At 63.6% G+C, this 56,482-nt stretch carries 52 protein-coding genes and 1 pseudogene (1 of these 53 only partly in view); 30 read left to right on the top strand and 23 right to left on the bottom strand.

From position 1 onward, the window contains the following. Positions 1 to 222, top strand: the 3' portion of a protein-coding gene (locus WJ542_RS28085) for a PRC-barrel domain-containing protein (RefSeq protein ID WP_411192829.1). The gene continues 219 nt to the left of window position 1, outside the view; only the last 222 of its 441 coding nucleotides appear in the window; the start codon falls outside the window, past its left edge; it ends in the stop codon at positions 220 to 222. 224 nt (positions 223 to 446) lie between these two features. Further along, positions 447 to 887, top strand: coding sequence for an SET domain-containing protein (locus WJ542_RS28080; protein WP_411192828.1), 441 nt, complete (start codon positions 447 to 449; stop codon positions 885 to 887). 71 nt (positions 888 to 958) lie between these two features. On the opposite strand, the gene WJ542_RS28075 is transcribed toward WJ542_RS28080, so the two are convergent. Then, complete coding sequence (locus WJ542_RS28075) at positions 959 to 1,765, bottom strand: AraC family transcriptional regulator (protein ID WP_411192827.1); 807 nt, start codon at positions 1,763 to 1,765, stop codon at positions 959 to 961. 96 nt (positions 1,766 to 1,861) lie between these two features. Here WJ542_RS28075 and WJ542_RS28070 point away from each other — a divergent pair, with 96 nt between their 5' ends. Together WJ542_RS28070 and WJ542_RS28065 are read left to right on the top strand one after the other, a co-directional pair. Further along, complete coding sequence (locus WJ542_RS28070) at positions 1,862 to 2,113, top strand: hypothetical protein (protein WP_411193524.1); 252 nt, start codon at positions 1,862 to 1,864, stop codon at positions 2,111 to 2,113. A 27-nt stretch (positions 2,114 to 2,140) separates the two neighbouring features. After that, positions 2,141 to 3,106: a quinone oxidoreductase family protein gene (locus tag WJ542_RS28065; protein ID WP_411192826.1), complete on the top strand. Its 966-nt coding sequence runs from the start codon at positions 2,141 to 2,143 to the stop codon at positions 3,104 to 3,106. A gap of 60 nt (positions 3,107 to 3,166) precedes the next feature. Here the strand turns inward: WJ542_RS28065 and WJ542_RS28060 are convergent. Continuing rightward, positions 3,167 to 3,625, bottom strand: a pseudogene (locus tag WJ542_RS28060) (PDDEXK nuclease domain-containing protein); the annotation flags it as partial. A gap of 268 nt (positions 3,626 to 3,893) precedes the next feature. On the opposite strand from WJ542_RS28060, the gene alr reads away from it, so the two are divergent. The 8 genes from alr (at position 3,894) to catC (ending at position 12,355) form a co-directional block, all read left to right on the top strand. Further along, positions 3,894 to 5,012 (top strand): alanine racemase, encoded by a 1,119-nt coding sequence (gene alr, locus WJ542_RS28055; protein WP_411192825.1) that lies wholly within the window; start codon positions 3,894 to 3,896, stop codon positions 5,010 to 5,012. Positions 5,013 to 5,169: 157 nt separating this feature from the next. Next, entirely contained in the window at positions 5,170 to 6,432 is a 1,263-nt protein-coding gene (locus WJ542_RS28050; protein ID WP_411192824.1) for a multidrug effflux MFS transporter, read from the top strand. Between the two features lie 52 nt (positions 6,433 to 6,484). Continuing rightward, positions 6,485 to 7,672: a GGDEF domain-containing protein gene (locus WJ542_RS28045; protein ID WP_411192823.1), complete on the top strand. Its 1,188-nt coding sequence runs from the start codon at positions 6,485 to 6,487 to the stop codon at positions 7,670 to 7,672. 315 nt (positions 7,673 to 7,987) lie between these two features. Next, positions 7,988 to 8,731, top strand: a complete 744-nt coding sequence (locus tag WJ542_RS28040) for an IclR family transcriptional regulator (RefSeq protein ID WP_411192822.1) — start codon at positions 7,988 to 7,990, stop codon at positions 8,729 to 8,731. An 86-nt stretch (positions 8,732 to 8,817) separates the two neighbouring features. After that, entirely contained in the window at positions 8,818 to 9,870 is a 1,053-nt protein-coding gene (locus WJ542_RS28035) for a cyclase family protein (RefSeq protein WP_411192821.1), read from the top strand. Positions 9,871 to 9,913: 43 nt separating this feature from the next. Beyond that, positions 9,914 to 10,615 carry an SDR family oxidoreductase gene (locus WJ542_RS28030; RefSeq protein WP_411192820.1) on the top strand — a complete coding sequence of 234 codons (702 nt, stop codon included), beginning with the start codon at positions 9,914 to 9,916 and terminating at the stop codon, positions 10,613 to 10,615. Between the two features lie 77 nt (positions 10,616 to 10,692). Then, positions 10,693 to 12,030, top strand: coding sequence for a short-chain fatty acid transporter (locus WJ542_RS28025; RefSeq protein WP_411192819.1), 1,338 nt, complete (start codon positions 10,693 to 10,695; stop codon positions 12,028 to 12,030). A gap of 40 nt (positions 12,031 to 12,070) precedes the next feature. Then, positions 12,071 to 12,355 carry a muconolactone Delta-isomerase gene (gene catC / locus WJ542_RS28020; protein ID WP_411192818.1) on the top strand — a complete coding sequence of 95 codons (285 nt, stop codon included), beginning with the start codon at positions 12,071 to 12,073 and terminating at the stop codon, positions 12,353 to 12,355. Positions 12,356 to 12,403: 48 nt separating this feature from the next. On the opposite strand, the gene WJ542_RS28015 is transcribed toward catC, so the two are convergent. Further along, positions 12,404 to 14,146 carry an IlvD/Edd family dehydratase gene (locus WJ542_RS28015; protein WP_411192817.1) on the bottom strand — a complete coding sequence of 581 codons (1,743 nt, stop codon included), beginning with the start codon at positions 14,144 to 14,146 and terminating at the stop codon, positions 12,404 to 12,406. 271 nt (positions 14,147 to 14,417) lie between these two features. Here WJ542_RS28015 and WJ542_RS28010 point away from each other — a divergent pair, with 271 nt between their 5' ends. From WJ542_RS28010 to WJ542_RS27975, 8 genes are all read left to right on the top strand, one after another. Further along, positions 14,418 to 15,365 (top strand): ABC transporter substrate-binding protein, encoded by a 948-nt coding sequence (locus WJ542_RS28010; protein ID WP_411193523.1) that lies wholly within the window; start codon positions 14,418 to 14,420, stop codon positions 15,363 to 15,365. A 54-nt stretch (positions 15,366 to 15,419) separates the two neighbouring features. Continuing rightward, complete coding sequence (locus WJ542_RS28005) at positions 15,420 to 16,940, top strand: sugar ABC transporter ATP-binding protein (RefSeq protein WP_411192816.1); 1,521 nt, start codon at positions 15,420 to 15,422, stop codon at positions 16,938 to 16,940. Then, positions 16,937 to 17,965, top strand: coding sequence for an ABC transporter permease (locus tag WJ542_RS28000; RefSeq protein ID WP_411192815.1), 1,029 nt, complete (start codon positions 16,937 to 16,939; stop codon positions 17,963 to 17,965). Before WJ542_RS28005 ends, WJ542_RS28000 begins: the two co-directional genes overlap by 4 nt. A 17-nt stretch (positions 17,966 to 17,982) precedes the next feature. Beyond that, positions 17,983 to 19,101 carry a galactofuranose ABC transporter, permease protein YjfF gene (gene yjfF, locus WJ542_RS27995; RefSeq protein WP_411192814.1) on the top strand — a complete coding sequence of 373 codons (1,119 nt, stop codon included), beginning with the start codon at positions 17,983 to 17,985 and terminating at the stop codon, positions 19,099 to 19,101. Between the two features lie 329 nt (positions 19,102 to 19,430). Further along, complete coding sequence (locus WJ542_RS27990) at positions 19,431 to 20,555, top strand: sugar ABC transporter substrate-binding protein (protein ID WP_411192813.1); 1,125 nt, start codon at positions 19,431 to 19,433, stop codon at positions 20,553 to 20,555. Then, on the top strand, positions 20,555 to 21,568 hold the full coding sequence (locus WJ542_RS27985; protein ID WP_411193521.1) for an ABC transporter permease: 1,014 nt from the start codon (positions 20,555 to 20,557) through the stop codon (positions 21,566 to 21,568). The genes WJ542_RS27990 and WJ542_RS27985 overlap by 1 nt, the downstream gene beginning before the upstream one ends. An 80-nt stretch (positions 21,569 to 21,648) precedes the next feature. Further along, entirely contained in the window at positions 21,649 to 22,401 is a 753-nt protein-coding gene (locus WJ542_RS27980; RefSeq protein ID WP_411193519.1) for an ATP-binding cassette domain-containing protein, read from the top strand. Positions 22,402 to 22,450: 49 nt separating this feature from the next. Next, positions 22,451 to 23,194: a FadR/GntR family transcriptional regulator gene (locus WJ542_RS27975; RefSeq protein ID WP_411192812.1), complete on the top strand. Its 744-nt coding sequence runs from the start codon at positions 22,451 to 22,453 to the stop codon at positions 23,192 to 23,194. Positions 23,195 to 23,250: 56 nt separating this feature from the next. Here WJ542_RS27975 and araH read toward each other — a convergent pair whose 3' ends face one another. The 7 genes from araH to WJ542_RS27940 form a co-directional block, all read right to left on the bottom strand. After that, positions 23,251 to 24,261: an L-arabinose ABC transporter permease AraH gene (gene araH / locus WJ542_RS27970; RefSeq protein WP_411192811.1), complete on the bottom strand. Its 1,011-nt coding sequence runs from the start codon at positions 24,259 to 24,261 to the stop codon at positions 23,251 to 23,253. Between the two features lie 80 nt (positions 24,262 to 24,341). Next, a complete protein-coding gene (gene araG, locus WJ542_RS27965) occupies positions 24,342 to 25,880 on the bottom strand; it encodes an L-arabinose ABC transporter ATP-binding protein AraG (protein WP_411192810.1) in 1,539 nt (512 codons plus the stop codon). Between the two features lie 31 nt (positions 25,881 to 25,911). Continuing rightward, complete coding sequence (locus WJ542_RS27960; protein ID WP_411192809.1) at positions 25,912 to 26,916, bottom strand: arabinose ABC transporter substrate-binding protein; 1,005 nt, start codon at positions 26,914 to 26,916, stop codon at positions 25,912 to 25,914. An 81-nt stretch (positions 26,917 to 26,997) separates the two neighbouring features. Beyond that, entirely contained in the window at positions 26,998 to 27,927 is a 930-nt protein-coding gene (locus WJ542_RS27955) for a Gfo/Idh/MocA family protein (protein ID WP_411192808.1), read from the bottom strand. Between the two features lie 54 nt (positions 27,928 to 27,981). After that, positions 27,982 to 28,920, bottom strand: a complete 939-nt coding sequence (locus tag WJ542_RS27950) for a dihydrodipicolinate synthase family protein (RefSeq protein ID WP_411192807.1) — start codon at positions 28,918 to 28,920, stop codon at positions 27,982 to 27,984. 85 nt (positions 28,921 to 29,005) lie between these two features. Further along, positions 29,006 to 30,757, bottom strand: a complete 1,752-nt coding sequence (locus WJ542_RS27945; protein WP_411192806.1) for an IlvD/Edd family dehydratase — start codon at positions 30,755 to 30,757, stop codon at positions 29,006 to 29,008. 171 nt (positions 30,758 to 30,928) lie between these two features. Continuing rightward, positions 30,929 to 31,912, bottom strand: a complete 984-nt coding sequence (locus WJ542_RS27940) for an AraC family transcriptional regulator (protein WP_411192805.1) — start codon at positions 31,910 to 31,912, stop codon at positions 30,929 to 30,931. A 97-nt stretch (positions 31,913 to 32,009) separates the two neighbouring features. On the opposite strand from WJ542_RS27940, the gene WJ542_RS27935 reads away from it, so the two are divergent. From WJ542_RS27935 to WJ542_RS27910, 6 genes are all read left to right on the top strand, one after another. Beyond that, positions 32,010 to 33,251, top strand: coding sequence for an ABC transporter substrate-binding protein (locus tag WJ542_RS27935; RefSeq protein WP_411192804.1), 1,242 nt, complete (start codon positions 32,010 to 32,012; stop codon positions 33,249 to 33,251). Positions 33,252 to 33,273: 22 nt separating this feature from the next. Beyond that, on the top strand, positions 33,274 to 34,215 hold the full coding sequence (locus WJ542_RS27930; RefSeq protein ID WP_411192803.1) for a carbohydrate ABC transporter permease: 942 nt from the start codon (positions 33,274 to 33,276) through the stop codon (positions 34,213 to 34,215). Continuing rightward, positions 34,208 to 35,149 carry a carbohydrate ABC transporter permease gene (locus tag WJ542_RS27925; protein ID WP_411192802.1) on the top strand — a complete coding sequence of 314 codons (942 nt, stop codon included), beginning with the start codon at positions 34,208 to 34,210 and terminating at the stop codon, positions 35,147 to 35,149. Before WJ542_RS27930 ends, WJ542_RS27925 begins: the two co-directional genes overlap by 8 nt. Before the next feature lie 14 nt (positions 35,150 to 35,163). Continuing rightward, the gene (locus tag WJ542_RS27920; protein ID WP_411192801.1) at positions 35,164 to 37,122 is read left to right on the top strand and encodes a glycoside hydrolase family 127 protein; all 1,959 of its coding nucleotides are present in this window, start codon (positions 35,164 to 35,166) and stop codon (positions 37,120 to 37,122) included. A 406-nt stretch (positions 37,123 to 37,528) separates the two neighbouring features. After that, a complete protein-coding gene (locus WJ542_RS27915) occupies positions 37,529 to 38,290 on the top strand; it encodes an SDR family oxidoreductase (protein WP_411192800.1) in 762 nt (253 codons plus the stop codon). A gap of 82 nt (positions 38,291 to 38,372) precedes the next feature. Continuing rightward, complete coding sequence (locus WJ542_RS27910) at positions 38,373 to 39,266, top strand: alpha/beta fold hydrolase (protein ID WP_411192799.1); 894 nt, start codon at positions 38,373 to 38,375, stop codon at positions 39,264 to 39,266. Positions 39,267 to 39,375: 109 nt separating this feature from the next. On the opposite strand, the gene WJ542_RS27905 is transcribed toward WJ542_RS27910, so the two are convergent. The 6 genes from WJ542_RS27905 to WJ542_RS27880 form a co-directional block, all read right to left on the bottom strand. Further along, positions 39,376 to 39,777, bottom strand: coding sequence for a VOC family protein (locus WJ542_RS27905; protein WP_411192798.1), 402 nt, complete (start codon positions 39,775 to 39,777; stop codon positions 39,376 to 39,378). A 65-nt stretch (positions 39,778 to 39,842) separates the two neighbouring features. After that, positions 39,843 to 40,397, bottom strand: coding sequence for a cupin domain-containing protein (locus WJ542_RS27900; protein WP_411193517.1), 555 nt, complete (start codon positions 40,395 to 40,397; stop codon positions 39,843 to 39,845). A 220-nt stretch (positions 40,398 to 40,617) separates the two neighbouring features. After that, positions 40,618 to 41,508, bottom strand: coding sequence for a LysR family transcriptional regulator (locus WJ542_RS27895; protein ID WP_411192797.1), 891 nt, complete (start codon positions 41,506 to 41,508; stop codon positions 40,618 to 40,620). A 76-nt stretch (positions 41,509 to 41,584) separates the two neighbouring features. Beyond that, positions 41,585 to 43,030 (bottom strand): DEAD/DEAH box helicase, encoded by a 1,446-nt coding sequence (locus tag WJ542_RS27890; RefSeq protein ID WP_411192796.1) that lies wholly within the window; start codon positions 43,028 to 43,030, stop codon positions 41,585 to 41,587. Positions 43,031 to 43,275: 245 nt separating this feature from the next. Continuing rightward, complete coding sequence (locus WJ542_RS27885; RefSeq protein ID WP_411192795.1) at positions 43,276 to 43,620, bottom strand: DoxX family protein; 345 nt, start codon at positions 43,618 to 43,620, stop codon at positions 43,276 to 43,278. A 2-nt stretch (positions 43,621 to 43,622) separates the two neighbouring features. Further along, complete coding sequence (locus WJ542_RS27880; RefSeq protein ID WP_411192794.1) at positions 43,623 to 44,546, bottom strand: NAD-dependent epimerase/dehydratase family protein; 924 nt, start codon at positions 44,544 to 44,546, stop codon at positions 43,623 to 43,625. Between the two features lie 129 nt (positions 44,547 to 44,675). On the opposite strand from WJ542_RS27880, the gene WJ542_RS27875 reads away from it, so the two are divergent. Then, entirely contained in the window at positions 44,676 to 45,281 is a 606-nt protein-coding gene (locus tag WJ542_RS27875; RefSeq protein WP_411192793.1) for a TetR/AcrR family transcriptional regulator, read from the top strand. 27 nt (positions 45,282 to 45,308) lie between these two features. On the opposite strand, the gene WJ542_RS27870 is transcribed toward WJ542_RS27875, so the two are convergent. The 6 genes from WJ542_RS27870 to WJ542_RS27845 form a co-directional block, all read right to left on the bottom strand. Then, positions 45,309 to 46,055, bottom strand: a complete 747-nt coding sequence (locus tag WJ542_RS27870; RefSeq protein WP_411192792.1) for a glucose 1-dehydrogenase — start codon at positions 46,053 to 46,055, stop codon at positions 45,309 to 45,311. Positions 46,056 to 46,335: 280 nt separating this feature from the next. Further along, positions 46,336 to 47,754: an aspartate ammonia-lyase gene (gene aspA / locus WJ542_RS27865; RefSeq protein WP_411192791.1), complete on the bottom strand. Its 1,419-nt coding sequence runs from the start codon at positions 47,752 to 47,754 to the stop codon at positions 46,336 to 46,338. Then, on the bottom strand, positions 47,738 to 49,261 hold the full coding sequence (gene cuyB / locus WJ542_RS27860) for a cysteate racemase (protein ID WP_411193516.1): 1,524 nt from the start codon (positions 49,259 to 49,261) through the stop codon (positions 47,738 to 47,740). Before cuyB ends, aspA begins: the two co-directional genes overlap by 17 nt. Continuing rightward, positions 49,258 to 50,553, bottom strand: a complete 1,296-nt coding sequence (locus tag WJ542_RS27855) for a dicarboxylate/amino acid:cation symporter (RefSeq protein ID WP_411192790.1) — start codon at positions 50,551 to 50,553, stop codon at positions 49,258 to 49,260. The genes cuyB and WJ542_RS27855 overlap by 4 nt, the downstream gene beginning before the upstream one ends. Before the next feature lie 181 nt (positions 50,554 to 50,734). Next, positions 50,735 to 51,649 (bottom strand): LysR substrate-binding domain-containing protein, encoded by a 915-nt coding sequence (locus WJ542_RS27850; protein ID WP_411192789.1) that lies wholly within the window; start codon positions 51,647 to 51,649, stop codon positions 50,735 to 50,737. A 107-nt stretch (positions 51,650 to 51,756) separates the two neighbouring features. Continuing rightward, a complete protein-coding gene (locus tag WJ542_RS27845) occupies positions 51,757 to 52,830 on the bottom strand; it encodes an asparaginase (RefSeq protein WP_411193514.1) in 1,074 nt (357 codons plus the stop codon). Between the two features lie 381 nt (positions 52,831 to 53,211). On the opposite strand from WJ542_RS27845, the gene WJ542_RS27840 reads away from it, so the two are divergent. Then, positions 53,212 to 53,427 (top strand): DUF3820 family protein, encoded by a 216-nt coding sequence (locus WJ542_RS27840; RefSeq protein ID WP_411192788.1) that lies wholly within the window; start codon positions 53,212 to 53,214, stop codon positions 53,425 to 53,427. Positions 53,428 to 53,822: 395 nt separating this feature from the next. Then, positions 53,823 to 54,074, top strand: a complete 252-nt coding sequence (locus WJ542_RS27835; RefSeq protein WP_411192787.1) for a DUF3562 domain-containing protein — start codon at positions 53,823 to 53,825, stop codon at positions 54,072 to 54,074. Between the two features lie 41 nt (positions 54,075 to 54,115). On the opposite strand, the gene WJ542_RS27830 is transcribed toward WJ542_RS27835, so the two are convergent. Continuing rightward, positions 54,116 to 55,183, bottom strand: coding sequence for a purine-nucleoside phosphorylase (locus WJ542_RS27830; protein ID WP_411192786.1), 1,068 nt, complete (start codon positions 55,181 to 55,183; stop codon positions 54,116 to 54,118). 347 nt (positions 55,184 to 55,530) lie between these two features. Here WJ542_RS27830 and WJ542_RS27825 point away from each other — a divergent pair, with 347 nt between their 5' ends. Continuing rightward, positions 55,531 to 55,992, top strand: coding sequence for a hypothetical protein (locus tag WJ542_RS27825; RefSeq protein ID WP_411192785.1), 462 nt, complete (start codon positions 55,531 to 55,533; stop codon positions 55,990 to 55,992). Positions 55,993 to 56,482 lie beyond the last annotated feature (490 nt).

Genomic DNA, 56,482 nt, shown 5'->3' with positions numbered 1-56,482 from the left:
GCGCCGGACGGCACGGTTTCGGCGGCCATCGTCTCGGCCGGCGGCTTCCTCGGTGTCGGCGTGCATGACGTGGCGGTGCCCATCGCTTCGCTCGACGTGCACAACGGCAACCTCTATCTGCCGGGCGCGACGAAGGAAGCGCTGAAGGCCACGCCGGCATTCGAATACGCGAAGGTGCAATCGCCGCCCAAGCCGAAGCAGGCCGACGCCAAGCAGCAATAAGCAGGCAAGCGGCGGCGCGGCACTCAGCAGCGCCGCCGGTCCCTCGCGGCGGTCTGGTCTCGCACCGGACGCCGCAATCGCCCTCCTCCCTGCCTCGATCGCCGCGCGCGTTCCGCCTGACGCTCAGTCATGCGAATCAACCTGAATTGACCGTCTCGCAACTGTCACACTCGACAGAATATTGCGCGCCTATACTGCGCGCACCCGTCACGCGCGCGACCACCATGAGACGAATCTCCGTACACCGCTCGCCCATTCATGGGCGAGGCGTTTTTGCCCTGCAGGCGCTGCACGCAGGCGAGCGCATCTTCGAATACCGGGGCAAGGTGACGACGTGGCGTGAAGCGTCGCGCCACTGGCAATCGCGCGGCGACGGCGCGCATACCTTCCTGTTCGGTCTTTCGGACGGGCGCGTGATCGACGGCGGCCGCGGCGGGAACGGTGCGCGCTGGCTCAACCACGCCTGCGCCGCGAATTGCGAAACGATCGAGATCGACGGCCGCGTTTTCATCGATACGGTCTGCGAAATCGCGGCGGGTACCGAACTGTTCATCGACTATGCGCTGGAAGTCGAACCCGACACGCCGGTAGAGACGCGGCTCCTTTACGCCTGCCGCTGCGGTTCGAGCCATTGCCGCGGCACGATGCTGGGCGGCGGCAACTAGCGGCACATAGCGGCACGGGAAGCCCGCGCGCACCCAGGCGGCTGCCTTCCCCCTTTCTCCCCCTTCGAGACTCACGGCTTCGACGGCCGCCCGGAAGCTTCTCCCATGTCGGCCAGATAACGCCCCGGCGTCGTGCCCGTGGCACGCCGGAACATGTCGATGAAGGCACTCACGTTGTCGTAGCCCAGTTCGAGCGCAATCGTCGTCACCGGCACGCCGTCCGCCACCCGCTCCAGCGCACGCATCAGTCTCGCCTGCTGACGCCATTGCGCAAACGTGAGCCCGGTCTCGACCGCGAAGCGGCGGCTCAGCGTGCGTGCCGAAACGCCGCCCCACTCGGCCCACGCTTGCAGTCCACGGTGGTCGGCCAGATCGCTTGCCAACGCGTCGGCAATGCGCACGAGGCGCGCATCCGTGGGACGCGGCAAGCCCAGCGACTCCGCCTTCGACGCCGCCAGCTCGTCGAGGATCACCTCCGCAATGCGGGCCTGCGCCGCGTCGAGCTCCGCACCGGGCCAGGTCGCCGCCCGCCGCACGGCCTCGCGCAAAAGCGGCGTGGTGCGAATCGCGCGCGGCTCGCGCGGCAACGTCGCGCAGCGCGCCTCGGCAACGAACACGCTCCAGCCCGCAAACGGCCCGTACGAACTCACCGAATGCACGCGGTGCGGCGGAATCCAGATCGCGTGGATGGCCGGCACGACCCAGCGCTGCGTATCCACGCCCACCGAAACCAGCCCGCTCAGCGCGCCCATCAGTTGACCGCGCGCGTGCGCATGCGGCGCGGTCTCGCGGCTCTCCTTCTGCGTCAGCTCGGCGGCCGCGAGAAACGGGCCGCTTTGCGAAAGCACGAGATCGGGGCGGATCAAGGGGAGATTCATGGCTGGAATTCCGTATTGAATGGCTGTTATACCGGAGACTGGCCGCGTGCGCACGCCTAGACTCGCCTCATGACACAACTTCCGGAGCACCGCACCATGCGAGCCGACCAGATTCTTCCCGACCACCTCGACCGCGTCGAACTCGAAGGCACGACGATCCGCAAAGGCACGGTCGCGGCCTTTCTCGCCAATGCGCGCGTGCTGACCGATCCTGCGGCCGGCGCCGCCGCGCACGAGCAGGCCGAAGCCGACCTCACCGCCATCCTGCCTGCGCTGCGCGCCCTCGGCCTTTTCGAGGTGCTGGATATCCGCGACACGACACTGCGCGCGTGGGTCGAAGCGCATTGACGCGCCCCTACACCATCAGGAGTTCGAATGAAAGCCGCTATCGTCACCGCCGCGGGTCAACCGCCCGTTTTCGCCGATTTCGATCACCCCGCCGCGCTCGAAGGGCATCGTGTGATCGACGTCTGCGCGTCCGCGCTGAGCGTCGTGGCGCGATCCCGGGCATCGGGCAAGCACTATTCCTCGACTGGCGCGTTTCCGTTCGTCGCCGGCATCGACGGCGCCGGTCGCCTCGAAAACGGACAGCGTGTTTATTTCTTCGGACCGCGCGCGCCGTTCGGCGCGCTGGCCGAGCGTACGCTCGTGCCCGCGGCCCAATGCATTCCGCTGCCCGACGCGCTCGACGACGTCACGGCCGCGGCGATTGCCATTCCGGGCCTGTCGTCGTGGGCGGCGCTCGCCGAACGCGCCCGCTTCGAAACCGGTGAGACCGTGCTGATCAATGGCGCCACGGGCACCTCGGGCAAACTCGCCGTGCAGATCGCGAGGCATCTGGGCGCGCGGCGCGTGATCGCCACCGGCCGCAACGCGGCCTCGCTCGAAGCGCTCGAGGCCCTCGGCGCCGATGTCACGATCTCGTTGCAGCAGGACGAAGCAAGCCTCGTGCGCGCCTTCGAGCCGCTCTTCGCGCAAGGCGTGGACGTGGTGCTCGATTACCTGTGGGGGGCAAGCGCGCGCGCCTTGCTCATCGCCGCCGCGAAAGCCACCGCTGAAACGCAATCCGTGCGCTTCGTCCAGATCGGCTCGATCAGCGGCGCCGAGATCGCGCTGCCGGGCGCGGTTCTGCGCGCTGCGCCGATCACGCTGTCAGGCAGCGGCATCGGCAGCGTGAGCCTCGCCCACCTGCTCGACGCAGTACGGGGCGTGTTCGGCGCCGTCGCCCCCGCGGGGTTGCGAATCGAAACGCGGGCTGTGCCGCTGGCAGAGTTGGACGAGCATTGGGCGCATGAGCGCAGCGACGTGCGCACGGTGTTGACGATCGGGAATGGGCGGTGAACGGAAACCGGGTCGGCAAAATTCCGCCGCAGGTTTCATGCGCGCGGCGCCAACCCGCCGTCAATCGATCCCACCGCTCCGCCGCTCCGGTTCTGCCCTCGTTCGCTCCAGTTCGCGCGCGATCGTTGCCTCGTCGGGCAGCACCATCTGGTATTCCGCCGCGAGCACCTTGTTCGGCAGATTGTCTAGCGCGTAGTGGGCTTCGGCAGCCCCTTTTTCAGCGCAGAGAATCAACCCGACAGGTGGATTCTCCCCCGGCTTCATCCAGTGCTCGCGCGCGTAATTCAGGTACAGGTGCATCTGCCCGGCGTCGGCATAACTGAAGCGGCCCACCTTGAGGTCGATGATGACGAGGCACTTCAGACGTCGATGGAAAAATACCAGGTCGACCCGGAACCAGGTGTCGTCGAGTCTCAGCCGCCGCTGCCTGCCCACGAACGCAAAGTCATCGCCCAATTCCAGCAGAAAGTCTGCGAGATGCTGGATCAAGGCCGCCTCGAGTTCCGACTCGGAGTATTCGACCACGCTGACCACGTCCCGGTGAAGCCCGGCGTATTCGCCGGGCGCGATCTCAGGCAAACCTCCTGTTGGGCCAGCGACGTGAGCGAACAGCCAATAAACCTCAATCGCAATCCGCACAGTCACTTCACCCAAAAACGACAAAAAATACATTAAAAATAACTGGATGAAGATCAATATGATTGCAAAAACCACTACCCAAAGCTGAACTCGCCGCCGGTTCCACCAGGCGGCGCAAAGCGCACGACAACCCGGATCAGGAACCGCCATGCCGCGTCCCATCACCGCCCGCATTCATCCCGAAGCCGTCCGCCACAACCTCGGACTCGTCAAGCAGATGGCGCCCGACTCGCGCGTATGGGCCGTCGTCAAGGCCAACGCCTACGGGCACGGTATCGAGCGCATCTATCCGGCGCTCGCGCAAAGCGACGGCATAGCCCTGCTCGACCTCGACGAAGCCGTGCGCATCCGGGCGCTCGGCTGGACGAAGCCTATTCTGCTGCTCGAAGGCATCTTCGAGCCCGCCGATCTCGCACTCGCGGACAGCCACCGCCTCACCGTCGCGGTGCATTGCGACGAGCAACTGGACCTGCTGGCCGCCGCGAAGCTGCGCCAGCCCATCGACATCCTGCTCAAGATGAATTCGGGCATGAACCGCCTCGGCTTCCGCCCGCACACCTACCGAAAGGCGTGGGAGCGCGCGCGGGCGCTGCCCGCGGTCCGCTCGACGGGTCTCATAAGCCACTTCGCCAACGCCGACGACGGCGCCATCGACTGGCAGCTCGACCAGTTCGACGCGGTCACCCAGGACATGCCCGGCGAACAGTCGCTGTCGAATTCGGCCGGCGTGCTCTGGCATCCGCGCGCGCACCGCGACTGGGTGCGCCCCGGCACGATCCTCTACGGCGCCTCGCCCACCGGCGTCGCGCGGCACGTCGCGGGCTTCGGGCTGCGCGCCGCGATGACGCTGTCGAGCCGCCTCATCGGCATTCAGACTCTCGCGCCGCAGGAAACCATCGGCTACGGCCGCACGTTTCAGGCCGATCAGCCGCTGCGCATCGGCGTCGTGGCCTGCGGCTATGCCGACGGCTATCCGCGCCATGCCCCCACCGGCACGCCGATCGCCGTGGACGGCGTGCGCACGCGCGTCGTCGGGCGCGTTTCGATGGACATGCTCACGGTCGATCTCACGCCGTGCCCGGCGGCCACCATCGGCTCTCAGGTCGAGCTGTGGGGCGAGCAGATCAAGGTGGACGAAGTGGCCGAGGCGTCCGGCACGATCGGCTATGAGCTCATGTGCGCGCTGGCCCGGCGCGTGCCTGTCGAAGTCGAAGGCGACGCGCCCCTGGCCAGCAGCGCACGGCAGACGGAGGACGTAGCGGGCTGAGGGCGACCAACGGCGCAAGCCCGCGCCTGGCCGATCCGCGTCGAGCGGAGACGGCCAGCAACAGGCACAATATGCGGCTCTGGCGCCGCACGGGTTTCGTGTTCGATATTCGAACAGATTGAGGCTGCGTCGCTGACACTGCTTTTTCGACGCATTCATGAACCACCCGACCTCCGAGAGCGCCGCGACTGCCCCGCGCACGCCGAATTCCCCACGCTTCCTGCTGATCCTGATCTGCCTGTACGCGTCCGCCGGACAACTGGCCATCGACATCTATGTGCCCGCGCTTCCCGCGATGGCGCATTTCTTCGGAACCTCGCCGCAGGCTATCCAGTCGAGCGTCTCCAGCTACATGGCGGCCTACGCGTTCGGCCAGCTCCTCTTCGGGCCCATCGCCGACGCCTACGGACGCAAACGCGTCCTCGCGTTCGGGCTCGTCGTCTTCACGATTGGCTGCGTGCTGTCGCTCTACGCCCCGAACCTGGAAACCTTCGTCCTGGCCCGCTGCCTGCAGGGCTTCGGCATCGCCACGACCAATCTGCTCGCAAAGGCGATCATCACCGATTCGTTCTCCGGACAGGCGCTCATGCACATGTTCACCTACATGTCGATTGCCTGGGGGCTTGCACCGATCGTGGCGCCGGTGATCGGCGCTCACTTGCAGACGTGGTTCGGCTGGCAGGCCAGCCTCGTGTTCCTGCTCGTCTACTCGCTGGTGATGTGGGCGGCGCTGTGGCGCTATCGCGAGAGCCTGCCGCGGCCGGTGCATCTCGAGCCGCGCACGCTTTTCGCGAATGCGCGCAAGGTGCTGTCGAGCCCGGTGTTCCAGAGCTGCTTTCTCGCGCAGGGGCTTTGCTACAGCATCCTGCTCGTGTTCAACATCGTCGGGCCGTTCATGGTGCAGAGCACGCTGCACGAGCCGCCGACCTTTTTCGGCTACCTCGCCCTCGGTGTCGGGATGGCGTACTTTCTGGGCGGCCTCTCGAACCGCGTGCATGGTCCGCGTTTGCCGAGCGCCGAGGCGCGGCTGCGCATCGGCTCGCGCGCGATGGCGGCCGCATCGATCGTGATGCTCGTGCTGGCGCTGACGATCGGCCTGCGCGTATGGACGCTCGCGGCACCCGTCGTCGTGATGGGGTTCTGCGCCGGCGCCATGTATCCCACCTTCATGGCCAAAGGCAATTCGCTGTTCCCGCACATCGCGGGTCTGACGAGCGCGATCCTGGGGTGCGCGTTGCTGCTCGTTTCTTCTGCGATGATGGCGCTCGCCGGCTTCGTGTCGATCCAGATCCTGGCACCGCTCGCGGCGTTCTTCGTGGTCCTCGCGTTCACGGTCGTCTGGATGGTGAGCAAGCTGCTGCGCCATCTCGCACAACTTCAGTCCGCGGCCGTCGTACGCGGTAGCAGCGAAGCGGCATAGCTCTTGCTCCTGCTTCCGCGGGCTGCCGCGCCGTGGAATTATCTCGTCAGCGATGCACGTCGATCTTCTCACTCTTTATTTCCTTGCGATCGGGACGCTACTTGCCAGTTCCGGGATGACGCTATGGGAACATCGAACGCATCCGCGACGCAGCCGGGAACTGAAGATTCTGGCCGCGGGATACGCCACGCTGGCCATCGGATGCGTGGCGATCACCGTCCGTCACAAGCTGCCCGGCGCGACGGGTTCCGCGCTTGGCAACCTCGTTATCGTCGCCGGCTACCTGCTGATCCTGCACGGTGTCGCGGCCTTGAGCGGCCGGCGGTATCTCAGGGGCTCGATCGCGATGCTCGTGCTGCTGGCGCTCACGTGGGCCGTGGCCGGCACGCGCTGGGAGGATGCGGTGTGGTACTACGCCAGCGCGATTCCCATCGCGCTGGCGAGCGGCGCCACGTCGTTCGTGCTGCTGCGAACCGAGGGCATGAAAGCGCTGCAATCGCGGCACATCGCCGTGCTCGTGACGGGCATCCATGCGTTTCTGTATGCCGCGCGAGCCGACATCCTGCCCTGGCTGGCGGCACGGTACGGTCAGGAGGTCGTGCTGGTCGCCAGCAACATCACGATATACGAAGGAGTCCTGTATTCGGTCGTGTTGCCGATGACCCTGCTGCGGTTGATACGCGAGGAAACCCACGGCGAGCTTCTGCGCCACGCCCAGACCGACTACCTGACCCGTCTTGGCAATCGTAGATGGTTCTTCGAGGAAGGGGCACGCGCGATACGCGAGGCGGGATCGCGCCGGCAGGTGTCGCTCTTTGCCTTCGACCTCGATCGTTTCAAGTCGATCAACGATCGATACGGCCACAAGGCGGGCGACGAAGTCCTGAAAGCGTTCGGCGACATTGCCCGCGGCACGCTCGGACCCGACGCGATTCTCGCCCGCATTGGCGGCGAAGAGTTTGCCGCCCTGCTCTCCGGCCACGATGCCGTTCGTGCGAGCGAAGTGGGCGAGACCATCGCGCGGCATTTCGCCGGGACGATCCACCGCGGGACGGACGGCAGCGCGATACAGGCCACCGTCAGCATCGGGCTCGCCCAGTCCGGAACCGAAACACCCATGCTGGCCGACTTGCTGGCCGCCGCGGACGAAGCGTTGTACCGGGCGAAGTCGCTCGGCGGCAACCGGCTCGTCGTCGCGCCGTCCGCCTCTCGGTCCGAGGTCGCCCGTACGCAGCGCTGAGAGGGGTGAGATCGCGCAGTTCGTCGAAGCGCGCTCAACGTCCCCTTAATTGGAGGTGCCCGCCGCGAACCCCGGAATCACGCAATCGCCCAAGGCAAACCTGACGATCGTTTCGGGTGGCGCGGCGCGGGGCAACCCTTGCGAAGCGTTCGGCCATCACGGCTTCAACGGCATAAAGAGCGACGTCGTCAACGCCATTTCCGCGTGGGTGCTCGCCAACTCGACAACCGGAACGTAACGCTTTCCGCGTGCCCGGCCTGGTGTTTACCCGCCAACCCATTGCCAGAAAATTATCGATATACCGATAATGCTCTCATGGATGTGAAAACCGCAGTGCGCGTCTTCGACGTGATCAACCTCTTTGCCGAGGTCCGCCAACCGATGATCTACAGCGAGATCGCGCGTCGAACCGGGATCCCGCTATCGAGTTGCCACGCCCTGCTGCAGACGATGGTGGCCAAAGGCTATCTGTACGCGCCGGGCGTGAAGGCCGGTTACTACCCCACGCAACGGCTTCTGCACGTGGCGCGCGAGATTTGCAGCGAGGACCCGCTCACGGCGGTATTCCAGCCGCTCCTCTCCGCGCTGCGCGACGCCACCGGCGAAACCGCCGGGCTCGCGACGCTCGCGGGCAACCGCGTGGTCTATCTGGAGGTGATGGAGTCGCGCCAGAAGATCCGTTACAGCGACGAGCCGGGCGGCTTCATGTACGTACACGCGAGCGCGGCGGGCAAAGCGCTGCTCGGCGCCCTGGCGCCCGAAGCGCGCGCCCGCCTGCTCGACAGCTGCGAGCCGTTGCCGCCCTACACGGACGGCACCGTCATCGAGCGCGCAGCGCTGGAGCGCGAGGTCGAACAGGGCGTGAGCCGCGGCTGGCATCGTTCGACGGGTGAGAACGTCGAAGACGTGGCCGGTCTCGCGTGTGGCTTCCGGATACACGGCGAGGCCTTCGCGCTGGTCCTCGGCGCGCCGAAGGCGCGGCTTTTGAAGAACGAGCGGAACGCCGTCAAGGCGCTGCTCGAGGTGGTCGCGCAGATCCCGCCCGCGCTGCTCGCCTAGTCCTTGCACAGGCGTCCGCGCGCGGGCCGGAACGCGCGTTTTCCAGGCAGGCCGCACCCGGCGGCCCTCTTGCAGGAGACAGTGAGATGCGTTGGAAGAACCGGCCCGAAGGATCCAGCTGGGGGGACTTCGGCCCCGACGACCAGCTTGGCCGCCCGAACCTCATCGGCACCGAGCAGGTGCTCAGGGGTGCGCAGGAAATACGCGCGGGCCTGAGCTTCGCGCTCTCGCTGCCGCTCGATTTTCCCGGCGAAAACAAGCTCAACGTGCGCCGCCACCCGCCCGTGCTGCGCCCGACCTTTCGCGACGGCCTGCCCTATGTGAACTTCCCGTTCGCGCGCAACGAGGCGCTCGCCACCGACGTCGTGAGCGACGACCAGGTGCTGCTCTCGCTGCAGTATTCGACGCAATGGGATTCGCTCGCGCACGTAGGCGCTCGCTTCGACGCGAACGGCGACGGCGTGGCCGAAAGCGTCTACTACAACGGCTACCGCGCGAACCACGACATTGTCGGCCCCATGGAGTACCGCGCCGAAGACGGCTACGCACCCTATGCCTGCGGCGGCGAGCACAGCCATGCGGACGTGCTCGGCATCGAGAATCTCGCCGTGAAGGGCATGCAGGGCCGCGGCGTGCTGATCGACCTGTTCGCCCATTACGGGCGCGAATTCCGCACCGTCGGCTACGACGATCTGATGAGCGTGATGGAGAAGGACAAGGTCGTTGTCGAACGCGGCGACATGCTCGTGCTGCGCACCGGCTTCTCGGAGCTGATCCTCGAAATGGACCGCCAGCCCGACGAAGCGGTGCTCGCGAGCCATTGCAGCGCGCTCGACGGACGCGACGAACGCCTGCTGCAGTGGATCACCGATTCGGGCGTCGCCGCGCTCGCCGCCGACAACTACGCCGTCGAACGCTATCCCGCCCGGCCTCCCGCCACGCCCGGCGAGCATCCGCTGCTGCCGCTGCATCATCACTGCCTCTTCAAGCTCGGCTTGCCGCTCGGCGAGCTGTGGTATCTGCGCGAACTGGCCGAGTGGCTGCGCGCGCACGGCCGCTCGCGCTTCCTGCTGACCGCCCCGCCGCTGCGGCTGCCCGGCGCGATGGGCTCGCCCGTCACGCCCATCGCCACGGTTTGAACGTACCCGGCTGCATTCACCCGTTACTCACGCACCTCCGAAAATGGCAAAAGAACGAGTCTTGATCACCGGCGGCGCCGCCGGCATCGGCGCCGCGTGCGCCGCGCGCTGCCAGGCCGACGGCTACGAAGTCGTCACCGTCGACCGCGTGGGCCACGGCCTGATCGCCGACCTCTCCGATGTCGAGGCCACCGCCGCCGCGCTCGAACGCGCATTGGAAGGCGGGCCGATCACGCGCCTCGTCAACAACGTGGGCGTGGTGCTGCCCGCCGACGCGGAGCACCAGACGCTCGACGAACTCGAACGCGCGTGGGCCCTCAACGTACGCTGCGCGCAGCAGTGCATGCAAGCGCTGCTGCCCGGCATGAAAGCGGCGGGCTTCGGACGCATCGTCAACATGTCGTCGCGCGCGGCGCTCGGCAAGGAGTTGCGTACGGCCTATTCGGCCACGAAGGCCGCGCTGATCGGCATGACGCGCGTCTGGGCGCTGGAACTGGGCGCGTTCGGCATCACCGCCAACGCCATCGGCCCCGGCCCCATCCGCACCGAGCTCTTCGACCGCGCGAACCCGCCCGGCGCCCCGCGCACCCAGGCCATCATCGACGCCGTGCCCGTCAAGCGCGTGGGCACGCCCGACGACGTCGCGCATGCCGCCTCGTACCTGCTCGACGCGCGCAGCGGCTTCGTCACGGGCCAGGTGCTCTACGTGTGCGGCGGCATGACGGTCGGCGTGGCGGGAGTGTAACAAGAGGAGTACGAATCAAAATCTGAATCAACCTCGCGCGCAGCACCATAACTATTACGACCGACGGAGACACTCAGATGCAAAGAATCACCGCCTTCTTCACGGAGCTCATGCGCCGCTATCTCCCCGACCCGTTCGTGTTCGCGATCGGCCTCACGCTGCTCACGATGGTACTGGCCGTGCTCGTGCAGGGCCAGGCCGTCGCGGCGCTGACGGCGAGCTGGGGCAAGGGCTTCTGGGCGCTGCTCGCCTTCACGACGCAGATGGCGGTGATCCTCGCCATGGGCTACGTGCTCGCCACGGCGCCGCTCACCGACCGCTTTCTCGACCGGCTCGTCGCGCGCGTGAACCACCCGCGCACGGCCGTGATCGTCGCGACGCTCGTGGGCGGCATCGGCAGCTATCTGAACTGGGGTTTCGGGCTCGTGGTGGGCGGCATCGTGGCGCGCAAGCTCGCGCTGCGCGTGAAGGGCGTGCATTATCCGCTCATCATCGCCTCGGCCTATAGCGGCTTCACGCTCTACGGCCTCGGCCTTTCCGCGAGCATTCCGGTGCTGATCTCGACGAAGGGCCATCCGCTCGAAGCGCAGATGGGCGTCATTCCGCTCTCCCAAACCATCTTCTCGCCCGCCATGCTCGTCACGAGCTTCGTCGTGATCGTCACGCTGCCGCTGCTCAACGCCTGGCTGCATCCGAAGGCCGGCCAGCCCGTGACGGAGATCGATGCGAGCCTGAGCCTCGATGCGGCAGCAACGAAGCAGGCCGCGCCCGCGCTCGACATCGACGAAGGCAACACCTTCGCGAACCGCCTGAACAACAGCCGCATCCTGAGCTACGTGATCGGCCTGATCGGCATGGGCTATGTCGCGCTGCACTTCCACCAGGGCGGCTCGATCGACCTGAACCTCATCAACTTCTTCATCCTGTTCCTCGGCATCATCCTGCTCGGCACGCCTATCCGGTATGTCGAGAAGCTCAACGAGGGCATCCGCACGATCAGCGGCATCATCCTGCAGTATCCGTTCTACGCGGGCATCATGGCGATCATGGCGTCCTCGGGCCTCGTCGGCACCTTCTCGCACGCCTTCGTGAAAGTCGCCACACCCGCCACGCTGCCGTTCTGGGGCTTGCTCAGCTCGTTCTTCATCAACTTCTTCGCGCCTTCGGGCGGCGGACACTGGGTCGTGCAGGGCCCGTTCATGGTGGAGGCGGCGAAGTCGATCGGCGCCTCGGTGAGCCACACGTCGATGTCCGTCATGCTCGGCAATGCCTGGAACGATCTCATCCAGCCGTTCTGGATCCTGCCCGCGCTCGCGATCTCCCGGCTCAGGCTGAAGGACATCATGGGCTATACGGTCATCATGATGTTCTGGATCGGCATCGTCTACACCGTCGCCATTCTGCTCTGGGCATAATGCCCGGGCGGCATCCATCGCTCACCGAGGAGAACACCCCATGCTGTTTCTGGTTCATATGCAGGTGCAGATTCCGCCCGATGCCGACAAGGCCCACATCGCCGCCATCGTGGCGCAGGAAAAGGCGTACTCGCAGAAGTTGCAGCACGAAGGCACATGGCGCCACCTGTGGCGCGTGGTGGGCGAGTACGCGAACTACAGCGTGTTCGACGTCGAAACGAACGACGCGCTGCATACGATCCTCAGCTCGCTGCCGCTCTTCCCGTACATGAAGATCGAAGTCACGCCGCTCGCCCAGCATCCTTCCGCTATCGCGCCGAATTGAGGCGAAGGCGCCTTGTGAGGCGCCCGCCGCGTCGCCACCCTGCGCCCCTCAATGCGAATGCCGGGGCACCTCGGCCCCGCGGCAGCCGACGAGAAAATCAAAATCGCACCCCTCATCGGCCTGCAGCACGTGTTCGACATACAGCTTGCGATACCCGCTGCGGTCCTCCGGTATCGCCTCAAGCGCCTTCGCCCACGCATCGAGACGAGCCCGCAACGCCTCCTCGCCAATCTCGACATTCAGCGTCCCCGCCTCGCAATCGAGAGCGATCCAGTCGCCATCACGCACGATCGCGAGCGGACCGCCCGCGCGCGCTTCGGGGGCCACGTGCAGCACCACCGTGCCGTATGCCGTTCCACTCATGCGCGCGTCCGAGATGCGCACCATATCGGTCACGCCCTGCGCAAGCAGCTTCGGCGGCAGGCCCATGTTGCCCACCTCGGCCATGCCGGGATACCCCTTCGGCCCGCAGTTCTTCATGACGAGCACTGAGTCCCCTGTGACATCGAGATCGGGGTCGGCAATGCGCTGCTTGTAGTCGTCGATATTCTCAAACACCACGGCCCGTCCGCGATGCTTGAGCAAGGCGGGCGTCGCCGCCGAAGGCTTGAGCACCGCGCCGCGCGGCGCGAGATTGCCGCGCAGGATGCATAGCCCGCCGTCGTGCACGAGCGGCATGTCGAGCGGGCGTATCACTTCGGGGTTGTGGATCGGCGCTTCGCGTACGTTGTCCCAGAGCGACTTGCCGTTCGCCGTGAGCGCATGCGGATGCGGAATCAGTCCCGCCTCGCCCAGCCGCCGCAGCACCGCGGGCAGACCGCCTGCGTAATAGAACTCCTCCATCAGAAAACGCCCCGAGGGCTGCAGATCGACGAGGGTGGGCGTGCCGCGTCCGAGGCGCGTCCAGTCGTCGAGTTCGAGCGGCACGCCTATGCGCCCTGCAATCGCCTTCAGGTGAATCGCGGCATTCGTCGAGCCACCGATGGCCGCGTTCGCACGGATCGCGTTTTCGAAAGCCTCGCGCGTGAGCAGCTTCGAGAGCTTCAGGTCTTCCAGCGCCATCTCCACAATGCGCATGCCCGAAAGATGCGCCAGCACGTAGCGCCGCGCGTCCACGGCGGGAATCGCTGCGTTGTGCGGCAGCGTCACGCCCAGCGCCTCGGCCATGCACGCCATCGTCGAAGCCGTGCCCATCGTGTTGCAGGTGCCCGCCGAACGCGACATGCCGGCTTCCGCCGACATGAACTCGTGGATCGAGATGCGCCCCGCCTTCACCTGCTCGCTCAGTTGCCATACTACGGTGCCCGAACCAATGTCGCGCCCTTCTTGCTTGCCGTTGAGCATCGGCCCGCCGCTCACGACGATGGCGGGCACGTCGCAGCTCGCCGCCCCCATCAGCAGCGCCGGCGTGGTCTTGTCGCAGCCCACGAGCAGCACGACGGCGTCGACAGGATTGCCGCGTATGGCTTCCTCGACATCCATCGAAGCGAGATTGCGCGTGAACATCGCGGTAGGCCGCAGGTTCGACTCGCCGTTCGAGAACACCGGGAACTCGACCGGAAAGCCCCCCGCCTCGGACACGCCGCGCTTCACATGCTCGGCCAGCTTGCGGAAATGCGCATTGCAGGGCGTGAGTTCCGACCACGTGTTGCAGATGCCGATGATTGGCCTGCCGTCGAATTCGTGGTCGGGAATGCCCTGGTTCTTCATCCAGCTTCGGTACATGAAGCCATTCTTGTCGGCGGCGCCGAACCAGGCGGCCGAACGGAGCTTCCTCGCGCGAGTGCTCATGACAGTGCCTTTCTGGTGACAATAAACTATTAAATAGCATGACTATATCGAGGCGCGTTATCGGGAAAACGCTAATAAAAACCGTTAAATCTCCTGCATATAGTTTGGCTATTGAAGTCGGCAGGCAACGATTGCCCGATTCTTCGGGCGGTTTGGGATGGCGCGAAATCCTCGTGACGTAGTCCGGCTGTGGTGCACGGCGGGCGGTAGCGCGCTTTGAGAAAAAATAACGCAAGCTACAACGGAGACACGCATGAAACTGGCAACGCGCATGATCGCGAGCGCCCTCATGGCCACCGCCTTCGCACTCGCGGCGGGCCCTGGCTACGCCCAGGACAAGCAGATCACCCTGGGTTTCGCCCAGGTCGGCGCCGAAAGCGCGTGGCGCACCGCGAATACGGTATCCGTCAAAGAGGCCGCGAAGGACGCCGGCATCAACCTGAAGTTCTCGGACGCGCAACAGAAGCAGGAAAACCAGATCAAGGCGATCCGCTCGTACATCGCGCAGCGGGTGGATGTGATCGCGTTCTCGCCCGTGGTGGAATCGGGCTGGGAGCCGGTGCTCGAAGAAGCGAAGCGCGCGAAGATTCCCGTGATCCTCACCGACCGCAACATCGACGTGAAGGATACGTCGCTCTACGTCACGATGATCGGCTCCGACTTCATGGAAGAAGGGCGGCGCGCCGGCCACTGGCTCGAAGAGCACTACAAGGATAATCCCGGCCCCATCAACATCGTGGAACTGCAGGGCACGGTGGGCTCCGCCCCCGCGAACGACCGCCACGCGGGCCTGATGGAAGTCATCAAGAACGATCCGAAGTTCAAGATCATCGCTTCGCAGAGCGGCGACTTCACGCTCGCAGGCGGCAAGCAGGTAATGGAGGCCTTCGCCAAGACGTATGGAAACAAGATCAACGTTGTTTATGCGCATAACGACGACATGGCGCTCGGCGCGATCCAGGCCATGGAGGAAGCCGGCATGAAGCCCGGCAAGGACATCAGCGTGGTGTCGTTCGACGCGACCAAGGGCGGCTTTGAAGCAATGATCGCGGGCAAGATGAACGTCGACGTCGAATGCAGCCCGCTGCTTGGCCCGCAGCTCATGCAGGCCGTGAAGGACGTCGTGGCGGGCAAGCAGTTGCCCAAGCGCATCGTCACGAACGAGACCGTGTTCCCGGAAAACGTCGCGGCGCAGATCCTGCCTTCGCGCAAGTACTAATCCTGACGCGAGAGAGCGGCCCGGCGCTCGCCGGGCCGCGCACACATCCGCCTCATGAGCACGACGCCCCTACTCGAAACGCACGGCCTCTCGCGCACCTTCCCCGGCGTGCGCGCGCTCGCCAACGTCGATTTCCGCCTCTATCCCGGCGAGGTCCATACCTTGATGGGCCAGAACGGCGCGGGAAAATCGACGCTCATCAACGTCCTCACCGGCGTGCATCAGCCCGAAGCCGGCGAGATCCTGCTGGCAGGCGCGCCCGTGCGCTTCGCCACGCCGCTGGAAGCGGAAGCCGCCGGCATCCAGACGCTCTACCAGGAGGTCAATCTCTGCCCGAACCTCTCGGTCGCGGAGAACATCTTCGCGGGCCGCCAGCCGCGGCGGCACGGCCTGATCGACTGGAAAACGATCCATCGCCGCGCGGCCGAGGTGCTCGCGGAACTGAACCTCACGCTGGACGTCACACAGTCGCTCGACACCTACCCCATCGCGATCCAGCAGATGGTGGCGATTGCGCGCGCGGTGTCGGTGGACGCGCGCATTCTGATCCTCGACGAGCCGACCTCCAGCCTCGACGACAACGAAGTCTCGCGGCTTTTCGACGTGCTGCGCAAACTCAAGGCCTCGGGCATCGCAATCCTCTTCGTCACGCACTTTCTTGAGCAGACCTACGCGATTTCCGACCGCATCACGGTGATGCGCAACGGCGAATGCGAAGGCGAATACCTTGCATCGGAATTGCCCGTGCAGACGCTGGTGGCAAAGATGGTCGGCCAGCAGATCGCACGCGAACGGCTGGAAAACGAAGCCGCAGCGCCGCCCGCCGCCCCGCAGCCGCGGGCGTCCGAACCTTACCTCAGTGCGCAGGGCGTGGCGCGGCGCGGCGTGCTCAATCCGCTCGACCTCGACGTGCAGCCGGGCCAGATACTCGGCCTCGCGGGGCTGCTCGGCTCCGGGCGCACCGAAACGGCGCGCCTGCTGTTCGGCGTCGACCGCGTCGACCAGGGCGCCGTGTCGATACGCGGCAAGACCGTGAAGCTCGCGACGCCGCGCGATGCGGTGCGCCACGGCATGGCCTATTGCCCCGAGGACCGCAAGAAGGAAGGCATCGTGGCGGACCTCTCGATCCGCGAGAACATCATTCTCGCGCTGCAGGCGCGGCGCGGCTGGTGGCGCATGATTTCGCGCGCGCGCCAGCGCGAGCTCGCGAACGAATACATCGCACAACTCGGCATCAAGGCGCGCGACGCCGAACAACCCATTGGCCTGCTTTCGGGCGGCAACCAGCAGAAAGTGCTGCTCGCACGCTGGCTCGCCACGGAGCCCAGGCTGCTGATCCTCGACGAACCCACGCGCGGCATCGACGTGGCCGCCAAGTTCGAGATCATGGACCGCGTGCGCGCGCTGTGCGCGAAGGGTTTAGGGATACTATTCATTTCATCGGAGATCAGCGAGGTGGTGCGCGTGAGCGACCGCATCGCCGTGCTGCGCGACCGCCGCAAGGTGGCCGAGCTCGAAGGTCACGGCCGCTCCGAAGACGAGGTCTACGATCTGATCGCGGGAGGCCGCCGATGATCCGCCTTTCCACGCTGTTCAGGCATCCGCTCGTCTGGCCCGCGGCCACGCTCGTGTGCCTCTTTGCCGTCGACGTTGCGCACCGCTCGAACTTCCTCTCGATCACGCTGCTCTCCGGGCATCTGTTCGGCGCCCCCATCGACATCCTCATGAACGCCGCGCCGCTCGTCGTCGTGTCGCTCGGCATGACGCTCGTGATCGCCACGCGCGGCATCGACATTTCGGTGGGCGCCGTGGTGGCCATTGCCGGGGCCGCCGCCGCGATCGTGCTCGAAGCCGATCCGTCGCGCGTCGCCGCCGCCTTCGGCGCGGCGCTCGCGGTCGGCCTGCTCGCCGGCATGTGGAACGGCCTGCTCGTCGCCTTCATCGGCATGCAGCCCATCATCGCCACGCTGATCCTGATGGTGGCCGGGCGCGGCGTCGCGCAGTTGCTCACGGGCGGCCAGATCATCCCCATCGGCGCACCCGGCTATCTGTTCGCGGGCGACGGCTACTTCGCGCTCGTGCCGTGCGACGTCTGGATCGCCCTGGCCGTCACGCTCGTCACGGTGCTGATCGTCAACAAGACGGCGCTCGGGCTCTTCGTACGCTCGATCGGCGTGAATCCCGTGGCCGCGCGCCTCGCCGGCCTCTCGTCCCAGCTCGTGGTGTTCGGCACCTATACGTTCTGCGGCGTGATGGCCGCTGTTGCGGGCATCCTCATCAGCTCGAACGTGCGCAGCGCCGACGGCAACAATGCGGGCCTGCTGCTCGAACTCGATGCGATCCTCGCCGTCACGCTGGGCGGCACGTCGCTCGCCGGCGGGCGCTTCAGCCTCGCGGGCACGGTGCTCGGCGCGCTCATCATCCAGACGCTTACCTACACGACCTATTCGATCGGCGTGCCGCCCGAGGCCACGCTCGTCGTCAAGGCCGTGGTCGTGACGTTCGTGACCGTGATCCAGTCGCCCACGGCGCGCGCGCTCGCCGCCCGGCAACTGCTGCGCGTGGCCGGCGCCCGCCGCGCCCAGACTCCCAACTATTAGGACACCGCGAGGAAACCGTGCGCACGCCTCCCTTCGCCCTGCCACTCGCCGCGTGCCGGCGCAGCGCCGCGCGCTTCGTCGATCCGCGCGTGCTGCCCATCGCCATCACGGTGCTGTTGTTCGTCGCCCTGTTCGGTTTCGGCTCCGTGATGTACACCGGCTTTTTCTCGCTGCAGGTGCTGTTCGGACTGCTCGTGGATAACGCCTTCCTGCTGATCGTCGCAATCGGCATGACGTTTGTGATCATCTCGGGCGGCATCGATCTTTCGGTGGGCGCCGTGGTGGCGCTCGCCACGATCCTGTGCGCCGTGATGGCCGAGCGCTGGCACTGGCCCGTGGCCCTCATCCTGCTCGCCGTGCTGGCGTGCGGCACGCTCTACGGCGCAGCCATGGGCGCGCTGATCCACTACTTCCGCCTGCAGCCGTTCATCGTCACGCTCGCGGGCATGTTCCTCGCGCGCGGCACCTGCTTTCTCATCACGACGCAGTCCATCCCGATCGACGACCCGAGCTTCCACACACTCGCCGGCTTCAGCATTCCTGTGGGCACCGGCTCGCTCACCACGGGCTCGCTCATCGCGCTCGCCATGCTCGCAGCCGGCATCGTGATCGCACACTTCACGCGGTTCGGACGCAACGTTTACGCGATCGGCGGCAACGAGCGTTCTGCACTGCTGATGGGTCTGCCCGTCGCGCGCACCAAGATCGGCGTGTATGCGCTTTCCGGCTTCTGCTCCGCGCTCGGCGGCGTGGTGTTCACGCTCTACGTGCTCTCGGGCTACGGGCTGCAGGCGCAGGGCATGGAACTCGACGCCATCGCCGCCACCGTGATCGGCGGCACGCTGCTCACGGGCGGCGTGGGCTATGTGATCGGCTCGGTGTTCGGCGTGGGCATACTCGGCACGATCCAGACGCTCATCACCTTCGACGGCACGCTCAGCTCGTGGTGGACGCGCATTGTGATCGGCGCGCTGCTGTGCGCGTTCTGCCTGATGCAGCGCGCCACCGAACGCCACGCGGTGCGGCGCAAGTCGGGCGGCACCGGCATCGGCGCGCCCACGGCGAAAGCGGCGCGGCCGCAAAGCAGCACGTCGCTCGACGAGGCGCAGCTCGCTGCGGCGCCGCCGCACGTCTGAACGTAAGCACGATGGCCGCAAAACAGATTTGCGTGAAGTGGATGGGCATCCGGTGCGGTGACGGGCGGCGCGCGCGGGCACGGAGAACCCGCCGCGCTACCTGACAATAGTCCGACTTATTACGGGTATACGTGGATTAGGCCCCAACAAAGCACTGCACTACCATCTTCGTCGTACCGTCCGGCACGGTCTCCACGTTTTCACCCGCAGCGTCATGACAGGGACGCCGCCGCGCCGCCCGGTGCCATCGTGAATGTGCATGCGCCAGGACCTGCTGTTCGGCAGTTTTTCGGCAGGTCCCGGACCCACGAAAACAACCGGAGGAAAAGATGTCGCAAGAACGGGATGATGCGCAAGACCAGACGCAAGATAAGATGCAGGGACTAGTTCATGCAGGCCGGCGCGGCCTGCTCCAGGGCGCAGGACTCGGTGCGGCGCTCTCGCTGCTGGGAACGCTGGGCGCCGGCGCGGGCGGCCTGATTTCGACCGCGCAGGCGGCCGAAATGGCGTTCCCCGGGCACAAGAAATGGAAGATCGTGTTCGTCAACCACGTCACGACGAACCCGTTCTTCGTGCCCACGCAGTACGGCATTCAGGACGCCTGCTCGATGTTCGGCATGGACTACCAGTGGACCGGCTCGGCCACCTCGGACGCCGGCGAAATGGTGCGTGCCGTGAACGCCGCGATTGCCGCCAAGGCCGACGCGATTGCCGTGCCGATCGTCGACCCCACCGCCTTCGACAAGCCGATCCAGGCCGCGCTCGACGCGGGCATTCCGGTGTTCGCCTACAACGCCGACGCGCCGCGCGGCAAATCCAGCCCGCGCCTCGCGTACATCGGCCAGGACCTCTATCTCTCCGGCTACCAGATGGGCGAGCGCATTGCCTCGCTGATCGACAGCGGGCTCGTGGCGCTCTTCATCGCCACGCCGGGCCAGCTCAACATCCAGCCGCGGCTGGACGGCGCGAGCGACGCGATCAAGAAGTCGGGCAAGAACATCGAAGTCCAGAGCGTGGCAACGGGCGCGACGGTCAACGAGGAGCTTTCGAAGATCAAATCCTTCTATCTGGGACACCAGGACCTGAAGGGCATGTTCGCCGTCGATGCCGGCAGCACCCAGGGCGTGGCTCAAGTGATGAAGGAGTCGAACCTGCCTTCCAAGGGCGTGCACGGCGGCGGCTTCGACCTGCTGCCCACCACGGTCCAGCTCATTCACGAAGGCTTCCTCGACTTCACGATCGACCAGCAGCCTTATGTTCAGGGCTTCTATACTGTGATGGAGGCATTCGTGTTCCTCGCTTCCGGCGGACTCGTCGGGCCGGCGAACATCAACAGCGGCCTCAAGTTCGTCACGAAGGGCACGGTCGAGCCGTACCTCAACACGTCGACGCGCTATGAGGGCAAGAGCACCAAGCCGCAAATCGTTCCGTTGAGCGGCGCAATCAAGTCATGATGGGTACGGTAGACGAATCCCGCAAGGCGGATGTCCCGGCGCGGCCCCCGCGGTCGCCCGGGACGCTTGTTTCGGCGTGGTCGGCGGAGCTGCGCATCCTGCTCGTGGCGGTGCTGCTCGCCGCCTGGTTCGAGTTCGCCAATCACGATTTTCTGCTGACGAATGCGAGTCTCGTCAATCTCTCGCAGTTCATCGCGCCGGTTGCGATCATCGCGTTCGGCGAAATCATGCTGATGATCGGCGGCGACATCGACCTGTCCTCGGGCATGGTGTTCGCCTTCGCACCGTTCATGATGGTGTTCGCCAACGAAGCGGGCGCGCCCATGTGGCTCGCCGTGCTCGTGGGGCTCGTCGCGGCCGCGGTGATCGGCTTCGTGAACGGCGCGATCACGGTATGGCTGCGGCTGCCCTCGTTCGTGACGACGCTCGGCACGCTCTTTCTGATCAACGGCATCACGCTCACCGTTTCGCGCGGCACGCCCGTCGAAACGCCCGGCTCGCCCGCTTTCGCGAACTTCATGGGCGCCTGGGGCTACAGCGAAATCCTCTGGACCGTCGTGCTGGCGTTCGTCATGCACATTCTTCTGCGGCACACGCGCTGGGGGCTGCATACCCAGGCGGCCGGCGCGAATCCGCTCGGCGCGAGCGAGGCCGGTATCCAGGTGAACCGGCTGCGGCTTGGCAACTTCATTCTCGCGGCCGTGCTCGCGGGCCTCACCGGCATACTCGAAGGCTTTCGCATCACCTCGATCGACCCGCAGGCCGGCGGCAACCAGATCATGTTCCTCGCCGTCGCCGCCGCCGTGATCGGCGGCACGCCGCTCACGGGCGGCTCGGGCACGATCGTGGGCGGCCTGATCGGCGCGGCCGTGCTCGGTATCCTCAACGACGGCTTCACGCTCATCGGCATCAACGCCTTCACGTTCAACATCATCCTCGGCGCCGCGATTCTCGCCGCAATGGTCTTCAATATTCACGTCGGTCGTATCCGGCGCAAAGGGAGGCACGGATGAGCGAGCCGCTACCGCCCGCAGGGGCCTCGTCCGCCGAAGCCGACTCCACAGCCTCCACCGCCGCTGCCGGGCCGCTTGCCATGCGCGGCGAGAAGATCGTCAAGCGCTTCGGCGCCGTGACGGCGCTCGACGGCGTTTCGTTCACGCTCGGCGAGGGCGAGATCCTCGGCATTCTCGGCGACAACGGCGCGGGCAAGTCCACCCTCGTCAAGATCCTCACGGGCTTTCATCAGCAGACCGAAGGGACGCTCTACGTGAACGGCCAGGAAACGCTGTTGCGATCCGTCGATCACGCGCGCTCGCTCGGCATCGAATGCGTTTATCAGGATCTCGCGCTTGCGAACTCGCTCAGCATCTACCACAACATGTTCCTGAACCGCGAGATCGTGCGGCGCGGCCCGTTCCGGCTGCTCGATCACGGGCAGATGCGCGAGCGCGCCGCGCAGTGTCTCGACGATATCGGTGTTCATGTGCCGTCGGTGGATCTGCCGGTGGAGCGGCTCTCCGGCGGACAGCGCCAGGCCATTGCCGTGGCGCGCGCCGTGAATTCGAACGCGAAGATCCTGCTGCTGGACGAACCGCTTGCAGCCATGGGCGCGCGCGAAGCCGGACTGATCATCGACCTCGTTCTGCGCCTGAAGGAAAAAGGCGGGCTATCGATTATCATGATCATGCACAACTATGCGCAGACGCTCGACATCGCCGATCGCATCATGTTGATGCAACGTGGCCGCGTGACGTTCGAACAGCGCAGTGCGCAGACCTCGGTACCGGAGCTGATGGACATCGTGCGGCGGGAATACCGCGCGATGCGCGCCACGAGCGCGCATTGACAACACGCGGAGGTGCGGCCGGCAAGGGCCGCCTACCAGCCGGGGAATCATGGATTACCGCAACCTGCAGAATCGCAAGAGCATGCACGGCCGCATCGTGCAGGAACTGGGGATGCAAATCGTCGGCGGACGTTTCGCGCCCGGGCAGCGGCTGCCCCCCGAGCCCACGCTATGCGAAACCTACGGCGTGAGCCGCCCCGTGCTGCGCGAGGCCACGCGCGTGCTCGTCGCCAAGGGCCTCGTCATTTCGAAGCCGCGCGTGGGCAGCGTCGTGAAGCCGCGCGAAGACTGGCACATGCTCGACCCCGACGTGCTCTACTGGACCGTCAACAGCATTCCCGAAGGCGATTTCTTCCAGGCGCTCATGACGGTGCGCCAGATCATCGAGCCCGCCGCCGCCGCGCTCGCCGCCATCTCCGCAAGCGAGACGGACGTCGAGCGCATCAGCGCGGCCTACGCGCGCATGGAGGCCGCGCAAACGGCCTCCGAGCTGCTCGAACCCGACCTGGAGTTCCACCGCGCGATCATGGCGGCCACGCACAACGACATGCTGGCGTATATCGGCAACATGCTCACGCTCGCGCTCATGGAGTCGATCAAGCTCACGAGCCGCCACCCGAACACGCACGCACTCTCGCTGCCGCGCCACAAGGCCATCCTCACGGCCATCGAGCACCGCGACGCGCTCTCCGCGCGCCAGGCGAGCGTCGTGCAGCTCGACAACGCGCGCGCCGACGCCAACTCGATCCTCGGCGGCGCGGCGCTGGAGCCCGTGCAGCCGCGGCGCACCTGAGCGGCGCGCGCGTTCTCGCTGCGGGGGGGGGGTCGTCGCGCCGCCGGTCCTCATGATCAGACCGCGCGACGGCTGCGGCGGAACTGGTCGAACAGCACGGCCAGCAGCAGAATGCCGCCGCGAATCAGGTACTGGTAGAACGTCGGCACGTTCATGAGGCTCATGGCGTCCTGCACGGCGCCCATGATGAGCACGCCCACCAGCACGCCGGAGATGGTCGCCACGCCGCCCGTGAGCGACACGCCGCCCAGCACGCACGCGGAGATCACGCCCAGCTCCAGCCCCACCGAGGTCTTCGGGTCGCCGAGACTCATGCGCGAGGCGAGCATCACGCCCGCGAAGCCGGTGATGAGACCCTGCAGCACGAACACGGTGATCTTGATGCGCGTGACGGGCAGGCCCGCAAGCCGCGCGGCCTCGCTATTGCCGCCCACGGCCAGCACGTTCTTGCCGAACACGGTCTTCTTCAGCAGAAAACCGAACACGACGAAGCCGACGATGTTGCTCCAGATGGGGTACGAAATGCCGAGGAACGAGCCGCCGCCCAGGTCGAAGAAGCGCTCCTCGGAAATCATCACGGCGTCGCCGTTCGAGGTGAGGAACGCGAGACCGCGCACCGCTTCCATCATGGCGAGCGTCGCGATCAGCGAATTGATCTTGAAGCGCGCGATCAGCACGCCGTTGACGAGGCCCACGGCGCCGCCGGCAAGAATGCCGGCCGCGATGCCGAGCATGACGCTGTGCGACTGCGTGATGACCGTCGAGGCGACGACCCCCGAAAACGCCACGATGGACGCCACGGAGAGGTCCACCTCGCCTAGCGCGAGCACGAACATCATCGTGACCGCAATGGAGCCGATCAGCGTGACCGAGAGCAGCAGGCCCTGGATGTTGCGCGTGGTGAGGAAGTCGGGCACGGTCGCGGAGAGCACCGCGAAGAGTACGACGAACACCACGACGATGCCCGACTTGTTGATCATGTCCCACGCGCGCACGCGCCGGGCGGCAGCCGGCGCGGCGGCTTCGGTGACGGAGGAGGTGCCTGGAGGTTGCATGGCTTGACTCATCGGAGGTTCTACGGTTCAGCTACGTTTCGGTTCAACGGCCCGCAACGGCAACGGGCCGCGATGGCATGGCATGGGCGCCGCTAATGCGGCAGCGCCAGCTTGATCAGTTCGTCGGGGCGCGCATCGGCTTTCTGGACACATCCTGCGATACGCCCTTCGCGCATCACCACGATGCGGTCCGACACGCCGATCACCTCGGCGAGATCGCTCGACACCATGATGACCGTGCGCCCCGCTTCCGCGAGCTCGTAGAGCAGGTTGTAGATCTCGGCGCGCGCGCCCACGTCGATGCCGCGCGTGGGTTCGTCCATCAGGAACACCTCGATACGCTCGGCCAGCCAGCGCGAAAGAATCACTTTCTGCTGGTTGCCGCCCGAAAGCGTGCCGATGGGCGTATCGCCGTTGCGCGTCTTGATCGCGAGCTTCGCGATGTAATCGTCGGTGAGGGCGCGTTCGCGGCGCGCGTCCAGCAGGAAGCGCGCCGGGCTGAAATGGCGGCGCGCGCTGAGGTTGAGGTTGTCGGCCACGGAGGCGATCGCCACGATGCCTTCCTGCTTGCGGTCTTCGGGACACAGCGCGAGGCCGGCACGCACGGCGTCGCGCGGGCTGGCGAAGTTCACGCGTTTGCCGTTCAGTTCGACATGGCCCGCCGTGGCGCGCGTCGCACCATAGATCAGTTTCATGAGCTCGGAGCGCCCCGCGCCCACGAGACCGAAAAAGCCCACGATCTCGCCGCGCCGCGCGCTGAACGAAACGGGTTCGGCCAGCCCCGGCCCGAGCAGCCCTTTTGCCTCGATCAGCACCTCGCCCGCCTCGCGCGAGCGATAGCCATACACGTCGCTGATCGAACGCCCCACCATCGCGGCGATCAGGCGGTTGCGGTCGAGGTGGGCCACCGATTCGAAGGTTTCGATGCGGCGGCCGTCGCGGAACACGGTCACGCGGTCGCAAAGCGCATCGACTTCGTCCATGCGGTGCGTGACATAAATGATCGCGCGCCCGTCGGCGCGCAACGCGTTGATGATGCGAAAGAGGTTCTCCGTCTCGCGCGCCGAAAGCGAACTCGTGGGCTCGTCAAAGGCGATCACGCGCGCGTCGCGCATGAGCGCCTTGCCGATCTCGATCATCTGGCGCTGGCCGATCGACAGCGCCTTCACCGGCGTGCGCGGATCGATGCGCTCGCCAAGCCGCTGGAGTTCGTTCATCGCGCGCTCGACCAGCGTCTTTTCGTCGAGCACCCCTAAACGATTGGGCAACTGCCCGAGCATCAGGTTTTCCGCCACCGTCAGCTCGGGCACGAGATGCAGTTCCTGATAGATGATAGCGATGCCCGCGTCGAGCGCGGCACGCGTGGTCGTGAAGCGCTGCTCCACGCCGTTCAGCTTCAACGTGCCTTCCTGCGGCTGGTTCACGCCCGAGAGCACCTTGAGCAGCGTGGATTTGCCCGCGCCGTTCTCGCCCATCAGGCCGTGCACCTCGCCCGCTCGCACTCCGAGCGAAACGCGGTCCAGCGCGCGCACGCCCGGAAAGCTCACCGTGATGCCGTCGAGTTCCAGATACGCGCGCGGCGCCTCCCGCGCCGGCTCGCGGGCCGGCGTTTCAAGCATGGCTTCAGTCATTGCATCCCTTTCGCGAAACGTCCGGCGGCGCTTAGATACCCAGCTCCGCGCGCACGGCCTGCCAGTTGTCGCGCGTCATCAGCTTGCCGGTGGTCTGCGTGTCGGCCGGCGGCTCCTTGCCGGTCTTGATCCAGTCCACGAGGTTCTGCGTGCTGTCCTTGCCGTGGTTCGTCGAGCTCACGGCGATCGTGCCGTAGAAGCCCGTCGGTTCCTTCTTCTGGAACTCGGCGAACGCTTCGCCCGCGCCGTTGATGCCCACGCCGATCACGTCGGCAGACGGAATATGCAGTTGCTCGGTCGCGCGCACGGCGCCCAGCACGGTCTCTTCGTTGAGCGCGAAGACCACCCACTTCTTGATGTTCGGATGCTGCGCGAGCACCGGCGAGGCCGCGTTGAAGCCGCCTTCGTCGTCGGTGGTCTTTTGCGGCGCGTCGAAGATGTTGTCCTTCTTGAAGCCGTTGGCGAGCAGCGTCTGCGTCGCGCCGTCGGTGCGCAGTTTCGCCGTGGGCAGCTCATAGTCGGTAATGCGCAGCGCGCCCACTTCCTCGGGCTTCCAGCCGCGCTTCTTCATTTCGTCGCTGATCGCCTGGCCCACCTGATTGCCGATCTTGAACGCCGACATGCCGAGGTGCGGCACGCCCGCGAGCGGCTTGCCCGACGAGTCGACGAGCTGGTCGTCCACCGTCACGAACTTCATGTTGTAGCGCTTGGCGCGAGCCTGGATCGCCGGTCCGAGACGCACGTCGGGCGCACAGATCACGAAGCCCTGCGCGCCTTGCGCGCCGAGATTGTCGATCGCGGCCAGCACTTTTTCGCCGTCCGGCGTGCCGATGTTCACCACCGAGAAGCCCTCTTTCTGGCCAAGCGCCGTGGCGGCCTTCTGCTCGTTGATGAACCAGGCCTGCTCCGGCATCTTCACGAGAAAGCCGATCTTCACGGGGGCGTCGGCGTGGGCCGCGACGTTCATGCCGAGCGGCGCGATGCACATCGCGGCGAGAACGGCGCGAAGGGTCAGCCGGCGGATCTTGCTGGTCATGCTGTGTCTCCTCTGGTTTTGCGGTTGTGGTACTGCGCGGTTACGTGGGTTGTATAGGGCTGGGTGCGGCCGTATGAGCCGTCAGTGCCCGAACGCTTCGACCTCGACCTGACGGCCGAGCAGGAATGCGTCGGCGACGAGCTGCAGCGGGCGCACGTCCACGTCCTCGGCGCCGTGCGCGATCAGCCAGTGGAAGCGCTCGTAGAGCGCCGGATATTCGCGTTCGGGATCGAGCGCGACGGTCTCGCCCGCGATCGTCATGCGCTTGCCGCCCTCGCTGATCGCGAGGAGCCCGTCCGTCGTCTCCACGTCGATCTCCCATTGCTCGACGGGACCGTGGCGCCAGTCGAATTCGGCGCGCACGGGCACGCCGTCGGTGTCGAGGCAATCGAGTTCCGCGGCGATGGGAGTCGCGCAATCGGAGGGCACGTGCAGCGTCGCGGCGCGCAGCAGCAGGTCGCGCGGCAGCATGCGCGTGACGATGGAAAGCGCGTTGATGCCCGGATCGAACACACCGAGGCCGCCCGGTTCCCAGATCCATTCCTGACCCGGGTGCCAGCGGCGTACGTCCTCTTTCCAGCGCACGTGCACCGAGCGGATCGTGCGGTTGGCGAGCCACGCGCGCGCGGGCTCGACCGCGCTCGCATGGCGCGAATGCCAGGTCGCGAAGAGCGTGCGCCCGTGGGCGCGGGCGAGCGCGCGCAGCGCCTCCACTTCGCTCACGCTCGCGCCGGGCGGCTTTTCGAGCATCACGTGCTTGCCGGCCAGCAGCGCGGCGCGTGCCTGCTCGTACCGCACCTGCGGCGGCGCGCAGAGCGAAACGGCCACGAGATCGGATTCGGCGGCGAGCAGCGCGTCGATATCGGTGTAGTTGCGCACGCCGTCCACTTCGGCGTGACGGCTCGCGCAAGCGACGAGCGCAAAACCGGGATTCGCCGCGATAGCGGGCAAATGCTGGTCGCGTGCGATCTTGCCGACGCCGACCACGGCCAGCGTAAAGGGTGAGCTCATGGGGTTCTCCGCTTGCGAATCAGGGGATGCGTTTGCATGACAGGGTTGCCCGGTTCAATGCGCCGCCCAGCGCAGCACGAGCGGATCGAGGCGCCGTGCGATGGCGATCAGCTCCGCGCGCGTTTCGGGGTGCATCGGCGGCAACGGATGGCGCGGCGTCTCGCAGGCGATCACGCCGCCTTCCTTCATCAGCGCCTTGGCCGCCAGCAGGCCCGCCTGGCGGTTTTCGTGATTGATGAGCGGCAGCCAGCGCTGATAGAGCGCGAACGCCTCGTCGGTGCGGCCTTCGCGATGCGCGACGATGATCGGGCGAATGCCGTCGGGAAAGCCGCCGCCCGTCATCGAACCGGTCGCGCCCGCATTAAGGTCCGCCAGCAGCGTGATGGCCTCTTCGCCGTCCCACGGGCCGGCCACGGCGTCGCCGCCCAGGCGGATCAGCTCGCGCAGCTTGTTCGCCGCGCCCGGCGTTTCGATCTTGAAGTACGAAACGTGCTCGATTTCCTTCGCCATGCGCGCGAGGAACGGTGCGGAAAGTACCGTGCCGGCCGCGGGCGCGTCCTGGATCATGACCGGAATGTCGATGGCGTCGGAAACGCGCGCGTAGAACTCGTAGATGGCCGGCTCGGGCACGCGGAACGTCGCGCCATGGTACGGCGGCATCAGCATGACCATCGACGCGCCCAGTTCCTGCGCGCGCCGGCTGCGGGCCGCGCTGACCTGCGAGCCGTAGTGCGTGGTGGTCACGATCACCGGCACGCGGCCCGCCACGTGTTCGAGCACGGTGCGGGTGATGAGGTCGCGCTCGTCGTCGGTCAGCGAGAACTGCTCCGAGAAGTTCGCGAGAATGCACAGGCCGTCCGAGCCCGCGTCGATCATGAAATCGACCGCGCGCTTCTGGCTTTCGAGATCCAGCTCGCCGTTCTCGGCGAACGTGGTGGGCACCACCGGAAAGATGCCCTGGTAGCGGGACTGCGAGTTCGTCGTCGCACTCATGTGCGTGTCTCCTTCCGTTTCTGTTCGCTGCGCGCGTCCAGCGGGGCGAATGACGCCCCGCCTCGCGCGCAGTCCATCGACGTCCTCAATGCGAGTGACGCGGCACGGCAGCGCCGCGCTGACCCACGAGGAAGTCGAGGTCGCAGCCCTCGTCGGCCTGCAGCACGTGATCGACGTAGAGGCGCGCATAGCCGCCCTTGCCGAGCTGCTCCGCCACGCCCGGCGCCGCCGCCGGATCGACGTCGGCGAGGCGGCGCGCCAGCTCCTCGTCGCTGATGTCCAGATGCAGCTTGCCGGCCTCGCAGTCGAGTTCGATCCAGTCGCCGTTGCGCACCGCCGCCAGCGGGCCGCCCGCCGCCGCTTCGGGCGCGACGTGCAGCACCACCGTGCCGTAGGCCGTGCCGCTCATGCGCGCGTCCGAAATGCGCACCATGTCCTTCACGCCCTGGCGCAGCAGCTTGGGCGGCAAGCCCATGTTGCCCACCTCGGCCATGCCCGGATAACCGCGCGGCCCGCAGTTCTTCATGACGAGAATCGAGTCCTTGTCCACTTCGAGCGACTCGTCGCCGATCAGCGCCTTGTAGTGGTCGAAGTTTTCGAACACGACCGCGCGCCCGCGATGCTTGAGCAATTCGGGGCTCGCCGCCGAAGGCTTGAGCACGGCGCCGCGCGGCGCGAGATTGCCGCGCAGGATGCACATGCCGCCGTCTTCGATCAGCGGCTTGTCGAGCGGCCGGATCACCTCTTCGTTATAGTTCGGCGCGGTGCGCACGTTGTCCCAAAGCGACTTGCCGTTCGCCGTGAGCGCGTCCGGATGCGGAATCAGCCCGGCTTCGCCCAGCCGCCGCAGCACTGCGGGCAAGCCTCCCGCGTAATAGAACTCTTCCATCAGAAAGCGGCCCGAGGGCTGCAGATCGACGATCGTGGGCGTATTGCGCCCAATGCGCATCCAGTCCTCCAGTTCCAGCGGCACGCCAATGCGCCCCGCAATCGCTTTCAGGTGGATGACGGCGTTGGTCGAGCCGCCGATGGCCGCATTCGTGCGGATCGCGTTTTCGAAGGCCTCGCGCGTGAGCAGCTTCGAGAGCTTCAGGTCTTCCAGCGCCATCTCCACGATGCGCATGCCCGAGAGATGCGCCAGCACGTAGCGCCGCGCGTCCACGGCAGGAATCGCCGCGTTGTGCGGCAGCGTCACGCCCAGCGCCTCGGCCATGCACGCCATCGTCGAGGCCGTGCCCATCGTGTTGCAGGTGCCCGCCGAGCGCGACATGCCCGCCTCGGCGGAAAGAAAGTGATGCAGATCGATCTCGCCCGCCTTGAGCGACTCGTGCAGACGCCAGACCGCCGTACCCGAGCCAATGTCCTTGCCTTCGAGCTTGCCGTTGAGCATCGGCCCGCCGCTCACGACGATGGCCGGCACGTCGCAACTGGCTGCGCCCATCAGCAGCGCCGGCGTGGTCTTGTCGCAGCCGGCCAGCAGCACGACGGCGTCGATCGGATTACCGCGGATCGCTTCTTCGACGTCCATCGAGGCGAGATTGCGCGTGAGCATCGCCGAAGGCCGCAGGTTCGACTCGCCGTTCGAGAACACCGGGAACTCGACCGGAAAGCCGCCCGCCTCGGACACGCCGCGCTTCACGTGTTCGGCCAGCTTGCGGAAGTGCGCGTTGCAGGGCGTGAGTTCGGACCAGGTATTGCAGATGCCGATGATCGGCCTGCCGTCGAATTCGTGATCGGGAATGCCCTGGTTCTTCATCCAGCTTCGGTACATGAAGCCGTTCTTGTCCGTAGTGCCGAACCACTCTTGGGACCGCAGTTTGGGTTTCGTTGCCGACATCGTCTCTTGGGTGTAGAGCAAATATTTCGGCCTAGTCTAAGGACAACTCCGATAACCTTCTAATGAAAAATCGGATGCGTAGCATATCCATATAGACATTGGTATAAACACCTAAGATCATGCTGGAGACGAGTCCCAGGCGCGAGTCCCGCACCGGCCGTCACGCCGTGTTCACATGCAGCGCAGATGAAGACGCCGAAAGGCATTCGGCGTCATGCCCTTGTTGCGCTTGAAGATGCGCCGGAAATAGCCGCTGTCTTCGAATCCCGACTGCCGCGCCACCTGGTCGATGGTGAGGTGGCCGTCCGCAAGCAAGGTGGCGGCGTACAGAATCCGCCGTTCGTGGACCGCATCGGTCAGGGTTCGCCCATAGACCGACCTGAAAATCCGCCCCAGGTAGTCGGCATTGCAGCCCAGTTGATCGGCAATCGACGAAGCGCTAATGGCTTCGTGAAAGTGCGTGCGAATCAGGCGATCCGCACTGGCCGCCAGACGCTGCGGCGCCCCGCCCGCGCCGGCGTTGGCATCGTGAGAGCGCGTAATTTCCCACAGCATCAAAAGAATCGTGAGCCCGTCCGGAAAGGGCTGCACGCCATAGATCTCCTGATCGTTCAGCAGCCGCTGGAACAAGCCCGTGAGGTGGTCCGGCCGTTCGATCCGGGCGTGCTGGGGCACACGCAGCGCAGACTCCGGCGGCGCACCCTGCTCGCGTTGCACGCCGGAAGGGAAACGACGTTCGGCGTCGGCCGTCGTGAAATGCACCCAGTAGAACTGCAGGTCCGGGGCGAACGGCGCCGTGCCTCCATGCTGACGCCCGGGCCAGAGCAGCAGCGTTTCGCCAGCCGACACTTCGAAAGGAACGCCCAGCTCATGCAGGTGGAGCGTGCCGTGCTTCACGTAAATCAGCTCGTACGAGGGGAGGATCCGCGACGGATGCACGCCCTCGCCGCGCGAGACGAAGAGCCCCCCGTTACTGGCGTCGAGCCCGAGCCAGCTCGACCATTCAAATGTGGAGGGGTCCATGAAAAAGTCGGAATTAGCGCGTATTGATGGGGTTTCTTCATCTTGTGGCAGGCCCCGGCGCATGTCAATCTTTGGCTGCCGTGCATTGAGCGTGGTGGCCGGACACGGTTCGCGGACAAACAAAAGAAGCAATCGCGCTCACTGAACATCTGCGCGCGACACGGCGCCGAACCCGCGACACGAAGCGGTTCGGTGGCCTGCCGACAGGCTTTGGACAAGAGGAGACAACATGGTTCGATACAAGGGCTTGCTCGCTGCCCTGGGAAGCGTGGCCGCAATCGCGGCGGGTCAGGCACATGCGGACGACATCTCGTTCTGGGTACGCGCCCCCGACAGCGGATTTGTTACGCCCGTCGTCAAGGCCTGGAACGACAGCCATCCGACCAAGGTGAATCTGACGATCATCCCGACCAACGATTTCGTGACGAAGTTCGGCACGGCGTCGGCCGCGGGTGCCGCGCCGGACGTCGTCGCCATCGATCTCATCTACGTCCCGGCGTTTTCGCAGGCGGGCCAACTCACCGACATCACCGACGAAGCGAAGAAGCTTCCGTTTTACGCAAGCCTGAGCCCGTCGCACATGCGTCTCGCGACGTATCAGAACAAGATCTACGCGTTGCCCTTCAGCGCGGAAAGCTCCGTGCTGCTCTACAACAAGACGCTTTTCCGCAAAGCCGGCCTGAATCCCGATCAGCCGCCCAAGACCTGGGCCGAGCTTCAGGAGGACGCAAAGAAAATTACGGCGCTCGGCGGCGGCATAAAAGGCTTCTATTTTTCCGGCAGTTGCGCGAGTTGCAACATCTTTACGCTGACGCCTTTCGTCTGGGCTTCCGGAGGCGATGTCCTTTCCGAAGACGGCAAGCATGCGACGCTGGACAACCCCGCGCTCAAGGGGACGCTGGCGATGTACCGGCAAATGTGGCAGGCAAGCGAGATGCCGTCCGGTGCAAAAACCGACGGCGGCGAAAATTTCATCAGCGCCTTCATGGGGGGCAAGATCGGCATGGTCGGCTCCGGAGCGTTTTCGATCGGTCTCCTGAAGAAGCAGCGTCCGGATATCGACTTTGGTCTTGCCTACCTGCCCGGCAAGGATGGAAACTGGTCGAGCTTCGCGGGAGGCGACCTGATCGGCATTCCCGTCAGTTCGAAGCACAAGAAGGAGGCGATGGAATTCATCAAATGGTGCCTCAGCGAACAGGTCCAGATCGATCAGTTCGCCAAAAACGGCAGCATTCCCGTCCGCACCGATCTCGCCTCGAACGACTACAGCAAGCTCGACGCGCGCTACGCCATCGCTTCCACGGCCATGGCAAAAGGGCGCACGCCGTACAGCGCCAAATTCAATCAGTTGATCAACGATCCGAATGGCCCGTGGCTCCAGATGATTCAGGAGGCCGTGTTCGGCAAGGGAGTGGACGCAGCGGTAGCCGCAGCGCAACAACAGTTCACGCAGATTCTCTCGGGACAGTAACGGTATCGAGGAGCGACGCGCAATGGAGGTCCTGACTCAGTCACCTGCGCACGGCCAGCCGGACCGGCCGCCGCGCCGGGCACGCAGGCAACATGGCGGCGTCGGTCGCGAGTGGCAGGGCTATTGGTTCGTTCTGCCCTGCGTGATTTTCACCACCGTGTTCTTCATCGTCCCGCTGGCGATGACGCTGGGCATGTCGCTCTACCGGTGGCCGCTCATGGGCCACGCGACGTTCGCCGGGATCGCGAACTATCTCGAACTCCTGCGAGACCAGTCGTTCTGGAGCGCGTTGTGGTTCACCACCGAATACACGCTGATCGTCACACCGGCGATTTTTGCCGTCGCGTTCGTCCTCGCTCTGCTCGTGAACCGCGCGGGGCGGATGGTCGGCATTTTTCGCACTGCGTATTTCCTGCCGGTCGTGATCGGCATGACTTCGGCCAGCCTGCTATGGGTCTGGATGTTCAACGACCAGGTCGGCATCTTCAGTGCGCTGCTCATGCAGTTGGGGATCGTCGACCAGCCGGTTCAATGGCTGGGAGACGCGAACTCCGCCCTCGCGTCGATCACCGTCATGGTGCTCTGGAAAGCCTCGGGCTTCACGATGGTCATCCTGCTCGTGGGCATGCAGGCGATTCCCGAGGATCTGTACGACGCCGCCCGCATCGACGGCGCCGGATGGTTCGCCCAGCAGCGCTACATCACCGTGCCGCTGATGCGGCGCACGTTCGCCCTCGCCTTGATCATGTGCGTGATCGGCTCGTACCTTGCGTTCGAGCAGTTTTACGTGATGACGCACGGCGGCCCGATGAACAGCACGATCACGGTGGTTCACTGGATCTACCGCGCGTCGTTCACCTACTTCAAGCTGGGCTACGGGTCGGCCATGTCCGTCGTGCTGCTGGTCGTCCTGCTGGTTCTCAGCGTGGTCCAGATGCTCCTTCTGCGAGACGACGATGAATAACGTGCTGAACTCCGGCGGCACGGATCTGGGAGCGGGCGACCCGGCGGCCATGGAGACGGCGCAGCGGCACATGCACCGGCACGACGTCCATGTCGCCATCAGAAAGCGCGTGGCGACGTCGCTCTACTACGCGGCGTGCGGTGCATTGATGCTGGTGTTTCTGTTTCCTGTCGTATGGGCCGCTTTCACTTCCCTTTACCCGTCGGTGGACGCCAATGCCTCGCCGCCGAAGTACCTGCCCTCGCACCTGTCGCTCGAAAATTACCTCAATCTCGCCGCTTATGGCGCCGGGATCTGGCGATACCTCGGCAACAGCGCGTCGGTCAGCGGCATGACGGTCGCCATGACGCTGTTGCTCTCGACGCTCGGCGGCTATGGCTTCTCCCGTTTCCGGTTTCGAGGGCGCAACCTGATCTTCGTCGTCATCCTCGCGACGCTGATGATCCCGTTCCAGTCGATCCTGAATCCGCTATTTGTGTTACTGCGCTGGATGCATATACAGGGAACGCTCTTCGGCCTCGCGCTGGTGTATACGACATTCCAGTTGCCGTTTGCCGTCTTTATGATGCGAAATTCGTTCGATGCCGTTCCGCGCGAAATCGAAGAGGCAGCACGGATAGACGGATGCAGCTCGCTCCAGTCGCTGCGGATGGTCATGCTGCCGCTCGTCATGCCGGGGCTCGTGACGGCCGGATTGTTCGCGTTCTTCGGATCGTGGAACGAGTTGCTCGCCGCGCTCATCCTGATCAACGATTCCTCGAACTATACGTTGCCGGTCATGCTGCTCAACGCGCAAAGCGGACAGTTGGGCGCCGTCGATTGGGGCCTCATGCAGGCCGGCATAACGATCTCGATTCTTCCCTGCGCGGTGCTGTTCCTGCTGCTTCAGCGCTTCTATATCCATGGCCTGATCGCCGGCGCGGTCAAGGCGTAAATCATCCGATAACCATGAACGAATCTCTTGTCCATCGTCCGGTAGTCGTCGATCTTTCCGCGTCTCCTTACGCCAGAGTCAAACCGGTCTCCATTAGCGCCGTCAATCTGCGCGGACCGTTCTGGGGGCATCGCCATGACCTCAATAGTAAGCATACCTTGATAAGTCAGTGGGATCTGCTGGAGTCCACCGGAAGATTGAATAATTTTCGGCGAGTTTCCGGCGAGTTCCAGGGGGCGTATTCGGGCCTCTTCTTTAACGACTCCGATCTGTACAAGTGGCTGGAGGCCGCATCGTGGTCCCTTGCCAAGGGACCCGACGCCGAGATTGAAAGGCGTATCGACGAAGGCATCGGCCTGATCGAGCGCGCCCAGGAAGCCGACGGCTATATCGATACGTACTTCACGGTGGATCGGCCCACGGAGAAGTGGACCAACCTGCGCGATCTGCATGAAATGTATGTGGGCGGGCACCTGATTCAGGCCGCAGTGGCTCACCATCGCGCCACGGGCAGCCCCCGCCTGCTGAACGTCGCCCTGCGATTCGCGGACATGCTTCGCGAGCGCTTCGGCCCGGCGTCCGCTGGCAAGGTGGAAGGCATCGACGGCCATGAGGAAATCGAAATGGCGCTGATAGAGCTTGCGCGCGAAACCGGCCAGCCGTGCTACCTCGAACTCGCGCGGTACTTCATCGAAGCTCGCGGCCACGGCCTGCTGAAAGGCGGGCGTTTCGGCGACGCGTACTTCCAGGACGATGTGCCATTCGAACGCATGGAATCGCTTGCGGGCCATGCGGTGCGGGCGCTGTACATGGTCTGCGGCATTACCGACCTGTACCTCGAAACGGGAGACGCGAGCCTGCTGCCGCGCCTCGAAACACTCTGGGACCGACTCACCGCGCACCGCATGTACATCACCGGCGGGGTGGGCTCGCGTCATGACGGCGAATCCATCGGCAACGATTACGAGTTGCCCAACAGTCAGGCGTACACGGAAACGTGCGCGGCGATCGGCAACATGATGTGGTGCCACCGCATGTTCGCCGCAACCGGCAACGCACGCTATGTCGACCTGTTCGAGTGGACGCTTTACAACGGGATGCTGCCCGGCTGGTCGCTGGACGGGCAGTCCTACTATTACGTCAATCCGCTCGAAAACGACGGCGCGCACCGGCGCAAGACATGGTACGAATGCGCGTGCTGTCCGCCCAACGTCGCGCGCACGATTGCCTCATTGCCTGGCTACGTCTATGGAACGGATGCACAGTCGCTCTACGTCAATCTTTACGTCGATAGCGACGCGACCATCGACGTGGCCGGAAGCACGGTCCGGATTAGCCAACGCACTCGGTATCCCTGGGAAGGGAGCGTCGACATTGATCTGGATGCCGAATCGACCTTTACGTTGAAGTTGCGAATTCCCGGGTGGATCGGTGCGGACGCGGATCCTTCCTCCACGAAGTCCAACGACGCATCGTTCGATATTGCCATTAACGGAGCGCGAATCGAAGCGGCGACCACCCCCGACGGGTATGTCGAAATACACCGGGCCTGGCATCGCGGCGACACCGTGCGCCTCGACCTCTCCATGTCTGTTCGCGTGTGGCAAAGCCACCCGAAAGTACCGGACAATCGCGGTCGCGTGGCATTGAGCCGAGGTCCGGTGCTTTACTGTGCGGAGCAGGCGGATATGCCAGGCGTCGACCTCGACGAGATTTTTATCGACCCTTCGAACCTGGAGGCCTCGTGGGATCCGGGCGTACTCAATGGCATCGTGGTCCTGAAAGGCTCTGCTCAACATCGTGTAATCGATTCATCGTGGTCCGGCCAGTTATATCGGCCGTTCTCAGCGCTATCGGATGACGCGCGTACCGCGCAGTCGCAGCCTGTCGCCCTCACGGCCATTCCCTATTTCGCGTGGCACAACCGCGAGAGCGGTCCCATGAAGGTCTGGCTCAACTACCGCGATGCTTGACAGAGGCCCGACGCGAGACGGCAAAACGCTACCCCGCCAGGCCTCGACCTGGATCTTCGCGCTGGCGTCCACCCTCTTCATCGAGAATTCGAGGGTTGCAGCGTCCTCGAAGTGACTGACTTCCACGAAGACGCTAATCAACGAGCCGCCGCACGTACCCGCTCACCGCACCGATTGCGAAAGTTTTTCTAACGCGAATTGTCAATTTATCTGGTTTGCCCAGCCGCTACAAGATAGATATCGTTCTTGTTGTGCCGCTGACGATATCTCCCTCTCCTCTTCCCTCCTGAAACCCATATGCTCGGTAATACCGGCGGCATCGCACTCCTTTTTTTCACACATCATATTCATCAATTTATTCAATAATCCTGAATTATTCTCTCACTATCGCATGAGTGTTCGTTAAATGGATACTGTTCCGCAGGCACCACTAATACTGATAACGGGCGGAAGTCGTGGCGTAGGCGCAGCGACCGCGCGTCTTGCCGCCGCGCAAGGCTACAATGTCGCGCTGAGTTTCATCTCCGACGAATCGGCCGCCCTCGCAGTGGCGGCCGATGTGGAAGCCGTTGGACGCAAGGCTTTGCCCATGCGCGCAGACAGCGCGGATCCAGAACAGGTCGCTCAGCTATTTTCCGCGATCGACCGGAAGTTCGGCCGGATCGATGTGCTGGTGAATAACGCTGCAATAATTGCACAGCAGTCCCGGCTGGAGGATCTAGGATTCGAGCGCATGCAGCGTATCTTTGCAGTCAACTCGATCGGCCCTATTCTCTGCGCACAACAGGCGGTGAAGCGGATGTCGCGTCGCTACAATGGCCAAGGGGGCGTCGTGATCAACATCTCGTCGGCATCGGCCAGGCTCGGCAGTCCAAACGAATATATCGACTATGCTGCTTCGAAGGGGGCGCTCGAAACGTTCACGACCGGCTTCGCCAAGGAAGTCGCGCGGGACGGAATCCGCGTCAATTGCATTCGCCCTGGACATATCTACACGGAGATGCATGCTAGCGGTGGGGAACCGGGACGGGTGGATCGCGTCAAGGACTCGATCCCCATGGGAAGAGGCGGTCAGCCTGAAGAGGTTGCGCGGGCTATCCTGTGGCTGGCAAGCGCCGAGGCCTCCTTCATCACCGGCACTTTCCTCGATGTCACCGGCGGCAAGTGAGCAACAAAGTGCGGCGACGGAGACGGTGCCCGGCAAGGACTTGCCGTAACCGGCCGGACGATCTCATGCGAAGGAGGGCTTTATGCTTAAACGTACGACAACCCGACTGCTTGATATTGCCTATGACGAGCAGGGCGATGCTAACGGATGGCCAGTCATTCTACTGCACGGCTTCCCCTATGACATCCACGCATACGAGAAAGTGGCGCCACGCCTGGCATCGCAAGGCGCCCGTGTCATTACCCCCTACCTTCGGGGTTATGGGCCAACGCGCTTTCTTGCGTCCACGACACTTCGCTCGGGCCAGCAGGCCGCACTCGGAGCGGACCTGTTAGCGCTGCTCGACGCGCTTCGGATCGACCAGGCCGTGCTCGGCGGATACGATTGGGGCGGCCGCGCGGCATGCATCGTGGCGGCGCTCTACCCGTCCAGAGCGCGCGGGCTGGTTTCGGTCAACGGCTACAACATCCAGAATATCGCCGCCGCCTCCCTGCCAGCCGACCCCGAAAACGAATACCGCTTGTGGTATCAGTACTACTTCCACGGCGAGCGCGGCCGGGCTGGGCTGACTGAAAACCGGCGCAAGTTCTGTCGTCTCTTATGGTCGCTATGGTCGCCGACCTGGCGTTTCGACGACGACATCTACGCCCGCTCGGCGGTAGCGTTCGACAATCCCGATTTCGTCGACGTGGTCGTCCATTCTTATCGACATCGCTTTGGACTGGTCGACGGCGATCCCCAGTTCGACGATATCGAGCGCCGCCTGTCTGCCATGCCGTCCATCACCGTGCCCGCGATCACGCTCGAAGGGGACGCCGATGGCGTCACGCCATTGGGGGGAAGACAGGTTGATTCAAAGCGCTTCACCGGACGCCATCAGAACCGCGTCGTGGCGAATGTGGGTCACAACCTTCCGCAGGAGGCGCCAGAGGCGTTCGCCGATGCGGTTCTCGACATCAACGCATGGGCCGATTGACGCTTTGCGCATGGGATTAGCGGACACCTACCCGTTACGACGTTGGGGCGGTCCGCTTGCGGCAAAGCGCCTGCTCGACCGGATACAATAGGTCGAGACGTATCGCCGGTCATTGAGAAACTGGGCAGTTCAACATCCATTGAACGCCAAAGCGATCGGTCAACTTACCGAAGAAATCACCCCAAGGTTGAATAGCGAGCGAAGTCGTCACACGTCCACCTTCACTTAGTTCTCCGAAAAGATTGATGGTCTTCTCCACGTCGTCCATCATCAAGATATGGGCTGAGCCGCGCATCGGTTCAGCGTCGTGATTGTCCGAAGCATAGAAGAATACCCCTGGCCCCGCAAAAGCGGCGTGCATCACAAGTCCCCGCATCTCCGGCACCGGCACCGGCATGCCGTTCTCGCCGTACCGCTTTAGCTCGACGACAGCACCCAGTCCGCACGCGGTGTAGAAGGCTAACGCGGCTTCGCAGTCGTTCGTAAAAAACAGATAATTCGACAATCGCATGAGACGGATCTCCCCTACCGATAGACTTCAGCGAACCAGCGGGACATTCTGAACGGATTGCACCTTCAAGGCACGATCAAATAGGGCTGGTCCGGCCGAAGATTCGTGAAGATGAGAAAGCGTAATATTTCCGACTTGCTGGGGTTTCGGAACAGCGTATGAGGAATGTTCGGAAAGTCCTGGAGCGTCTCTCCTGCATGATAGATCCTGGGAGTATCGTCACCGTAAGCGGACTCTGCCGTCCCCTCGACGATATAGTTCAAACCGGCGACGGGATGATGATGCAGTGGCGATGCGACGCCCGGCTGGAAGGTGACGAGCATCATCTGCATTTCCTGGTCCGAGCCGGGAATCGCCCGCTTTTCAAGGAGGGTTCGCACGACAGGTTGGATGGATTGCGCCTCGGCTCGCGCCGGACGACTCCAACCGATCACGCCTGTCGTCGTCGCTGCGACAGCGAGCGCCGACCATGCAAATTGACGTCGCGACTGGGAGATCGGTTGGCTTTGGGAGGTAGGGCAGCACCAGCACATCTGTTCGGCCTCGATAAAATTGGGAGGAAAAGCCTGACGCATTGTGCGCGACAAGCCAGTTACCGAATCGACCCGCAAGGTCGACATCGACACCCGACGCTTCGGCAGCGGCGCGCCAATCGCAGTGAACCGTGCCGAAGAAAAGATGGCGCTACTATCGCAGACGTCTCATCGCGCTGAAAGCGGACACTGCGCAATTTGGTATTGCAGAACGAGCACGACCCGAACAGGCAATACGCTATGCACCGTGCCTCGGTTTCCAGGCGGCGTGCTTACCGCATCGAGTCGGAAGCAAAGCGGATTGGTTTCAAGTCCTGAATTTCTTGAAGCAATCAAACAGAAAGTCCAGACAAACACGAATTTTGGGAACGCGATTCCGTGGTGCCAGCGTTACCGCCGAGATATCGAACTCGGTCGGGTCTTCGTAGTTTTCCAGAACCTGGGTGAGCACCCCGCGTGCCGCGAGTTCGCCGCCTATCACCTTGTTGATGCGCCCAATTCCCATGTTTGCTCGCACGAGCGACACAATCGCGGACGTATTGTCAGCGCGAATCCTTCCTGCTACGGGCAAAGTGGACAACTCCCCATCGCCGTCGAACGGCCATTGATTGTGGGAGCCCACCGCCGCATTGGCGATCAGATCATGATGCTTCAAGTCGCGCGGAAATCGGGGCATTCCGCGAGCGGCCAGGTACGCGGGCGACCCATACAACGCCCTTCTATGCGATCCAAGCTTGAGTGCCACGTGCGTGTCCCGCGGAGCGATGCCCGCCCTGACAGCAATATCGATGCCTTCTGTCGACATATCAACCGCTCGATCGGAGATATGCAAGCTCACGTTGAGATCGGTCAACTGATGCAAATCCGGAATCACGACGTATTCGGCAAGAATGCATGCAACGCTAATTCTGACCAGTCCCGATACCCGATTGCTGCGCGACGCCAGATCGTCAGCCAGGAACGTCGCATTTTGCGAAATCGTTTTGGCATGCTCAAGAAAAATGCGGCCATCGTCGGTGAGGGACAGCCCGTGGGTGCTCCGGTGAAACAGGCGCAGGCCGCATTCCGCTTCCATTTTCGACAACGTGCGCGATACCTGACTAGGATGTTCGTTGCGCTCCCGCGCGACTGCTGCTACGGACAAGGATTCGGCGAGTCTGACGAAAAGATAACAATCCTGGAGAGAGAGGTCCATCATGGAATCACGCCTTCAGAGCACTTATGGAGCCGATTGTCGTCGATTTTGCCAGGCTGGCGCGACGCCTCCCCGCAGATCAGGGCTGGCGTTTGCCGCGGCCACCAGCGGGTTTGCCAGCCGGCTTGCGCGAACCCGCCGCCGACTTGCCGGCCGGTTTGCTGCGTGGCTTTTGCACGCTGAATGGGCTACCGCTGGACAAGCTTGTGCCTTTACCCACGGCCACAGCCCGCTGCGCCGCAGGCTTGCGCTTGTTTTCGCCACTTTGCGGGCGCGGCTTTTTGCCGAGCACCTGCGCGACGCTCGGCGCTGCTTGCGACACTTTGGACTTCTTGGGCTTCTTGGGTTTCCTGATGATCTCGCCCGTCGCGCTGGTCTGCGGCACGCGGTGTTCGGCTTCAAAACCCGGCTCTTCTTCACGCGGCAGCGTTTGCCGGATCAGCGCTTCAATCGCGGCCAGTTGCGGCGCTTCGTCGGCACACACCAGGGACACCGCCACACCGCTGGCGCCCGCGCGGCCGGTACGGCCAATACGGTGCACATAGTCTTGCGCCACGATCGGCAGATCGACGTTGATCACCAGCGGTAGATCGTCGATATCCAGCCCGCGCGCAGCCACGTCGGTGGCGACAAGCATATTGACTTCACCCGTCTTGAAGCGCTCCAGCGCACGCAGGCGCGCGGGTTGCGGTTTGTCGCCGTGGATCGTGTCGACCGCATAGCCCGCTTCGTCCAGCACGGCTGCGAGGTAATCCACGCCCTTGCGGGTCTTGACGAACACCAGCGCGTGCTCCCAGTTGTTCTCGGCCACAAGGTGCATGAAGAGGTCAGGCTTGTTCTTTTTATCCACCGGCACCACCCACTGCTTGATCTTGCTGGCCGTGGCATTGGGCGGGCTGACGCTGATATTGACCGGGCTGCGCAGAATCCCCGCCGCCATGGCGCGGATATCGTCGGTAAACGTGGCGGAGAACAGCAAGGTCTGGCGCTGAGCGGGCAAGGCCGCAAAGACGGCGTTGAGTTCGCGCGCAAAGCCCAGATCGAGCATGCGGTCGGCTTCATCCAGCACCAGCGTTTGCACTTGATCGAACTGCACCGCATTCTGGCGATTGAGGTCTAGCAGACGTCCCGGCGTGGCGACGAGCACATCCACGCCTTTGCGCAACTTCATCATCTGCGGATTGATACTCACGCCGCCGTAAGCAGCCAGAAATCGTAGGTCGAGGCCTTTACCGTAATCGATAAAGCTTTGCAGCACCTGTTCAGCCAGTTCACGCGTGGGCACCAGCACCAGAACGCGCGCGCGGTTGCTGGACACCGCCGGGCCGTGTTGCACCAGCCGTTGCAGCAACGGCAGCGCAAACCCCGCCGTTTTGCCGGTGCCGGTTTGTGCCGCAGCCATGACGTCCTTGCCGCTGAGCACGGCAGGAATCGCCTTGGCCTGCACCGGCGTAGGTGTCTGGTAATCGAGGTCCTGCACATTACGCAGCAAGGGATCGATCAGGCCAAGCGAGGCAAAGGACATTGGCGTATTCCAGGCTAAAACCGCAATTCTAGCGGTTGCCGCCCGATTGCGCCGCGCAGATCAAGAGTCGAAAAGATCGACGTTGATCGCCACCCACTGCCCGAAATAAAGCCAAAGTCCTATTGGGACTCAAGAGCATGCGAGAAAGACAGGCTATCCGTGCGCGTTTTTCAAGTACCTGCAGCACGGATTGCCCACGCGGCCTGTTAGCGTCCCGGGCTCACTCGCCTGATGGTGAGAAAGCCTCAACCGCGGGCAGCCAAAGTGACCACAATCAAAGCCGAAAAAACCAGCGCCGGGGCGAGATGCCGGAATGGCTCCCGATTTCGCACCAACGTGAAGAGCGCGCCGATCATGATCGCGCCGGCCAACGTCAGGCCCAGGATTCTGGTTTGTTGTCCAGGAAGAAGTGCCGCACTGAGCAACTCGAGCGCGCCACAGAGCAACTGAAACCATGCCGGATAACCCCAGCGTGCGAAGTCGCGCTTCACCGCGCCGGGTCTTGCGAGATTGACCACGCCAGCAATCGCGAACAGAACCGCGACGATCATCGCGAGGGTCGATTCGAGAGACGCACTGTTCCACGCCATCGTCATGCTCCGTCGGTTTGCTGAAAGTGTTCTCGTGCAGAGAGATCCGCAATCAGGCCGGGGCCATGGGGTTTCCACGCAAGAACTCGCCGGATATGCTGGCCGCTTACCGACTGGTCGAGCGCCAGTGCATCAGCAAATGGCCCAAGCGATTTGCGAGCATCGTCGAGCGGCCAGAATTCGACGCGATCGGCGCCGACCGAGGCCCGGATCGCTTCACCGATTTCGGCAACGGCAACAGCCTCTTCCGCGACCACGTTGAAGATCTGTCCCGCGACTTGACCATTCCCGCTTGCCGCCTGCTCCACCGTGCTCAGGTAAGCCGTGGCGAGATCATCGACATGAACGGCAGGCCAGTGATTGCGGCCATCGCCGACGACCCTCACGCTGCCAGTCTGATGGGCCATGCCGGCGAGCATGCCGAAGACGCCGCCGCCGTAGCCATGCACCATCGCCGGCCTGAGGATCACCGCGGCAATCGAGCGGCTCGCTGCTAACGTCTGCACATGCCGCTCCACCGCGGGCCGCCAGGCGACGAGGGGTGTCGAGTTCAGCGCCGACGCTTCAGTCGCGGGCTCCCCCTCCGTATTGCCGTAGACCCACGTGCCCGACGTATAGACAAACGCCGCGCCCGGCTGCAAATGAGAAAGCATCGCTACAACCGCGGCCTCATCGGCAGCGGCGGCAGAAGCATCGTTGGTCGATGCGGTGTGCACCACGCCATCGGCGGCACCGGCAATTGCAGCGAAAGACTGTGGCTCGCGCAGGTCGCCGGAATGCAGTTTCACACCGAGACGTGCCAGCGCGCCGGCGGCCGGCGACCTGTCCTGACGCACCAGCGCCGTCACCCGATGGCCGAGGCGGATTGCCTTGCGCGCGACCGCTTGCCCGATGTAGCCCGTACCACCTGTAATGAACAGTTCCAAAGCGTTCTCCCAACGATTGCCTGCGAAGTTAGATAACCCAACAATCGAGACCGATAAGTCTCGTTTGTTGAAATGTAGACGAGACTGGCCAGTCTTGTCAACTGCCCGGCGATCTGGTATTTATTTCGTATGAACGCTTCCTCTCTTCCCGGCCTGAGCCCGCTGCAACGCCGCAAGCGGACTGCCATCCTCGACGGCGCGAAAACCGTTTTCTTGAGCCAGGGTTTCGGCCTGGCAACGATGGACGATGTCGCGGCGGCGGCTGGCGTCGGCAAACAGACGGTCTACCGCCACTTCAAGTCGAAGGAGGCGCTCTTCGTCGGTCTGGTAAGTTCGATGTGCACTCAGGTGGGCGGCGTGCTTGCCAGTGCTCAGAACGAGCAACCCGCTGGCACGCCCGAAGTCGAGTTGCGCGAGTTGGGATGGGTGTTGGCGCAGATCCTGATCACGCCGGATTATCTGCGGCTTTACCGTGCCATCGTTGCTGAAGCCGAGCGTCTTCCGGAACTCGGCCAGGTGTTCTACGAAAATGGTGCAAAGGTCGTGCGTGCCTTCGCCGCAAAAATTCTGCGAAAGCAATTTGACGAATCCACTGCTGCATTGCGGGCAGCGACATTCGTTCAGTTGGTGCTAGGCGACGCGTATCTGGAACTGTCGATTGGCTACACGGTGTCCGATGTCGAAGCGCGCTTTGCGCTGCAGATCGACGAGGCAGTGGCGGCGGCACTTCGCTAAGGAGTGCCGCATAACGTCCCAGTATCGTCAGCGCATGCCGCCGCTCGCGACGATGCGTTCGCCCGTCAGCCAGCCTGAGTCGTCGGACGCCAGGAACACGGCAATCGACGCTATATCTTCCGGTTGCCCCGTACGGCCGAGCGGCGTCTGGCTCACCGCCATCGCTTCGAAGTCCGATCCGATGATCCCTGCCGCGTGTGCGCCTTCCGTGATCACGACACCCGGATTGATTGCGTTGACGCGGATCTTCCGCGGCCCCAGTTCGCGCGAAAGCACGCCTGTAATCGCATCAACGGCCCCTTTCGTGCCGGTATAGACAGCGCTCGTCGGCGGCGTGATTGTGGTCACCACGGAACTCACATTGATGATGCTCGCGCCCTCGCCTAAATGCTTCAAAGCCGCCCGGGTCGTGAGTAGCAGGCCGAGCACGTTGATATTGAACTGCCGGTGGAATTGCTCTTCGGTAAACTCTTCGATCGGTGCCAGCTCATAGACGCCCGAATTGTTGACGAGAATGTCGATGCGGCCATAGGTTTCGATCGCTGCGTCGATGATGCCTTGCGCGTCTTCCGCCTTAGACACATCGCCGCCGACGGCAATCGCCTTGCCGTTGGCCGATGTAATTGCGGAGACGACCGCGTCGGCACCCGCCTTGCTGCTTGCGTAATTGACAACGACCGAAGCGCCTTCCCCTGCGAGCGCCTTGGCGATACCTGCACCGATACCCTTAGACGCGCCAGTAACGACGGCCACTTTGCCTGCGAGCTTGCCCATATCCTTTTCTCCAATCGATTCGATAGCTTTGAACGGAACCGGCTGCTTTCGAGGCCAGCCGGCCACCGTGGACCGAGTCTAGGCAGTCGCTGCGCTGCGATAAAGCGCCTCAAACCGAATTGACCTGAAGGATCTGGCAAACAATCCCGTGTCCGGCCGCCAGTTCGGCGAGGCGCTGTATGTGGAACTGCAAACGCTCGCGCAACTGCCGCATAGACATCGAGCCCTACTTCGAATCGTCGGCCCGACACGGGTGGTGTTCGATGGCAACGTCCGCTGCTTACGAAAGGGGCAGATTATGCCTCGGCTGCGTCAGCATGGTCGGCTTGAGAATGTCTTCGAGTTGAGCCCGGGTGAGCAGTCCTCTCTCGACGACGATTTCCGCAACGCTTCTTCCCGACACGAGCGCTTCCTGCGCCACCTGGGTCGCATTCGTATAGCCGATGTACGGGTTCAGCGCCGTCACGATGCCGATCGAGTTTTCAACGAGCGAGCGAAGCCGATCGCGATTGGCCGTAATCCCGTCGACACACTTCGACGCGAGGGTGAGGCATCCCGCACGCAGGTGCGCGACGCTCTTGAACAGGCTGTGTGCAATGACGGGCTCGAACGCGTTCAGTTGCAACTGGCCGGCCTCCGCCGCGAAGCTGACCGTCACGTCATTGCCGATGACTTCGAAAGCGATCTGGTTCACGACCTCCGGAATGACCGGGTTGACCTTGCCCGGCATGATGCTGGAGCCCGCCTGAACCGGCGGCAGATTGATTTCGCCAAAGCCTGCGCGCGGGCCGCTCGAAAGCAGGCGAAGATCGTTGCAGGTCTTCGAGAGCTTGACGGCCACGCGCTTCAGCACCCCCGACAACTGCACGAACGAGCCGACGTCCTGTGTCGCTTCCACGAGATTGGGCGACGTCGTCACAGGAATACCGGTGACGCTGGCCAAATGGCGGCAGACGAGCGGCGCATAGTCGGGCGACGTGTTGATACCGGTACCGATCGCCGTGGCGCCCAGGTTGATTTCGCAAATCAACTGCGAGGCTTCCCTGAGACGCTCCTGATCTTCGCCGAGCATGACCGCAAAGGTGCTGAACTCCTGTCCCAATGTCATGGGAACCGCGTCCTGCAATTGCGTGCGTCCCATCTTCAGATCGTCGCGAAACTCCTCCGCCTTCCGTTCGAACGATACGCGCAAGACGCCCATCGCATCGACCAGTTGCGCGATGCCCATATGGGTGGCGATTTTCAGCGCGGTCGGATAGACGTCGTTGGTGCTTTGCCCCAGATTGACATCTTCGTTCGGGTGCAGCACCGCGTAATCCCCCCGCTCATGGCCAAGATGCTCGAGGGCGAGATTGGCAATCACCTCGTTCGCATTCATATTGGTCGACGTACCGGCCCCACCCTGAATCACGTCGACAACGAACTGGTCGTGGGCAATCCCTTCGCGAATCTGCCGGCACGCGTGAACAATGGCCTCCATCTTGCTCTCGGGAAGCAGTCCTAACTCATGGTTCGCCAGTGCCGCGGCCTCTTTCACGAACGCCAATGCGTTGATCAGATTCGGATAGGTCGAGATCGGAATGCCGGTAATCGGGAAATTGGTGAGTGCGCGAAGCGTGTGGACTCCGTAATAAGCCTCGCTGGGCACGGCGAGGTCGCCAAGAAGGTCGTGTTCGATACGTTCAGAGCGGTTGGACATGGCGTTGCTCCATGGGAGAGTTTTCGGGTCGACCGGCGGCAGTGTCCACCGGCAATGCATAAGCGACACACCGTCGAGCGAGAACGTCGGTGGGATCGACCAGCCTGACGCGAGCGCCGCCCTTGCCCACGAATTCACTCCCGGTCAAAAGGAGCGGAAGTTCCGTGCACCCAAGGATGACGACTTCAACGCCCTCGGCAATCAACCCCTCTACGGCGGCAGCGATGTCCTCCTGACACTGCCCCGTCGTAAATCCCGCCTTGACGCCATGCTTTCCGTAGATGGCTTCCATCACGCGCTCCTGTAGCGCAGGGGCGGGAACAACCTGACGAAGATCTTGCGATTCGAGCGCCTTTCGATAGACGCCGCTTTCAATCGTACCCGATGTCGCCAGCACGCCGATATCGCGCAGCGTCGGATACGTCTCGCGCAAAGAGTCGACCGTGACGGTCAGCATATTCACAATCGGGATGTTGAGATACGGCTGGATGCGCTCGACAAAGGCATGGGCCGTATTGCACGGAATCGCGATGATGTCGGCATCGCCGTCTTCGAGCCGCTTGCAGGTCGCATACAGCGAGACCGTGGGGTCAGCGCCGTCGCCAATCAGATTCTCGGTGCGGTCCGGAATCTGCGGGTTTTGCTCGACCAGCAGCTTGATGTGATCCTGGTCGCGCGTGGCGGGCGTATTCCGGATAAGCTTCTGCAGAAAGTCGACCGTCGCCGCCGGGCCGACCCCGCCCACGACGCCAACCTTGAAGGCATGTGCCGGCGCGCCGTCACCGCCCGACGCGGCGTACCGCGCGACGGACTGCGCATACGTCAGGTTGGTATCGACGAACGGTACGCTCAGCGGGCCGATTTCCTCCGCAACCAGCGCGATTTCGGTCATGCCGGGCACGATCACCTGGGCGCCCTGCTCGATCAGATCCTGGCAAGCCTCTCGCAACAGCTTGATCGGACGGCCGCGCAGATTGCCGCTCTTGATGCCGTCCGATCCATAGACGGCCTCCGTCACCGGATCGGGGCGCTCGTGGCATCGGGGGTGGATGACTTCGAATTCAGGGGACGCGAAGTAGCGTTCGAACAAGCGCTTTTCCCGCGTGTAGTCGGAGGCCAGCACGCCGATGCGGCTTGCACCGGGAAACTTGCGTTGAACGTGGCTGCGAACCGCCTCGACCATGTCCACGATCCGCAGGCTCGTGTTCGCGCGCAGTTCGTCGATAAAGGTGTGACTGAGAAAGCACGGCAGCACGACCGTCGTCACGCCGCGCTTCTCGAAGTCCCGGATCATCTCGAAGATATACAACTTCCGTTCGATCGTAGCCGCGCTTCCCGAACGCGAGTTGGGAAAGGGCGACTGCTGAAAGATGGCGTCGAAGTGGTCGGCGTCGGTCGAGGCGGGCGTCGCCTTCACCAGTTTGAAGAAGACGTCCGCGCTTGCCAGCGGTCCCAGGCCGCCGACAATGCCGAACTTGCGCTTGTGGCCGGCGAGGTCGGAAGTCATTTTGCTCCGCCTTGCGCCGGGCCGAAAATCTGCTCGTCGTCCTCGATGAAGCCGGACGCGTTGCTCTGGCGTGCGCCTTCCCACTTCGCGATCACAGCTGTCGCCACGCTGTTGCCGATCACATTGGTCATCGTGCGGCCCATATCGAGGATCTGGTCGATCGCCAGCACCATGGCCACCCCTTCTACCGGCAGATGAAACATCGGCGCTACCGCCGCGACCACCACCACCGAGCCGCGCGGCACGCTGGCCATGCCCTTGCTGCTCAGCATGAGCACGAGCAGCATGAAGAATTGCTGCGAGAGCGGCATGTTGACCCCGAAAGCCTGGGCGATGAAGATGGCCGCAAACGCCTGGTACATCATCGAGCCATCCAGGTTGAACGCGTAGCCCAACGGAAGCGTGAAGCCGACGACTTTCTTGTCGACCCCGTAGCGCTCCAACTGCTCGGTGAGCCGCGGATAGGCCGCCTCGCTGCTCGCCGTCGCAAACGCGATCATCGCCGGCTCGCGCACCGCCTTGAGCAAGGCGCCGACGCTACGGCCAAGAAACAGATAGCCGACGAAAACCAGAATCGCCCACAACACGACCAGCCCCACATAGAAGGAGCCAATCAGCTTGCCATAGGTGTAGATGACATCGAGGCCGCGCAACGTCACCGCCGAAGCGATCGCGCCAAAAACGCCGAAGGGCGCCGCACGCATGACGTAGTTCGTCACGCGCAGCATCACGGGTACCATGCCGTCGATCATCTCGATCACGACCTTCACGCGCGGATCCCGCTTCGTCGCGCTCAAGCCAAGGCCGAGGAAGACGGAGAAGACCAGGATCTGCAGGATGTCGTTGCGCGCCATGGCATCCAGCAGGCTGGTCGGAAACGCGTGGGTCAAGACATCCTTGAAGTTCAAGGCCGAGGTATTCAGGCCGGTGTCGATCTCGCCGGTACCTGCGACCATGTGCAGGCCTGCGCCCGGCTGCAGAAGATTCGCGAAGACGAGGCCCACCGTGAGCGATATCAGCGATGCGCAAACGAACCAGCCTACCGAGCGCACGCCGATGCGGCCGACGTCCTGGCCGCTGTCCATACCGGCGAGTCCCGACACCAGCGTGACGAACACCAGGGGCGCGATGATCATCTTGATGAGGCGCAGGAAGATGTCCGTGAGGATCGAGAAATATCCTGCGATGGCTTTGACTGTGGCCGGATCGGATGTACTGGCGTGGCACGCGTAGCCCACCATGACGCCCAGTATCATTCCAACGGCAATATAAACGGTGAGGCGATTTTTCATTTCCGTCTGTCCTTGAGTGACGCAAAGCGGTCGACACATGACCGGCATGCGTTGAGAGACGACTCGCGCGAGATCGGCTGCGCCTCGGTCGAGCGTTAAAGCGCAGTTTAGGCACGCGCAAAACAACGACAATGCCGGTGTCGCATGTGCGCATGCGTATTTCGCATAAGACGGGAAAACCCTAGCCGCCGGACTGCAGTACCGCCCGACAATGCTGCCAGAGCGTATCGAGAAACTCGCTACGGTTGGACACATCACGGTAGACACGCAATTCGATTTCCAGATTCCAGGGCGACGGACCCGCGGGAACCAGTTCACCCGTATCCAGTTCCGCGGCAATCGCGCTCCTGGGCAGCCACGCCATCCCCTCGCCTTCCATGACCATTTTCTTGAGAACCTCGGCCATGTCCGATTCGTAGTGAAGCAATAACGCCGGTGCTGAAGGCGCCCGGCCAAGAAGCAGCGCGAGGCAGCGTCCGAAATAACTCGTCTCCGCGTATGAAATGTGAGGCAACGGCTGTTTTGCCGTTCCCGGCAGTCGATACATCGGCGCGGAACGCGTGTTCGGCCTGCTGGCCGGCATCAGCGTGTCGATCCCCACGGTGAGATGCTCATACTTCGCGGGATCGAGGTGCAAGGGCAGTTCAGGGTGGTGATAGGCGAACATCAATTCGCAGTTGCCGTTCACGAGCATCAGGATCGAGTCGTGCACGTTGGTCGGCACCACGCGCGCGCGCACCTCCCCGAAGTGGGCCGAAAGCGCCTTGAGCCAGGCGGGCAGGAAATTCAGCGCGATCGTGTGGCCGGCCGCAATCTGGAGGCTCTTGCCGCCGATCCGTTTTTCAGTCCGGATGATGGCGCGGGTATCGAAGAGTCGGCTCAGGATATCTTCGGCGACTTCGCGAAAGAGTTGACCCGCGGGCGTCAACACGGGAGGAAAGCTGCTGCGATCGATCAGTTCCGCCCCGACCCATTGCTCCAGCGATTGAATCCGCCGGCTGAACCCGGACTGGGTCACATTGCGGAATTCGGCGGCGCGAGAAAAGCTCTGGTATTGAGCCAGGGCGATGAAGTCCTCGACCCATTTGATTTCCATACGTAGAGCCCGCCTCGTGGGACGCGAAACACCGGTTTCAGGAAGCTACGATCTTACGCCGGTCGTTGTACCAGGTCGCCGGCCGCGCCCGACCTGGTCGGCTTCGGTCAGTAGGTCGCAGCAAACGCTTCCTGCACCTGGGCGGGTGACGTGATCCCGTTGGCGATCAGCAGTTGCGTCAGCAAACGAGCCTTTTCCGGATTGAGATCGAGGGACGCGACGAATCCGCTCTTGTCGTCGTCGACTTCGACGTTCCGGTTCACAAAGCCCGATCCGACTCGCGACGACCGAACCACGACGATGCCCATTTTTGCGGCGCGCTGCATGGCAAGCATGGCGGCATTGGAAACGTCGCCGTCGCCGACTCCGGCGATCACGATGCCCTTCGCCTTGTCCGCTATCGCATGATCGATCTGTACCGCATCCATGTTGCTGTGCGCGAAGATAATCTCGACCCGGGGCAATTGCCCATCGGCGGGTAGCGCATAAGGAGCCCGGCGAGCCGCGACAACGGGCGCCACGAAGCGTATCGACGCCGGGTCCACGTAGCCGATTGGCCCGGCATTGGGAGACAGAAACGTCTGAACCGAAGTGGTATTCGTTTTGGTTATCCAGCGCGGATCATGAATCGTATCGTTCATGACCACCATCACGCCCCGCCCCTGCGACTGCGGGCTGGCAGCAACCTCGACGGCTTCGAGGAGGTTATTCGGACCGTCCGCACTGATGACGCCGCCCGGCCGCATCGATCCCACCAGAACGACCGGCCTGGTGGAATGGATCACGTTCTTCAGAAAGAATGCGGTTTCCTCCATGGTGTCCGTGCCGTGCGTAATCACGACACCGTCCGCCTCGCCGCGATCGAAGATCTCGTTGATGCGTTTGGCCAGTTGAAACCAGACCTTGTCGTTCATGTCTTGCGAGCCGATATTCGAAATCTGCTCCGCCGAGATCGTGGCGAATTTCTCGATGCCGGGCACATCCTTGATCAACTGCTGTCCGGTTCGCTCACCCGAGTTGTAGCCAATAGCCGAGCGGGCATCTGCCGTTCCGGAGATCGTGCCTCCGGTAGCCAGCACGATGACGCGCGGCAGTTGCTTTGTCTGGCCGGCAACGCTCGCTTGTTGATCTGCACTGGCGTCCGCTGCGGCGGCGGACGTGGCGTACAGGGGAAAGGCCATGAATACCGCCAGTACTGCCGCAATGGTCGTACGAAACGGGACTGAAACAGGGGGCGCGTTTTTTTTCATGATCGTGTACAAGTGGAAGAGACCTTTAACGGAAGGAGCCGCGAATTCACCGGCTCAAAGCGGACGATCCAGCGACTCCGGAATCGCGTTGTCGCGGCATGGATCACGCCTCGCACCAGAGTCAGACCGGATGGTAGAAGCGGTCAAAAAAAGAGCGATGCGGTGATGGCATGTCCGTATGCGAATCTCGCATAACGTGGGAAAACCCTGAGCGACAGGCTCAGTCGTCCTGGACCGGTCAGGACGTTGTGGAGCGCCGTGGCGGGCGGGTGTATGCGTGTGCGGGAACGGAAAGCCCTGCATAATGTCCGCATGCAAGCCCAGGATCTTGAAGACCTCGTCACCGTTACCATGCCCTTCGGCAAATACAAAGGCCGGCTTATCGCCGACCTGCCCGGGCATTACCTCAATTGGTTTGCCCGCGAAGGGTTTCCGCGGGGCAACCTCGGCCGCCTGCTCGGGCTGATGCACGAGATGGACCATAACGGCCTGAGGAGCTTGCTCGAGCCGCTGCGCAAACGCGGATAGCGCCCATCGGGCGCCATCGGTATAACGCGCCACGCAAATGGCCGCGCGAGGGGACCGGCGAGTAGTTCAAACTGGCCGCGTTGCCTCGCTCCCCAACGTCCGACTTCTCGGAGCGGCCCTCATACGCTTAATCGCTTTCGATGCGCGCACGAGTACGAGCCGTAGCCGGCGTTTTAACCGGATGGTTAATCTAGTCGGCCGAGTTAGCGACTGTGCGCCGCAGGGATTGGGCTACCCCCGCTCCTATACTTGTCATGTTGACACACGTCAAAATTTTGGAGGTTTGACCCGCTGGATGTGGCCCATCCGCTTCAGCTCGTTAGCCCGTTGCGCAGCATCGAAGTCGTTTGACCGAGGCAGGGTCAAACGACAGGAACCCACTCAAGGAGGTTGTTATGGCCAGAAATGATGACGCGAGGACGATTGTTCAAGAACTTGCATCCTCAACGAATCAACCGGAGCAACTGGTGTCCCGGATGTATGCAGAAGCGCTGGCCGATTTCAGGCACGATGCAAGAATAATGGACTATGTCCCCCTCCTGGCGGCACGACGGGTTCGTGAAAACCTCAAGAACGCCTCATTGCAATCAATAAAACAAGGGGCCGCGCCAGGCGATCCGGCAACGACCCGGACGGACGGCAGCTAGCGGCCAACCGGCGCGGTCAGCTTCACCACGCCGCAAACGCCTTACCGCTGCGGTACGCCATCGCGCCACTCGCCCCAATGCTTGACGATGTCCTGCACGAGCGGATTGCCTGCAAGAAACAGATTGTCGATCGCGATCGCGAAGCCGCCCTGCGATGCGTAGTTGAGCAGATTGTCCGCGCTCGATTGGCCAGCGTACGGCCGGTCGAAGTCCGAGCCGGCGCGCAGTACCGCGACGCGGTTCAGGTCGACGCGGTGCGCGCTCGCCGCACGCGTCAGCGCCTCGTAGGTGGCGTTGTCTTCCTGCTGCGTCGTGCAATAGGTGCCCTTGCCGTCGGTCAGGATCTTCGTCCATTGCCGCGCTCGCTCGCCGAGGTCGGTGCCCGACCACCAGGTATCGCCCGCCAGGGTGTCGCACTGGATCACGGTCGGTGGACGGTTCGCGGGTGCATAGCTGTATTTGGCTCGGGCGGCTTGCGCCTGCGCGTCGTCGGTCAGCGTCACGTTGCGCGATAGCGCGAATGCCGCGTTCGAAAGCGCCGGATTGAGCTGGAACACTTCGGTGCGATAGTCGAGCGGCGGCTTCTGCGTCGGGCCCGTCGTGTTGATGCCGAGATAGCCTGTGTTCCAGCCTGGCGGAATTTCGCGTCCGTCGATTTCCCACTGAATGCCGAAGTCGACGAGCCAGTTCGCCCAGGCAGCGGAGCCGACGGTCCCCTGCAGCGGGTCGATACCGGCAATGCCCGCCACCATGAAATACGTGTGACGCAAGTCGAAACGCGGAGAGAAGGTCAGCGCCATGATCGACGCGGCGGCATTCGCGTGCCCCATGCCCGTCGTCATCACGCAGACGTCCTGGCGATTGCAGTGCACGGCCGGGTAGTCGGGAGACAGACCCGCGACCGTGATGTCCTGCCACGGTCCGAGATGATCTAGCCACACCTGGCCTTCGGGACCGAACATCGAAATGATCATCACCTTGACCGGACGGCCATGCGACGCGCCGTCGTCCTGCGCGAAGCTGTCGTCGGCATGCGCGACGGCCGGTGCAACGGCTGCGCTCGCCATGAACAACGATGAAATCACCGCACCAAAAACACGATTTAGCATAAGAGGCCCCACCTGTTAGTTAGGAACTGCGGTTGCGAAACGTGAATCGCGTGCCGTGTTGTCGACTGATGTCGTGGTTTTGTCGGCGTGCAGCGTGGGACCTGAGCGTGAATCATTCAGGCGACAATGAGTATAAGCGGAGAAAATGGGCCATTGCGGCGTATTGCTCCGCGAAACGCTCCATACGGTCTTTCTGCTGCGCGGCTTTCCCGCACCAATACAACGCGGCAGATCGGGCATTCGTAGCCAGCTATCCCGGCCCCCAGGGAAACACCCCTCTTCAGTTTGCCGGTCGCCGGCCGATATCGCAGCTATCGGCGTTACTCGCACACGCCGGGGAGCCGCCGATGAAAGTTCGTTCGTTGATCGCCGCAGTGATCTGGGTCACCGCGTGCGCAGGCGCCTCATCGGCGCTCGCGGAAGGATCGACCCCATTGGCCGGGGACGACGGTACCGCCGTGTTTGGCGGGGTGAAATTAACCGCGGTGCAGAACGTTAGCGGCAGCGCAAAGCTCGATACTTCGTCTGCTTTCGTGGGTACGGACGCGCTGCGAAGCGCAAGCGGCAACATTGGCGTGAATCTGGCGGCCGGGGCGCTCAATGCGCAGGCCAATCAGATCGCGCTGGTTACCACACCTCAAGCGAAAATCGTCACGCAGCAGAATGTGCATGCTGTCGCGCGTATGACTGGCGGTAGCGCCGTCGCTGAACTCAGTGCCGGTGCGCTCGCCGCCACTAGCGGCAATATCGGCATCAATATCGCCGCGGGTGCGGGTAATGCGCAACTCAATGGGATGGTGGTGCATTGAGCGAGTTTGGCGCCGTGACCTGGACTATCAGTCGGCAGTCGGTCATCCGGCACGCACCTCATGCAACAGGCATAACACGAAGCTGAAAAGACACTCGCCATTCCAGATGGCGGTTGTTCAACACCTGACGCGTGCGCGTTTATTCCGGCAAAGCTCGCGTGAAACGCGACAAACTCATTACCGGAATATCAGGTTTGCCAACAACAAGCCAACGAACGCCACACCGCCGGCCACAGAGGCAGCCATAATGATCGACAGGCCGCTGGTTAGGGAGTGCGTGCAAATACTCGCTGCAAAGATAAAAGATACCGTGAACAGAACGCGATAAAGCTTGAGAACAGTGACTGGCACAGCGACTCCCGGATAGTCGAAATTTCTGATTTACCACCCCTTTAATCCGGTTGTATTGTCAACGATTTATGTGACTCTGTCGAACGTTTAAAACTGGCCCCACTCCGCTCATCGTTTGAATCTATGCGATTTCGAGCAG

The sequence above is a fragment of the Paraburkholderia yinzeri genome, from assembly GCF_046581065.1.
In the GTDB taxonomy this organism is placed as follows: domain Bacteria; phylum Pseudomonadota; class Gammaproteobacteria; order Burkholderiales; family Burkholderiaceae; genus Paraburkholderia.
The sequence above is the reverse complement of the archived record's forward strand: the minus strand, read 5'-3'. Positions and strand labels throughout refer to the sequence as shown.

What these genes read in the sequence shown, in the direction of transcription:
- WJ542_RS28080 (WP_411192828.1), top strand. Translation starts at nt 447, where the DNA reads ATGAGACGAATCTCCGTACACCGCTCGCCCATTCATGGGCGAGGCGTT.
- WJ542_RS28075 (WP_411192827.1), bottom strand. Translation starts at nt 1,765, where the DNA reads ATGAATCTCCCCTTGATCCGCCCCGATCTCGTGCTTTCGCAAAGCGGC.
- WJ542_RS28070 (WP_411193524.1), top strand. Translation starts at nt 1,862, where the DNA reads ATGCGAGCCGACCAGATTCTTCCCGACCACCTCGACCGCGTCGAACTC.
- WJ542_RS28065 (WP_411192826.1), top strand. Translation starts at nt 2,141, where the DNA reads ATGAAAGCCGCTATCGTCACCGCCGCGGGTCAACCGCCCGTTTTCGCC.
- alr (WP_411192825.1), top strand. Translation starts at nt 3,894, where the DNA reads ATGCCGCGTCCCATCACCGCCCGCATTCATCCCGAAGCCGTCCGCCAC.
- WJ542_RS28050 (WP_411192824.1), top strand. Translation starts at nt 5,170, where the DNA reads ATGAACCACCCGACCTCCGAGAGCGCCGCGACTGCCCCGCGCACGCCG.
- WJ542_RS28045 (WP_411192823.1), top strand. Translation starts at nt 6,485, where the DNA reads ATGCACGTCGATCTTCTCACTCTTTATTTCCTTGCGATCGGGACGCTA.
- WJ542_RS28040 (WP_411192822.1), top strand. Translation starts at nt 7,988, where the DNA reads ATGGATGTGAAAACCGCAGTGCGCGTCTTCGACGTGATCAACCTCTTT.
- WJ542_RS28035 (WP_411192821.1), top strand. Translation starts at nt 8,818, where the DNA reads ATGCGTTGGAAGAACCGGCCCGAAGGATCCAGCTGGGGGGACTTCGGC.
- WJ542_RS28030 (WP_411192820.1), top strand. Translation starts at nt 9,914, where the DNA reads ATGGCAAAAGAACGAGTCTTGATCACCGGCGGCGCCGCCGGCATCGGC.
- WJ542_RS28025 (WP_411192819.1), top strand. Translation starts at nt 10,693, where the DNA reads ATGCAAAGAATCACCGCCTTCTTCACGGAGCTCATGCGCCGCTATCTC.
- catC (WP_411192818.1), top strand. Translation starts at nt 12,071, where the DNA reads ATGCTGTTTCTGGTTCATATGCAGGTGCAGATTCCGCCCGATGCCGAC.
- WJ542_RS28015 (WP_411192817.1), bottom strand. Translation starts at nt 14,146, where the DNA reads ATGAGCACTCGCGCGAGGAAGCTCCGTTCGGCCGCCTGGTTCGGCGCC.
- WJ542_RS28010 (WP_411193523.1), top strand. Translation starts at nt 14,418, where the DNA reads ATGATCGCGAGCGCCCTCATGGCCACCGCCTTCGCACTCGCGGCGGGC.
- WJ542_RS28005 (WP_411192816.1), top strand. Translation starts at nt 15,420, where the DNA reads ATGAGCACGACGCCCCTACTCGAAACGCACGGCCTCTCGCGCACCTTC.
- WJ542_RS28000 (WP_411192815.1), top strand. Translation starts at nt 16,937, where the DNA reads ATGATCCGCCTTTCCACGCTGTTCAGGCATCCGCTCGTCTGGCCCGCG.
- WJ542_RS27990 (WP_411192813.1), top strand. Translation starts at nt 19,431, where the DNA reads ATGTCGCAAGAACGGGATGATGCGCAAGACCAGACGCAAGATAAGATG.
- WJ542_RS27985 (WP_411193521.1), top strand. Translation starts at nt 20,555, where the DNA reads ATGGGTACGGTAGACGAATCCCGCAAGGCGGATGTCCCGGCGCGGCCC.
- WJ542_RS27980 (WP_411193519.1), top strand. Translation starts at nt 21,649, where the DNA reads ATGCGCGGCGAGAAGATCGTCAAGCGCTTCGGCGCCGTGACGGCGCTC.
- WJ542_RS27975 (WP_411192812.1), top strand. Translation starts at nt 22,451, where the DNA reads ATGGATTACCGCAACCTGCAGAATCGCAAGAGCATGCACGGCCGCATC.
- araH (WP_411192811.1), bottom strand. Translation starts at nt 24,261, where the DNA reads ATGAGTCAAGCCATGCAACCTCCAGGCACCTCCTCCGTCACCGAAGCC.
- araG (WP_411192810.1), bottom strand. Translation starts at nt 25,880, where the DNA reads ATGACTGAAGCCATGCTTGAAACGCCGGCCCGCGAGCCGGCGCGGGAG.
- WJ542_RS27960 (WP_411192809.1), bottom strand. Translation starts at nt 26,916, where the DNA reads ATGACCAGCAAGATCCGCCGGCTGACCCTTCGCGCCGTTCTCGCCGCG.
- WJ542_RS27955 (WP_411192808.1), bottom strand. Translation starts at nt 27,927, where the DNA reads ATGAGCTCACCCTTTACGCTGGCCGTGGTCGGCGTCGGCAAGATCGCA.
- WJ542_RS27950 (WP_411192807.1), bottom strand. Translation starts at nt 28,920, where the DNA reads ATGAGTGCGACGACGAACTCGCAGTCCCGCTACCAGGGCATCTTTCCG.
- WJ542_RS27945 (WP_411192806.1), bottom strand. Translation starts at nt 30,757, where the DNA reads ATGTCGGCAACGAAACCCAAACTGCGGTCCCAAGAGTGGTTCGGCACT.
- WJ542_RS27935 (WP_411192804.1), top strand. Translation starts at nt 32,010, where the DNA reads ATGGTTCGATACAAGGGCTTGCTCGCTGCCCTGGGAAGCGTGGCCGCA.
- WJ542_RS27930 (WP_411192803.1), top strand. Translation starts at nt 33,274, where the DNA reads ATGGAGGTCCTGACTCAGTCACCTGCGCACGGCCAGCCGGACCGGCCG.
- WJ542_RS27925 (WP_411192802.1), top strand. Translation starts at nt 34,208, where the DNA reads ATGAATAACGTGCTGAACTCCGGCGGCACGGATCTGGGAGCGGGCGAC.
- WJ542_RS27920 (WP_411192801.1), top strand. Translation starts at nt 35,164, where the DNA reads ATGAACGAATCTCTTGTCCATCGTCCGGTAGTCGTCGATCTTTCCGCG.
- WJ542_RS27915 (WP_411192800.1), top strand. Translation starts at nt 37,529, where the DNA reads ATGGATACTGTTCCGCAGGCACCACTAATACTGATAACGGGCGGAAGT.
- WJ542_RS27910 (WP_411192799.1), top strand. Translation starts at nt 38,373, where the DNA reads ATGCTTAAACGTACGACAACCCGACTGCTTGATATTGCCTATGACGAG.
- WJ542_RS27905 (WP_411192798.1), bottom strand. Translation starts at nt 39,777, where the DNA reads ATGCGATTGTCGAATTATCTGTTTTTTACGAACGACTGCGAAGCCGCG.
- WJ542_RS27900 (WP_411193517.1), bottom strand. Translation starts at nt 40,397, where the DNA reads ATGTCGACCTTGCGGGTCGATTCGGTAACTGGCTTGTCGCGCACAATG.
- WJ542_RS27895 (WP_411192797.1), bottom strand. Translation starts at nt 41,508, where the DNA reads ATGATGGACCTCTCTCTCCAGGATTGTTATCTTTTCGTCAGACTCGCC.
- WJ542_RS27890 (WP_411192796.1), bottom strand. Translation starts at nt 43,030, where the DNA reads ATGTCCTTTGCCTCGCTTGGCCTGATCGATCCCTTGCTGCGTAATGTG.
- WJ542_RS27885 (WP_411192795.1), bottom strand. Translation starts at nt 43,620, where the DNA reads ATGGCGTGGAACAGTGCGTCTCTCGAATCGACCCTCGCGATGATCGTC.
- WJ542_RS27875 (WP_411192793.1), top strand. Translation starts at nt 44,676, where the DNA reads ATGAACGCTTCCTCTCTTCCCGGCCTGAGCCCGCTGCAACGCCGCAAG.
- WJ542_RS27870 (WP_411192792.1), bottom strand. Translation starts at nt 46,055, where the DNA reads ATGGGCAAGCTCGCAGGCAAAGTGGCCGTCGTTACTGGCGCGTCTAAG.
- aspA (WP_411192791.1), bottom strand. Translation starts at nt 47,754, where the DNA reads ATGTCCAACCGCTCTGAACGTATCGAACACGACCTTCTTGGCGACCTC.
- cuyB (WP_411193516.1), bottom strand. Translation starts at nt 49,261, where the DNA reads ATGACTTCCGACCTCGCCGGCCACAAGCGCAAGTTCGGCATTGTCGGC.
- WJ542_RS27855 (WP_411192790.1), bottom strand. Translation starts at nt 50,553, where the DNA reads ATGAAAAATCGCCTCACCGTTTATATTGCCGTTGGAATGATACTGGGC.
- WJ542_RS27850 (WP_411192789.1), bottom strand. Translation starts at nt 51,649, where the DNA reads ATGGAAATCAAATGGGTCGAGGACTTCATCGCCCTGGCTCAATACCAG.
- WJ542_RS27845 (WP_411193514.1), bottom strand. Translation starts at nt 52,830, where the DNA reads ATGGCCTTTCCCCTGTACGCCACGTCCGCCGCCGCAGCGGACGCCAGT.
- WJ542_RS27840 (WP_411192788.1), top strand. Translation starts at nt 53,212, where the DNA reads ATGCAAGCCCAGGATCTTGAAGACCTCGTCACCGTTACCATGCCCTTC.
- WJ542_RS27835 (WP_411192787.1), top strand. Translation starts at nt 53,823, where the DNA reads ATGGCCAGAAATGATGACGCGAGGACGATTGTTCAAGAACTTGCATCC.
- WJ542_RS27830 (WP_411192786.1), bottom strand. Translation starts at nt 55,183, where the DNA reads ATGCTAAATCGTGTTTTTGGTGCGGTGATTTCATCGTTGTTCATGGCG.
- WJ542_RS27825 (WP_411192785.1), top strand. Translation starts at nt 55,531, where the DNA reads ATGAAAGTTCGTTCGTTGATCGCCGCAGTGATCTGGGTCACCGCGTGC.